This window comes from Erwinia sp. S38, assembly GCF_016624545.1.
In the GTDB taxonomy this organism is placed as follows: Bacteria; Pseudomonadota; Gammaproteobacteria; order Enterobacterales; family Enterobacteriaceae; genus Erwinia; species Erwinia coffeiphila.
In genome coordinates this window covers 402,731-460,401 of sequence record NZ_JACVTS010000001.1, presented here as the reverse complement: position 1 = coordinate 460,401, position 57,671 = coordinate 402,731, and the positions used below count along the sequence as shown (strand labels likewise).

Genomic DNA, 57,671 nt, shown 5'->3' with positions numbered 1-57,671 from the left:
CCGGCAGCGAAGAGCTGCTGGAGAAGTTTCGCATTCCTAAGCACACCTGGGATTTCGTGCGTGAATCCTGGAAAAGCGGCCAGCCATCGCTCTACTCCCGTTTAGACCTTGCGTGGGACGGGCACTCTCCTGCCAAGCTGCTGGAGAATAACGCCGATACGCCAACCTCACTTTATGAAGCCGCATTCTTCCAGTGGGTCTGGCTAGAAGAACAGCTTAACGCCGGGAACCTTCCGGCAGGCAGCGATCAGTTCAACAGCCTGCAGGAAAAGCTGATCGAACGTTTTGCCGATCTGCATCAGAAACACGGTTTTGGCCTGCTCCACTTCTCCTGCTGCCGCGATACTGAAGAAGATCGCGCCACGGTGCAGTATTTGCAGGACTGCGCGACCGAGGCCGGTTTACCGAGTGAATTCCTGTTTATAGACGAGATTGGTCTGGGGGAAAAAGGCCAGTTCACCGATGTAAATGACCAGGTGATAAGCAACATGTTTAAACTCTATCCCTGGGAGTTTATGCTGCGCGAGATGTTCTCCACTAAGCTTGCCGATGCCGGTGTGCGCTGGCTGGAGCCGGGATGGAAGAGCATCATTTCCAATAAAGCGATGCTGCCGCTGTTATGGAAAATGTTCCCTAATCACCCGAATCTGCTTGCCGCTTACTTTGCCGAAGATAACGTGCCGCATATGGATAAATACGTGGTTAAGCCACTTTTTTCCCGTGAAGGCGCGAATATTCGCATCGTGGAAAATGGTAAAGAGATCGCCCGCGTTGACGGGCCTTACGGCGAAGAGGGAATGATCGTCCAGCAGTTCCATCCGCTGCCGAAGTTTGGCGACAGCTATACGCTGATCGGTTCCTGGCTGATCGACGATCAGCCAGCGGGAATTGGCCTGAGGGAAGATCGCGAACTGATCACCCAGGATCTGTCACGCTTCTATCCGCACGCGTTTATCGAGTAATCTTTTCGGGCGAGGTTCCCCTCGCCCGATATTAAAGCGGCAAGTCATCCTGGCAGTTTAACCCACCTGCACGGACAGCATACTCAACGACCCCATCACAATGCCATCCACCGGCACGGTTACCGCTTCATCCTGTGCTCTGGCGCCCAGCACGTAAAGCAGCGGCAGATAGTGCTCTGGCGTTGGATTCGACAGCGCCGCGCCTTCATGCTGCATAAAGTTAACCAGCGGATGCTGAGCATCGTCACCCTGCCATGCCAGATTATCGCGCACGTACTGATTAAACGACTCGGCCCACGGATAGGCTGGTGCTTCTCCCTGCCAGCGAACCATACGCAGGTTATGCACTACGTTGCCGCTGGCAACGATCATCACGCCCTGCTCGCGCAGTAGCGCCAGTTTGCGTCCCAGCTCAAAGTGATACGCTGCTGGTTTTGTGCCATCAACGCTCAGCTGAACAACCGGAATATCGGCATCCGGGTACATCTTAATTAACACTCCCCAGGAGCCGTGGTCAAAGCCCCACTCCTGATCGAGCTGAACGTCAACCGGCGACAGCACTTCCGCAATCTGGCGGGCCAGCGCCGGGGAACCAGGAGCAGGATAGCGCGTGTCAAACAGGGCCTGTGGGAAACCACCAAAATCATGAATGGTACGTGGTTTCTCCATTGCGGTAACCGCCGTTCCGCGCGTATACCAGTGCGCGGAAACCGCAATAATCGCTTTTGGCTTCGTTAGCGTTTCACCCAGTTTGCGCCAGGTTTCGGTATAGATATTCTCTTCCAGCACATTCATCGGGCTACCGTGGCCAAGGAAGAGCGCGGGCATACGTTGGTGACTCATGGTTTACTCCAGAAGTGTTCGTTCATTGACGCTTACATTACGCCCATATGTATCGTGATAAACCTGGATAACCCTGATGAAGATATTCAGATAATTTGAACAGAGATTGCAGAATGGATGACGGTTGGATGATGTACATCAAGACTGCCGCTGTGGCCTGAAGACAGGAAGCAGGAAGCAGGAAGCAGGAAGCAGGAAGCAGGAAGCAGGAAGCAGGATAAATTAACAGGGCCGGGTAAACCGGCCCAGAGAAGATTAGCTGGCCTGACGCGTTTCGTGGCTACGGCGATAAGCCACCAGATCTTCAATAGTGACGACCGGCATATCATGCTGCTTAGCGAAGACAACGACTTCCGCCGCATGTGCCATTGAACCATCATCGTTAGTCAGCTCACACAGCACACCGGCCGGTTTAAAGCCCGCCAGCGTCACCAGATCGATGGTGGCTTCAGTGTGGCCGCCACGGGTCAGCACTCCACCAGCACGCCCGCGCAGCGGGAAGACGTGGCCAGGACGATTCAGATCGGCAGGCTTGGCATCATCAGCAATAGCGGTACGGATAGTGGTGATGCGGTCTGAAGCGGAAACGCCGGTGGTGACACCCTGCGCAGCTTCGATGGTGACGGTGAAACCGGTGCCGTAGGCGCTGGTGTTATCCTCAACCATCATTGGCAGGTCAAGCTGACCAAGACGTTCTTCGGTCAGACAAAGGCAGACGATACCGCTGCCGTGACGAATGGTTAATGCCATCTGCTCAACGGTCATGGTTTCGGCGGCGAAGATCATATCACCTTCATTTTCACGATCTTCATCATCTAAAACCATTACACCGCGGCCAGCGCGCAGCGCTTCGATAGCTCGGGTTACACGCTGTTCAGGCGTGCCAAATTCAGAAAGTAGCGACTGATTCATGGTAAATAAACCTTAATAAATGTATGGGTTACCAGAATCAGGGCGTGCTTAGGAGTGTCAAGCTGTGACAAAAAAATAACGCGAGGCGAGCGCAGGCCCGACAAGATACGTTACTCTCTCCCATCCGGACTCTAACCGTCGGCCCCGGAATTACACCGGATCTGCTGTCCTTCAGGAATGCCCCTGAAGCGCTCGCGGGCTTTCAGCCGAAGCTGATTTACCGCCGGTGGGGAATTTCGCCCCGCCCTGAGAATAAGCAGACTTACTATAACGCTGATAATGAACGCGGGCAACGAACAAAATTGGCAAATTTATATCCATTTATTCGCTATGCTCATTTCCGGTTTATCCTTTCCCCCGGAGGGATTACACTTAGAGAAAATTTGCTGCTACCAGGAAGCTGACATGATTGATGCTAAAAAAATTGAACAACTGGCCCGCCAGATCCATGAATCTATGCCAAAAGGTATCCGCGAGTTAGGCGATGATGTGGAAAAGAAAATTCGTCAGACCATCCAGGCCCAGCTGACCCGTCTTGATGTCGTGAACCGTGAAGAGTTTGACGTGCAGACTCAGGTTCTGTTGCGCACACGCGAAAAGCTCGCAGTGCTGGAACAACGCCTGGCGGCGCTTGAGAATCAGTCTGCTGCACCAGCGGTGGCGGCAGGAACGGCCACTGCACCGGTCACGACGGCACCCGCTGTGCAGGCAGCATCAGAGCCTGGCGATGCAAAAGATCCTGTCTGATTTACAAAGAAAAAGCTGCCCAACCGGGCAGCTTTTTTTAGCTCTGACGACGGGTATCGGCTCATTCTGACAATCGATACCTGTGTGTTCTTACAATCGATACCGGTTAGTTCTTACGATTGATAATCGTCTTAATAATATTGCTGGTTGAGATACCGTCTTCGAAGTTCAGCACGCGTACGTCACCGCCGTTAGCCCATACTTCTTTACTGCCTGCGATATCCTCTGGCTTATAGTCGCCGCCTTTGACCAGCAGGTCCGGCAACACTTCAGCAATCAGACGCTGCGGCGTGTCCTCTTCAAAGTCCACCACCCAGTCTACGGCTTCCAGCGCCCCCAGAACGATCATACGGTTTTCCAGCGGGTTAACCGGACGTGTTTCGCCCTTCAAACGGCGGGTAGACGCGTCGCTGTTCACCGCCACAATCAGCCGGTCACCCAGCCTGCGAGCATTCGCGAGATAGGAAACGTGCCCGGCATGAAGGATATCAAATACGCCGTTGGTCATCACCACGCGCTCGCCGCGCTGGCGTGCTTTAGCGACTTCAGCCTTCAGCTGAGCTTCATCCATCACGCCAAAACCCGACTCGGGGCGCGCATGAATCGCATTTTCCAGTTCGATCGGGGAAACCGTCGATGTACCCAGTTTACCCACAACCACGCCCGCGGCCGCATTGGCCAGGAAGCAGCTCTCTTCCAGGCTGTTGCCTGCTGCCAGTGCGGCAGCCAGTACGCCGATAACGGTATCGCCAGCACCGGTCACATCAAACACTTCCTGCGCCTGGGTTGGCATATGGAAGGGTTCTTTGCCCGGCTGGAGCAGCGTCATACCGTTTTCAGAACGGGTCACCAGCAGCGCCGACAGGCCGTGCTTCTGCATCAGCGCAGTACCACGATCAACGATGTCTGACTCGCTTTTACATTTACCGACTACGGCTTCAAACTCCGAAAGATTCGGCGTCAGCAGGGTCGCGCCATGATAACGGCCGAAGTCGGTCCCTTTCGGGTCCACCAGCACTGGCACACCGGCTTCACGTGCCAGCTTGATCATGGTTTCTACGCTCGACAACGCGCCTTTGGCGTAGTCAGAAAGCACCAGCGCACCGATTTTAGGCAAGGCCTGCTGAATGCGCTCGTGCATAGGTTCCGGGTTAACCCCTTCGAAACCCTCTTCAAAATCAAGGCGGATTAGCTGCTGATTACGCGAAAGAACGCGTAGCTTAGTGACAGTTGGATGGGTTGGTACAGAAACAAAATCACACTGCACGTTTACCCCTGTCAGCGTCTCGCTCAGTACGCGCGCAGCATCATCAATGCCGGTTAGTCCCACGAGGCGAGATTCAGCGCCAAGAGAAGCGATATTCATCGCCACGTTAGCCGCCCCGCCGGGGCGCTCTTCCACGTGTTCAACCTTGACAACCGGCACCGGAGCTTCGGGAGAAATACGGCTGGTTGGCCCGTGCCAGTAACGATCCAGCATCACATCACCAACAACCAGAACACCCGCACGTTTAAAATCAGGCAGTGTAACTTTCATTCAGACACTCCACTCCAGACAGCATAAAAACCAAAAATTCAGGCGCGCGATAATAGCACAAATGTTGCCGTGCCTGACTATCGCGGCCACGTTGTTCACTTCGTCACAAAGCCACGGATACGCTCTGCGTCCTCAGTCGCCAAACCAGGTTTGCCAGCTTTGATTAACCTGGGCTTTTTCACTCGCATAGGCGCTTTCTTCCACATGCCCCGGCAGCTCCTGCAGTGCCAGGTGGTGCAATGCATCGCGCAGCGTGACGTAAGCATGAGTCAGTGCTTTCGCCTCCGGCTCTGACATTTTGCCCCCGTTAGCCAGCAGTTCGAAAATACGAACATTATCGGACCAGCGGGTCAGCGTCAGATCCTGAGAGGCATAGCGTAGGACCAGATATTGCGTAATGAATTCAATATCCGTGATGCCACCGGCATCGGCTTTAATATCCCAGCGGCCTTTATGTTTCTGTCCAAGATGCGCACGCATTTTTTCACGCATCTCCCGAACCTCAACCTTCAGGGTTTCTGCCTCACGCGGCAGCGCCAGGATACCACGGCGAATTTCTCCAAAGCGCTGGCTGAGCTCCCCATCACCGTAAACGATGCGAGCACGTACCAGCGCCTGATGCTCCCAGGTCCAGGCTTCATTGCGCTGGTAATCGTCAAAGGCTTCAAAGGTACTCACCAGCATACCGGCAGCACCCGAGGGGCGCAGGCGGGCATCGACTTCATAAAGAATACCTGACGAAGTTCGGGTACTGAACAGATGCATCACCCGCTGTGCCAGCCGCAGATAGAACTGCCGCCCATCAATACTTCGCTCACCCAGCGTGACCGCTTCCTGAGGGCAGTTGTGCAGGAACACCAGGTCCAAATCGGAGCTGTAACCCAGCTCCCAGCCACCCAGCTTGCCGTAGCCGACAACGGCAAAGCCACGCTCGCTGTCGCTGGTCAGATGCGATGGCCGCCCGTAGCGCTGTACCATCATATTCCACGCCTGCTGTACTACCGCTTCTATCATCGCTTCGGCAAGCCAGGTCAGATGATCGCTGACCTTCATTACCGGCAGCGTGCCGGCGATATCCGCCGCTGCAATACGCAGATGCTGGGCCTGTTTAAACTGCCTGAGTGCTTCCAGCTGCTGCTCTTCGTCCTCTTCCGGGATACGCAGCAGATACTGACGCAGCTCGTCGCGATAGGCATCGGTTGCCGTTGGCTGGTAAAGCGTCGCCGGGTCAAGCAGCTCATCAAGCAGCAGCGGATAGCGCGCCAGCTGGCTGGCAACCATCGGAGAGGCGGCACACAGGCGAATCAGATGCTGGAGCGCGCCGTGGAATTCCGTGAGCAGCTCCAGATAGGTGGTGCGTGTGACCACGCCGAGCAGCAGCGGCGTCAGGCGGCCAAGCGTGACAACCGCATCATCGCGCGGTACTAACTCGCTGAGCAGACGAGGCATCAGCTGATCGAGCGCCTGGCGGCCACGTGGGCCGATCGTGCGCTTATCCACATCCAGACGAAAATCGGTAATCGCCCGCAGCAGTTGCTGGCATGCTTCACCGTCAAGATGCGGGACGAGCGGCAGCAGTTCAGCTTCCTCTAACTGGTCCTGCCACAGCACACCATATTCCCCGGCTTCACGGTTCTCGCCGCTCTCCGGGGCATCGTCGCCAATCAGCTCGTCGAAGATTGAGCGTACCGCCACCATATGGCCATCCAGCCGATCGTGCAGGCCCTGCCAGTCGGCAAATCCCATCGCCCAGGCCAGACGCGCACGATCCAGCTCACTGGCCGGCAATGTCTGCGTCTGTTCATCATTAATGCTTTGCAGCAGATTTTCTAACCGCCGCAGGAACAGATAGGCGTCGTGCAGCTGCGCGACCTGAGGCTGTGGAAGTAAATTCAGTTCTTTGATTGATTCAAGAGTAGGAAGCAATGAACGCAGCTGCAGCGATCGTTCGCGACCACCACGGATCAGCTGGAAGACCTGAACAATAAACTCTATTTCACGGATACCACCGGCACCGAGCTTGATGTTATCGGTCAGACCGCGCCGCCGCACCTCACGCGCAATCATCGCCTTCATATTGCGCAGGGACTGGATCACGCTGAAATCAATATAGCGACGGAAGACAAACGGCCGCAGCATCTGCCGTAGTTCCTGGCTCCAGCGATCGTCACCGCCGCCCATTAACCGGGCCTTGACCATCGCATAGCGTTCCCAGTCGCGCCCCTGCTCCTGGTAATAATCTTCCAGCGCCGCAAAGCTCAGCACCAGCGGGCCGCTGTCACCAAACGGCCGCAGCCGCATATCTACGCGGTAGACGAAGCCGTCCACGGTTGGCTGATCGAGCACTTTGATCAGCCGCTGCCCCAGACGAGTAAAGAACTGGGCGTTATCCAGCTCACGCCGTCCGCCCTGCGTCACGCCATTTTCCGGCCAGGTGAAGATCAAATCGATATCGGAAGAGAAATTCAGCTCGCCGCCGCCCAGTTTACCCATGCCGAGGATCAGCAGCGGCTGCGGCTCTCCGGCGGCATTAACCGGCGTGCCAAAATCCTTGCAGCAGGCGTGCCACAGCCAGTCACGGGCAGCTACGATCAGGGTTTCTGCCAGTTCGCTCAGCTGCGTTAATGTTTGTTCGGTGCTGCTGGTCGCCAGAGTCTGCATCCAGGCGATGCGCGTCAGCATATGGCGGCGAAACAGCCGCAGTTCGCGCATCAGCGTGTTTTCATCCAGCACCGAGGCCAGCCGCTCTGCCAGCCACGCGGTATAGTGCTGCCACTCGTCGGCAAGCGGCGGCTGAGTTTGCAGCTGCTGCCACCATTCAGGATGTTTCGTCAGGTTATCACTGATGAAGTCACTAAACGCCAGCACGGACTGCTGCTGCGGAGTGGTCCCGTCCGGCAGAGGATCGATAACGGAAATCTGTTCAGCCAGCAAAGATGGCAGCGGCTGCGATAGTAAAGGCACCATAAACACTCCCTGATTAATCACCCCCGAGACTCAGGCTCCAGGGGGCGTTGGCTGCCATCCTGCAACACACGATCAACGGGTTTGGAAAATAAGCGTTTCTAACGGCTCAGGCGTTACCATTTTTCCAGAATGCCGGCTGTTTCAGCGCCTGCCGGCGGTGGCCATCCAGCCATACATCCTGCCGATCGATGATCGCCTGACGCAGTAGCTGCCAGTGACCGAGCCACTCACTTACCGCTGCCTCGTCATAGCTACCGGCCAGCAGATGTACGGCAAGCTGCTGCCGATGGAGGCGTGTCAGCTTATCCTGGTATTCATTCAGCTGATTGACCTGACCAAAGGTCTCCTTCAGGTCTGCGGAAATGCGCCCCAGCATGATATCGCTGAAACGCTTAAAGGAGCCCTGTAGCTTGGCATCGGTTTTCGAGTCGATAAAATCACGCCAGCGCACCGTTGCAATCCAGGTGGTCAGCGCCAGCTGCGTTTCCAGCCACAGCGTACTAAAGCACACGGACAGGGCATCCAGATCGTCCTCCAGCAGTGCCGCTTCCAGCTCAGTCAGGCGCTGACGCAGCTCGCTACTGGCCTTGCGCGGCACCAGCGCACCGTACAGAGAAAATGCCTGACGCAGCGTTTCCAGCGCCTCCTGAATTTCCCCGAGCGCCTCAGCATTGCCGCGCAGCCACAGCTCTTCATGATACTGCCACTGGCTGAGCGCCAGCAGGAAAGCCGCCTGCATCCCCTGCTCTACCGTCGCCTTCGGCTTGACCTTGAGTAGCGGAACCGGACGCAACTTACGAGGTGGGTTGCCTTTCGCCAGCGCATAGCCGCGCGCCGCTTTACTCAGGCTTCCCAGACGCAGGCCACCCATTTTTGCCAGCTCGGCGGCAAATGCCAGAAGATCGTCGCGATTACCGTTTTTCAGCTCCAGCTCGATTTCATGCAGCGGCTCGCTCAGTTCTCCGGCGCTGACCTCTCCCAGATCGAAAGCCACTTCTATTTCGCTTTCACCATAGGTCACCACCCACTTCTCACGGACGAAATGAGTGCTGAACAGCGGGTTTAACTGCTGCTGCAGGGCATCAAGATCGGTACCTTCTGGCCAGACATCCGCAGGAAGTTGTTGAATATCCAGCACCGGTTCATTGAGTGCGACGTTGTACTCCGGTCGTTGGTGAAGACCACCAATCGTCTGCCCGGCAGTTTTCAGCGTCATTTCGAAACTGTCACCAAATCCGCGAATGCGCAGACCCATGTCCCAGCTGCGCAGCTGGCCGTTGGCCGTTTCAAAATAGATGTTGCTCAGCTTCTGCCCGGAGGTGTGTTCATGGGGCCAGAGAGCCAGCTGGCTGGCGAGTTTTGTCGCAGCATCGGCGGTGGTAATGAACTTTAGCTCGATTTCGATGGTCATAATGTCTTATCTAAATGATTACCGGCACGGTAAATGGTGGTAGTGTTTGATAATAACCGCAAATTTCCCGATAGCGCAGAAAGAGCTGATTCAGCCGCTGCAAAAATGCAGGGCAACTTGCGGATCATCGCACCTGAGATACCAAGAAGAGTAATGCACAAGCAGCAGGGATGTCTCTGCTTTATTACGCTTTCGCGCGTTGCCTCCCATGTCGCCTGAGATCAGGACAGTTCTCATTCAGCTTTCTGCGAGGCCGCTCCAGACTGTGCTATTACTTTCGCCCAGTACTTATGCAAAAAGAGTTCGAATGAAAAAAACTCACTTTATTGGCCTGACTTTTCTGGCTTTTAGCGCCGTCGCTAACGTGCATGCTGAAGAAAAACGTTACATTTCCGATGAACTCTCCACCTGGGTTCGCAGCGGTCCCGGCAATGATTATCGCCTGATCGGCACGCTGAACGCCGGGGAAGAAGTCACCCTGCTGCAATCTAATGAGAACAGCAAATACGGGCAGATCCGTGATGCGCAGGGCAGAACAACCTGGATACCGCTGAGTCAGCTCAGTGAACAGCCCAGCCTGCGTTCACGCGTGCCGGAGCTGGAGCAGCAGGTTAAAGACCTGACCGCCAAACTGGCGAATATTGACGGCAGCTGGAATGAACGTACAGCAGAAATGCAGAAAAAAGTGGCCGGCAGTGACGATGCGATCAACAGCCTGAAAGAAGAAAACCAGCAGTTAAAGAACCAACTGGTGGTCGCCAGTAAAAAGGTGGATGCCGCCAACGTTCAGCTGGATGATAAACAGCGCACCATCATTATGCAGTGGTTTATGTACGGTGGCGGCGTTGCCGGCTTCGGCCTGCTGCTCGGTCTGCTGTTGCCGCATATGCTGCCGCGCAGGAAGAAAAACGACCGCTGGATGAACTAAAGGTTTTCAGTTTGGTTGGAGGGCATCCGTGGATGCCCCCTTTGGCGTACCTGCAATTTGGCATCATCCCTGACGGATGTTGTAGTATTACGGCTTACTATAAAAAAATGCTTTCCCTCTGACCTGACGTTTTATTCTGGAGATGTGCAGTGAAAACATACCTTGTCGGTGGCGCGGTCCGTGACGGACTGCTGAATTTGCCGCTGAAAGATAAAGACTGGGTGGTGGTCGGCGCTACCCCCGAGCAGATGCTTGCGCTGGGCTATTCCCAGGTCGGGCGTGATTTCCCGGTTTTTCTGCATCCCGAAAATCATCAGGAATATGCGCTGGCGCGTACCGAACGTAAATCAGGCAATGGCTATACCGGGTTTATCTGCTATTCCGCACCCGACGTGACGCTGGAACAGGATCTGGCGCGCCGCGATCTGACCATCAATGCCATTGCGCGCGATGATAACGGCCAGTATTACGACCCTTACAACGGTCGCGCAGACATTGAGCAACGCATTCTTCGCCATGTTTCCGCCGCGTTTAATGAAGATCCTTTGCGCGTGCTGCGCGTCGCACGGTTTGCTGCGCGCTTCGCCCATCTTAACTTCCGCATCGCCGATGAAACGCTTGAGCTGATGCGTTCAATGGCGCACAGCGGCGAGTTGAATCATCTGACGGCGGAACGCGTGTGGAAAGAGACCGAAAGCGCGCTGCTGACCCGTAATCCGCAGGTGTTTTTCCAGGTGCTGCGCGACTGCGGTGCGCTCGCCGTTTTATTCCCCGAGCTGGACAATCTTTACGGCGTGCCGGCCCCGGCGAAATGGCACCCGGAAATCGACAGTGGCGTTCACTCGCTGATGACGCTGGCGATGGCCGCGCATCTCAGCCCCGAACTGGATGTCCGTTTTGCCACGCTGTTTCACGATGTCGGCAAAGCGCTGACCTCACCGGAGAAATGGCCCAGCCACCACGGCCACGGGCTGGCTGGCGTACCGCTGGTTGCCGCGCTATGCGAACGTCTGCGCGTGCCGAATCACGTGCGCGATCTGGCGCTGCTGGTTACCGAATTTCACGATCTCGTTCACACGATCCAAAATCATTCTGCCGCAACGCTGGTTAACCTGTTCGACAGGCTCGATGCCTGGCGTAAGCCGCACCGCGTTGAGCAGATTGCGCTAACCAGTGAAGCCGATGCGCGTGGGCGTAGCGGGTTCGAAAATAATCCCTATCCGCAGGGAACGTATCTGCGAGAAGCCTTCAGAATTGTGTCAGAAGTGCCTACGCGCGATGTGGTCGCGGCCGGGTTTAAAGGTGCAGCGGTGAGGGAAGAGCTGACGCGCAGGCGCATTGCGGCGCTGGAGGCCTGGCAGGCGCAGTAAGGGCGGATTGGCGATCCGCCCCTGGTATCACTTACAGCACGAACACCGCGTAAACGGCAGCGGCGATAATAAAGCGGTAGATCGCAAACGGGATAAACGAAATCCGTTTGATAATATGCAGGAAGCTCTTAATGGCGATCAGCGCCACGATAAAGGCGGTCACAAAGCCCACCGCAAACATCGGCAGGTCGGCGATGCTCAGGAAGCCCATGCTCTTATAGAGATCCAGCGCGGTGGCACCCATCATCATCGGCACCGCCAGCAGGAAAGAGAATTCCGATGCAGCATAGCGACTTACACCCATCAGCATCCCGCCGGAGATGGTCGCACCCGAACGGGAAAAGCCAGGCCACAGCGCCAGGCACTGGAAGCAGCCAATAATAAACGCCTGGCGGTAGGTAATATCATCCACCCCGACCGCTTTTGGCTGTTTCGGCTTCAGCAGTTCGGCGGCAATCAGCAGGACGCCACCGACCACCAGCGCATACATCACGTTAACCGGGTTAAACAGCGTCTTAATTTTGTCGTGCAGCAGCAGACCGATAACCACCGCCGGCACCATACCCAGCAGGATGTGGATCAGCGTTAAATGCCCGGTGCCGGTGCCTTCATGCTTAACTTCACCAAAGTTGATCCCTATCAGGCCAAATAAACGACGCCAGAACATCACCACTACGGCAAGAATTGAACCTAGCTGGATAACAACTTCGAAGGTTTCCGCCTTCTCTCCCTCAAACCCCAGCAAATGACCCACGATAATCATATGTCCGGTAGATGACACGGGGAGAAACTCCGTTAACCCCTCAACTATCCCTAGTATCGCTGCAACCCATAGCTGATGAATATCTGCCATCAAATTACCTTTCGCCCTATAAAATCAATAAAATGGCGGTCGCCAATGCGCCCGCCAATCAGCCCTGAATCTACTTAACAATCCAGGATCACCCTAAGTCTCAACTTATGACAAAGCTTACTGTGATTTGGTTTCATTGTGATGGCAATCACATTGAATTTATTTCGGAATATTACCTCGTTCAATGATCACACCAACCTGACGCGCCTGCGCAACGGCACCGGGTTTGCTGACCTTGATGCGTACCCAGGGCGAGGCGAACTGGTTCAGCAAGAGTGTGGCTATCTCTTCCGCTACACGCTCAACCAGCGCAAATTTTCCATTCTGTACGTGGGCAATAATCGCTTCTGATACATCGGCATAGCTCAGACAGTCATTCACATCGTCGCTGGCGGCAGCTTTGCGGTTATCCCACGCCATTTCGACATCGAACACCAGCTTCTGCTGAATGGTTTGTTCCCAGTCGTAAACGCCGATGGTGGTGATAACGGACAATTGATCAATAAATACGATATCCATGATACGGCTCTCTGTTTTTGTGGTTGCCGGATACCATCCCCGGCGGTTTATGCGTATTATCCACGGATGTTAACAACAAAACGACCCCAACAAGACGGAACGGTGTTATGAGTGTATTCGCGCTTGGCATGATCCTTTTCGCGTATCTGTGTGGCTCCATCTCCAGCGCGATTTTGGTCTGCCGACTGTTCGGATTGCCGGACCCACGCCAAAATGGATCGGGCAACCCGGGTGCCACCAATGTACTGCGATTAGGCGGGAAAGCTGCGGCGGCGACAGTACTGGTTTTTGATGTTCTCAAAGGTATGCTGCCGGTCTGGCTGGCCTACAGTCAGGGCATTACGCCGCTCTACCTTGGCCTGACCGCGATTGCGGCCTGTCTCGGCCATATCTACCCCGTTTTCTTCCATTTCAAAGGCGGCAAAGGCGTGGCGACGGCATTCGGAGCCATTGCACCCATCGGTTGGGATCTGACCGGCCTGATGACCGGCACCTGGCTGCTGACCGTACTGCTCAGTGGCTATTCGTCATTGGGGGCAATTATCAGCGCACTGATTGCGCCGTTTTATGTCTGGTGGTTCAAACCGCAGTTTACCTTCCCGGTCGCCATGCTCTCCTGCCTGATCCTGCTGCGGCATCATGACAATATCCAGCGCCTGTGGCGCGGCCAGGAAAATAAAATCTGGAAGAAGAAAAAGAAAAACGGCCAGGATAAACCCCAGCCGTAATATTGGATAGCCAGCCTGAAATACAGCGATTTCGGGCGGTCAGGCTTAAATCGCCGGCAGTTCCGCCAGCGGCCAGCGAGGGCGCACGGTCACGTTCAGCCCGGCGTAAGTACCGCCTTTAAGGCGTACCATACCCGCATAGGCGATCATCGCGCCGTTGTCGGTACAAAACTCAGGCCGGGCGTAAAACACTTCGCCGCCGCGTTTTTGCATCATTTCCGCCAGTTTGCTGCGCAACGTACGGTTAGCGCTCACGCCGCCGGCAATCACCAGACGCTTAAACCCGCTTTCATCCAGCGCACGGCGACATTTTATCGCCAGTGTATCCACCACCGCATCCTCAAACGCGCGCGCAATATCGGCACGGGTCTGATCGCTATCGTCATTATCCCGAATGGTGTTGGCCGCGAAGGTTTTCAGGCCGGAGAAGCTGAAGTCCAGCCCCGGGCGATCGGTCATCGGTCGCGGGAAAACAAAACGTTTTTCTACGCCCTGCTGCGCCATTTTCGACAGCATCGGCCCGCCGGGATAATCCAACCCCAGCAGCTTAGCGGTTTTATCAAAAGCTTCACCGGCGGCATCGTCAATCGATTCACCCATCAGCGTATATTCGCCGATGCCGGTGACGCTGATAAGCTGGGTGTGACCACCGGAAACCAGCAGTGCAACAAACGGGAATTCCGGCGGATTATCTTCCAGCATCGGCGCTAACAGGTGCCCTTCCATGTGATGCACGGCGATGGCCGGCACATCCCACGCGAAGGCCAGCGAACGGCCTATGGTTGCTCCCACCAGCAGCGCACCCACCAGTCCCGGACCCGCGGTATAGGCAACGGCGTCGATATCCTGCGCCTGTAGCCCGGCTTCACGCAGCGCGGCCTGGATCAGTGGAACGGTTTTACGCACGTGGTCGCGCGAAGCCAGTTCAGGCACCACGCCGCCGTAGTCAGCGTGCAGTTTGACCTGGCTGTAAAGTTGATTAGCGAGCAAACCCGCCGCATCGTCGTAAATGGCAATGCCGGTTTCATCGCAGGATGTTTCAATTCCGAGAACACGCATGGCTGTCTTTTTTACCTCAATTCTTGCGGCGCGCAGTGTAGCACGAGCGGGCTTTTAACGGCGGCAATTTTAACCTTCCTGCGGTTAACTGTTGTGCAAAAGGTGAATTTTTTCCCACCGCCGATGCCTGTTTGATGTATAATCGGCCCCCTGAAAAAAGCCGGCAGCCGCACAGGCGCATCTGTTGGTTACTTTATGCTATGGTGCTTTACAACGCAGCCTGTGTTGGAGTAAAATTCCGCACCATTTTGAAATGAGCTGGCACTGATGCCAGCGGCAAAACCGAATTTATCCGAGGTGAGAGTTACATGCCGGTAATTAAAGTACGTGAAAACGAGCCATTTGACGTAGCACTGCGTCGCTTCAAACGTTCTTGCGAGAAAGCAGGCGTTCTGGCTGAAGTTCGTCGTCGTGAGTTTTATGAAAAACCTACTACCGAACGTAAGCGCGCTAAAGCGTCTGCAGTAAAACGCCACGCGAAGAAACTGGCTCGCGAAAACGCACGCCGCACTCGTCTGTACTAATTTCCTGAGGGTTCGCCCTCACGTTTCACAGACAAGTTAGTAGTTATCAGGCCGTGCTTTCCGAAAGGAATGCGCGGCTTGTTCTCGTTTATAGCCATAAGTGAATAACGGATTATTCTCAAGGCAGCATTCGAAGGGGATTTATGGCTGGACGCATTCCGCGTGTTTTTATCAATGACTTACTGGCCCGCACGGACATCGTGGATCTTATCGATGCTCGCGTTAAGCTAAAAAAGCAGGGTAAAAACTATCACGCATGCTGTCCTTTTCATAATGAGAAAACCCCCTCCTTCACCGTAAACGGCGAAAAGCAGTTTTATCACTGTTTTGGCTGTGGCGCGCACGGTAACGCCATCGACTTCCTGATGAATTACGACCGTCTGGAATTTGTTGAAAGCATTGAAGAACTGGCGACGGCCTACGGTCTTGAAGTCCCGTACGAAAGCGGTTCCGGCCCCAGCCAGCTTGAGCGCCACCAGCGTCAAAGTCTTTATCAGCTGATGACCGGCCTGCGTGATTTCTATCAGCAGTCGCTGTCTCAAAACCAGGCCGCTGGCGCCCGTGATTATCTGGCACAGCGTGGGTTGAGCGATGATGTTATACAGCACTTTTCTATCGGCTTTGCTCCTGCGGGTTGGGACAACGCCTTAAAGCGTTTTGGCCGTAATCCGGATGATAAGCAAACGCTGATCGATGCCGGAATGTTGGTGACCAACGATCAGGGGCGCAGCTACGACCGTTTTCGCGAACGCGTGATGTTCCCCATCCACGATAAACGCGGGCGGGTGATTGGATTTGGTGGCCGCGTTCTCGGCGACGGGATGCCTAAGTATCTGAACTCGCCGGAAACCGATATTTTCCATAAGGGTCGCCAGCTGTACGGCCTGTATGAAGCGCAGAAGAATCATCCTGAACCGGCCAAACTGCTGGTTGTAGAAGGTTATATGGATGTGGTTGCCCTGGCGCAGTTTGGCGTGGATTACGCCGTTGCGTCACTGGGAACCTCAACCACGGCAGAGCATATACAGTTGTTGTTCCGCACCACCGATACGGTTATCTGCTGCTACGACGGTGACCGGGCGGGGCGTGAAGCCGCCTGGCGCGCGCTGGAAACGGCTCTGCCTTACATGAATGACGGGCGTCAGCTACGCTTTATGTTTCTGCCCGACGGTGAAGACCCGGATACGCTGATTCGTAAAGAGGGCAAAGAGGCGTTTGAGGCCCGGATGGAGCAGGCCATGCCGCTGTCAGGGTTTCTGTTTGATACGCTGATGCCGCAGGTTGATCTACGTTCTCCTGATGGCCGTGCCCAGCTCAGTACCCTTGCGCTGCCGCTGATAAGCCAGGTGCCAGGCGAAACGCTCCGCATCTATCTGCGCCAGGAGCTGGGCAATAAGTTGGGCATTCTTGACGACAGCCAGCTTGAGAAACTGATGCCCGGTAAGGCCGAAAATGCTATACAGCCCGCTCAGCCCCAGCTAAAACGCACGACCATGCGTATACTTATTGGGCTGCTGGTGCAGAATCCGCATCTGGGTGCCATGGTCCCTTCCCTTGAAGGACTGGAGCAGTCAGAGGTCGCAGGATTCCCGCTCTTTGTAGAATTAGTGAGTACTTGCGTTGCTCACCCTGGCCTGACCACCGGACAGCTACTAGAGTTATATCGTGGAACAAAATTTAGCCAGAGCCTTGAAACGCTGGCAACCTGGAACCATATGATTGTTGATGATGAAGTCGACACCATGTTTCAGGATGCGCTGGCCAGCATGTACGATGCCGCGCTTGAGCGTCGGCTTGAAGAGCTCATCGCCCGCGACCGTACTCACGGGCTGAATGCCGAAGAGCGCCGCGAATTATGGGCGCTGAGCCAGGCGCTGAAAAAGCAGTAAAAGCCATATCGGCTACACTACAAATTATTGACAGCGGGTGACATTTTTATTGCTCATCCACTTAAACGACAGAATTCAGAAGCGCGAGCTTCGAAACGAGATCTCAGCGGCTTAGGTGCCGATTATCCGTCAGGTAGACCCTGACAGCCGCCACGATGGGCAGCGGCAATAATCCAAACGCCCTCACTGTTATTGTTGGCATGTTAGCCGACCGACACCAATCTAATTTAACAGAAGTGTGGATACCGTCTTATGGAGCAAAACCCGCAGTCACAGCTGAAACTTCTTGTCACCCGTGGTAAGGAGCAAGGCTATCTGACCTATGCCGAGGTCAATGACCATCTGCCGGAAGATATCGTCGACTCCGATCAGATCGAAGACATCATCCAGATGATCAACGACATGGGCATCCAGGTGGTAGAAGAAGCACCTGATGCCGATGATCTGATGCTGAACGAAAACAGCACCGACACCGATGAAGACGCTGCAGAAGCCGCCGCTCAGGTCTTATCCAGCGTTGAATCTGAAATCGGTCGTACAACCGACCCGGTGCGTATGTACATGCGCGAAATGGGTACCGTTGAGCTGTTAACGCGCGAAGGCGAGATCGATATCGCAAAACGCATTGAAGATGGTATCAACCAGGTTCAGTGCTCCGTCGCGGAATATCCTGAAGCCATTACCTATCTGCTGGAACAGTACGATCGCGTAGAAGCAGGTGAAGCACGTCTGTCCGATCTGATTATCGGCTTTGTCGATCCCAATGCTGAAGAAGATCTGGCCCCAACGGCAACGCACGTCGGTTCTGAACTCTCTGAAGAAGAGCGTGATGACGACGAAGATGAAGACGAAGAGTCTGACGACGACAGTTCGGAAGATGACAACAGCATCGACCCTGAACTGGCCCGTGAGAAGTTTAACGATCTGCGCGTGCAGTATGAAGCCACTCGCACTGTGATTAAAGCGAAGAGCCGCAGCCACGCTGATGCTATCGCTGAAATTCAGAACCTTTCCGACGTGTTCAAGCAGTTCCGCCTGGTACCGAAGCAGTTCGACTACCTGGTGAACAACATGCGTACCATGATGGACCGCGTTCGTACTCAAGAACGTCTGATCATGAAGCTGTGTGTTGAACTGTGTAAGATGCCGAAGAAAAACTTCATCACTCTGTTCACTGGTAATGAAACCAGCGAAACCTGGTTCAAAGCCGCACTGGCGATGAACAAACCGTGGTCAGAGAAGCTGAACGACGTTTCTGAAGATGTCTATCGCAGTCTGCAGAAGCTGCAACAGATTGAAGAAGAAACCGGTCTGACTATCGAGCAGGTAAAAGACATCAACCGTCGTATGTCTATCGGTGAAGCGAAAGCCCGCCGTGCGAAAAAAGAGATGGTTGAGGCTAACCTGCGTCTGGTTATCTCTATCGCGAAGAAATACACCAACCGTGGTCTGCAATTCCTCGACCTGATTCAGGAAGGCAACATCGGCCTGATGAAAGCGGTAGATAAGTTTGAATACCGTCGTGGTTATAAGTTCTCGACTTATGCAACATGGTGGATTCGTCAGGCAATTACCCGTTCTATCGCTGACCAGGCGCGTACCATCCGTATCCCGGTGCATATGATTGAGACAATTAACAAGCTCAACCGTATCTCCCGTCAGATGCTGCAGGAAATGGGGCGCGAGCCGACGCCGGAAGAACTGGCTGAGCGTATGCTGATGCCGGAAGATAAAATCCGCAAGGTGCTGAAAATTGCCAAAGAGCCAATCTCCATGGAGACGCCAATTGGTGATGATGAAGATTCACATCTGGGTGATTTTATCGAAGACACCACGCTGGAGCTGCCGCTGGACTCTGCCACCTCTGAGAGCCTGCGTTCTGCCACCCACGACGTGCTGGCAGGCCTGACGGCCCGTGAAGCGAAAGTTCTGCGTATGCGTTTCGGTATCGATATGAATACCGACCACACGCTGGAAGAAGTGGGCAAGCAGTTTGACGTAACGCGTGAGCGTATCCGTCAGATCGAAGCGAAGGCGCTGCGCAAGCTGCGTCACCCAAGCCGCTCCGAAGTGCTGCGCAGCTTCCTCGATGATTAATCGAAGCATCGCGTAACAGAATGGCCCCTTTACGGGGCCATTTTTTTAGTGGGACTTTTGTCTTTTTAATCGTTCAAACGCCGCGCGCCGTCAGCGCCTGCTCCAGCGCCGCATAGGCCGCGCTCATTTCTTCCTGCGAAGCACGATTCAGCCCGCTGGGATTAGGCAGAACCCAGACCTCCGTATCACCGATTAACTCCGGCTGCCTGCCCCACTCCACTTTGCTACGGCGAAAAGCCTGCTGATAGGCCTGTTTTCCCAAAACGGCCAGCGCCGCCGGTCGATAGCGTTCGATTTTTTCCCTCAGCGCCAGCCCGCCGTCACGCAGTTCGTTGCCTGCAAGCTCGCTGGCCAGTACGGTCGGACGCTCCACCAGCATAGTAATGCCGCAGCCGGTTTCCAGCAGACGCTGTTCCTGTTCCGGTTTGAGCTGGCTCAGGGTAAATCCTGCCTGAAAGATAGTTTTCCAGAATCGGTTACCGGAATGGGCAAAGTGAAAGCCGGTATGAGCTGAAGATTTTCCGGGGTTGATACCACAGAACAACACCCGCAGGCCGGGCTGAATAATATCGGTAATACCGTGCGCTTCCATACAGCAAAGGCTCCTTTCAGACGGGCCTCCTGATTTAAGAGGCCCGGATTGAAATCAGATAGCGGCGATCACCGCTGCGGTGATTTCCGCCGTTGTTAACCCACCGTTCACTTTTGCTTCTGCGGTAACCGCTTCAACGGCATGCAGAATAGCATCAGCCGCCCTGGTTTCACCCAGATGCTCCAGCATCAGCGCCGCTGACCAGATCGCCGCAATCGGATTGGCGATCCCCTGACCGGCAATATCCGGAGCGGAACCGTGTACCGGTTCAAACATCGAGGGTACACCCGGATTCGGATTAAGGTTGGCTGAAGCAGCATAGCCCAGTCCCCCCTGAATCGCCGCACCCAGATCGGTCAGAATATCGCCAAACAGATTGGAAGCAACAATGACATCCAGGGTTTCCGGGTTCATCACCATGCGGGCTGCAATGGCGTCAATATGATAACGGGTTACGCTGACGTCAGGATATTCCTTCGCGATCTCCTCGGTGACTTCATCCCACATCACCATGGTGAACTTCTGTGCGTTGGATTTGGTCACCGATGCCAGACGCTTGCTGCGCTTGCGCGCCGCCTCAAATCCGAAACGCAGGATGCGTTCAACGCCACGCCGGGTGAAAATAGAGGTTTCAACCGCAACCTCATCCGCCGTTCCCTGGTGAATGCGACCACCAGCCCCGCTGTACTCGCCTTCGGTATTTTCACGAATGCAGAGGATATCGAAATCACCTCTACGCAGCGGGCCTTCTACACCGGGCAGCAGGCGGTGGGGGCGGACATTGGCAAACAGATCGAACTGCTTGCGGATGGGCAACAGCAGGCCGTGTAATGACACGCTATCAGGCACTTTTTCCGGCCAGCCTACGGCACCCAGCAATACGGCATCGAACTGGCGCAGCTTATCGATACCGTCTTTCGGCATCATCTCACCGTGCTCAAGATAGTACTCACAGGACCACGGGAAACGCTCACCGCTGAGGGAAAAATCAAACTTAGCCGCGCTGTGTTCCAGTACCTGCCAGGCTGCATCAGTCACATCCACGCCGATACCGTCTCCGGGGATCAACGCCACTTGATAACTTTTCATGACTCTCCTTAGGTTAATTCAGGGCAAAATAGCTCAGCACTTCACAGCCGCGGCCGACCGACGGCGTGGCAATCACCTGCCTGCTGGCCAGATCGATCACGCTCAGCGTACCGTCATCTTCGTTTGCGATGAGCAGCTGGCTGTTGTCCGGGCTGAAGCAGCCATCCATGGGTTTATGGCCGACGGCGATCTGCCCGAGTGGACTCAGGGTGGCATCATACAGGCTGATAACGGGCTCGCTATCGCCAATGACCACCAGCAGGGAACCATCTTCGCTGAAGCGGGTAATTTGTGCTGCTTTATTGTGGCCGTTCAGCGGCAGATGCTGCCGAATACGATGGCTCTGCGCATCAACCACATAGAGCAGCGGTCGCCGCGCATCGGTAGCGACCAAATAAGGATAGAGCGGCGAGGCGGCAATACCGCTGATAGGCCCCGGCATCAGAATATTATCCAGCACTTCACCTCTGCCGTTAGCCAGTCCGACGACGGTAATCGTCGCATCCTCTTCATTATCGGTAAATAATTTACGTCCGGACGGCAAAATGGTCAGTCGGTGGCTGTTGTATGAAGTCAGCGGAATATGGCCGATCATCCGTTCACTTTCCGGATCGAGTATCAAAATCGTCGCGCTATTTTCACAACACATATAGACGTAACCATCGCTACCCACCCGTCCGGTATGCGGTGACTCCAGCGGACTGATATCGATAAATCCCGTCAGCTCACGAGATGCCAGATCGATAACCGCGATTTTATGACCGGGATGGGGGTTATCGCCGTGGATACCATCACCGTAGATCGGCACCCAGGCCTTGCGCTGTTTGGGCAGGATCAGCAACTCATGAGGACGGGGCGGAAAAGCGTTAAGCTCGCGCTCTACGGCAAAGGTCTGCGGATTGAGAAACAGGACATTGCTGCCCTGCTTATCAACGGCAATCAGGCCAAACTGGCGATCGGTTAGCGGCATACAGATACCCCTTAGTTTTATCACACTATAAGGGTAGTTCATCCGGCTACACGATGAGGGTTCAGAGCACCTGCTGGATGGCCCAGACGGCCAGCGCATGATCTTCATGAGAAGGCAAACCGCTGACGGTGACCGTGCCAATCACGCCGCCGTTACCCAACAAGATCGGGAAGCTGCCGCCGCTGTCGGTGTAACGCTCAGGGTCCATGTAGTTCATCTCGGACATCGGCGTGCCCTGTGACTTATTCAGCTCCTGGGTGTAGAGCGAGGAGTGGGCATTGCGCAGGACGGTATGGCGCTTACGTGCAATCCACTCAAGGTTTTCCGCACTCGAACCGCTCAGCGAGGTGCTGAACAACACCTGTCCAAACGCAAACACTTCAATGGCGACCGGCATCTTCTCACTGACGGCACGCTCACGGATCAGCGAGCCAATTTTCCATGCGGTATCAAAATCAAACTGGCTAACGCGAACGGTGGCTTCCTGCTGTAACAGCGTTTCAAGGCTGGGAATGGCTGACATAAAACATCTCCGGCAAGTTTGACGAAATCAGGCTTGCAGGATAAATGAAGTTATTTTTCCAATAAATCACAAAAGGAAATAAATATTTTATTTGAGAAGCAGATCAACTATTTCCTGTAACAAAGGGCAATCATGCCCTGCTTGACAGTGAAGCGCTCACCCGGCAGAAAATGCCTCACGCAGCCAGTGGATAAAGCCACTTACCGCGCGCGGCACCTGGGCCGACCACGGGCGCACAACATAAAGCATATCGGCAAAAGCCCCGACGGTTTGCCACTCTGGCAGCAGTTGAATCAGCTTCCCCTCCTTTAATGCCGCTTGAGCACTGAAATCCGGCAGCAGTGCGATCCCCAATCCTTCCAGTGCCGCATCGCGGATCGATTCGCTGTTATTGGTGGCAAACGGGCCGCTGACGTTAACTGCCAGCCTTTCACCACCGGAAAGAGGCTGAAAGCTCCAGCGGGGAGGTTCCACGCCGCGTGGATAATACAGGCACTGATGCTCGCTCAGTGACGACGGCGTCTCCGGTGTACCGTAGCGTGCCAGATAATCCGGTGATGCCACGACCAGCGCACGGGTCGTACACAGCGGCAGTGCGACGTGGGTTTCCGGCAGGGTGTTACTGTGGCGAATAGCCAGATCAAACCCTTCGCTGGCAAGAGAAACCAGCCGGTCAGAGACCTCCAGCTGTACCCTGACCTGCGGATGCTGGCGGAGAAATGCGGTGATATGCGGCACCAGCTGCTGGCGGGCAAATGCCACCGGTGCAGTGACCCGAACCAGGCCACGCAGCGGTCCGGCAGAATCACGCACGCTGAAAAAACTCTGTTCGATCTGGGCAAACGGCGCTCGCAGATCGTCAACCAGCTTTTCACCCGCGCTGGTCAATCGTACGCTGCGCGTGGTTCGCGTCACCAGCGGCACACCCGCCAGCTGCTCAAGCTCTTTAATCTTCTGCGACATCCCCGCCTTACTGACTTCCAGACGATCGGCCGCGGCGGTAAAACTCCCCTGCTCGGCCAGCACCGTCAGCCAGTGCAGATGCGTCCACAGCGCATCGGTCTTCAGTTCTTTCATCGACATTGTTCACTATAGTAAATAATCAATTCAAGTATAGCGCTTTTTCCCAACGGAGTTTATGGGTAAATTTATCACCAGAGACGAGCAGGAGAGGCTGACAGCTTTCCATAAAAGCACAGCGAACCAGCCCAATAAAACCAGCAATAGAGAGTGTCGAGGTTATTATGCCATTACTGCAATTTGATGTTATTCAGGGCCGTTCCGAGTCAGAGCTGAAAACGCTGCTTGATGCCGCGCACCGTGCAGTGCTGGCAGCATTTAAAGTACCGGAGCGCGATCGCTACCAGATTGTTCACGAAAACAAAGGTTACCAGATGGTATTTGAAGATACCGGTCTGGGTTTACAGCGAACCGATAATCTGGTGATGGTGCGGGTATTTACCAGCCCACGCAGTAGCGAGCAGAAGCAATTCTTTATGGCGGAGCTATGCCGCGAGTTTAAAGAGAGCTGCGGTATCCTGCCTTCAGATGTGATGATTACCTTTATCACTAATGAGAAAGGAGACTGGAGTTTCGGTAACGGCGTGGCACAGTACCTGACCGGCGAACTGTAAGACGTATTCAGATGCAGACGCTCCCCGACAGCCGTCGGGGAGCACAGTTAAATCAGAAGTCGTAGCGCAGGCGCACCAGGTTCATATCACCCAGATTGTCGGTGCTTGAGGTAAAGACGTGTTCGTAGTCAACACGGAAGCCGTAATCCAGCTTGAAGGTAACACCCAGACCGTTGTCGATACGCTTGTAGTTGCGGCCAGTTACGTACTCCAGACGGTCACCCATCACATACGGCATCACTGATTTCAGCCCGTACTGCTGTACCGGAATGGTATAACCTGCCAGATATTCAATACCCCACGCATCACCGGCAAAGTAGTTGTGAACGTTAGCCTGCTTGGTGGTCAGGAAATTATCATACCAGCCACCGCCGGCGGTGAAGGTCCAGTTTTCCGGCGTCCAGCTCAGTGCTGTACCGAAGATATTTTGATCGTAGGATTTATCATCACCGTTGCCAGGATTGCGCATTTCAGCACGTGTATAGTTCCATGCCGTACCCCAGGTCAGATCTTTCGTGATGTGGTAGTCCACACCCAGCGAGCCGCCGCCCTGACGTTTGTAACGCAGGCCGTTACCCGGCAGGTACTCATTGTCGGAGAACAGATAGGAAGCGTAAAAGTCTGTATTTCCTAAAGTATTTTTGTATTTCAGCATCTTACGGCTACGGTAAGAGCCGTCATAATCGCCGTTAATCCCGTTGCCCGATGCCTGGCCCAGCATGTCGTAATCCCAGATATCGGTTTTAGCGCCGACAACATCGTAGTAGACGCTGTTCTGCTGACCAAAGGTCAACTGGCCCCAGGTTGCGCTTTTAAGACCGGTATACAGCATACGACGCGAAGTATTATTTGCACCATCGGCATGATGGTTATCCCAGTCGAAAAGCGCCGGGATATTCACACCAAGCTCGTAATAGCTGATCCAGCTAATATCATCGAACAGATAATAATCTGCCGCGAAACGGAAACGCGTACCGCCATCAAAACCGTTTCTTTTATATGAACCTTTATCACCATCGCCGGTCATATTGTTGAACTGTGGTCGAATGCTGCCGCCCACGGTAAAGTTCAGGCGGCTAAGCGGATCGCCTGCCTGAGGATCTTGTTTCAAAAGGGTAATTTCAGCATTGGCTGCGAAAGAAGCACTGCCCACAATCAGTCCCAGCGCCACTGCCTGAGCAAGCGTACGTGTTTTAATTAACATCTTGTATTCCTGTGTAATATTGGAAAATAAATATTGAACAAAATATTACACTGGAAAAACCAATATAAAACACACCAACCTTATTATTTTGTGCTTTTTTCTCTTAGTAAATAACCAATATTTGTTTTCAATATATTTCAAAACAATCGCAATTAATCATTTTGTGCTTACTTCCTATATACTAGTTAAACAATAGCATTATTTGTTCGCTTAAAAATCATGCTGCATAACGCAGAAATTCACTTGCCGTCGCGCAAAACACCGGAAAGTTATCGCCCTGGCCGTCAGGGTAAAGAAGGAGATGGGGTTCGCCATTACGACCGTCCCCCCTTCCTTCACGTGGGTCTTTTCCCATCATAACAGGCTGATGTGACGCCTACCCGCAAACGAAAGAGAAGTGCCAAACAGCCATTGAGAATGTGAGCCGCATCTGAGTTTTGTAATTATTGCAGAATGAAAAGAAAGATTAGCAATATTTACCCAATCGCTCACCGTATGCATTCTCTCATCAACACTGTGAGAGTACATGGCAGATAACGAAGAAATAAATTAATGATATAAAAGAGTTTTATATCCCTGCCATTGCAAGCTGAGTTAAACCGGCTTTGCTTAACATTAGTTACGTTTACTCCCGGGAAAGTTAAACAAAACCTAAACGGACAGGCTTGAATGGCCTCGACACTCACATTTCGCTGTCACCCCCAATTATTGCCAGAGATAATTCGCTGCGTTAAATTAATTCGTTAACTCGAATCATTTCATCTCGCCGCTACCTGACAGGGATTGCGTCACACACAGGGTAAAATCGATCCAATGGTTTCAGAATGGTTATCTTTAATATTGTTTGTCGCTTCTGCTGCTATCTACACCTGGAAGGGGGGGCAACATAAGCTGTGGTTTTCTGCCGTGCTGGCGCTGCTCGGCATCTATATCATTCTAAATGCCTCTCTTTTTGCCAGTAATTACTTCACCGGCGAAGGAATTAATGATGCGGTTATCTATACAATAACCAGCAGTCTGAGTGGCGCAGGATTACAAAAATATATTATGCCAGCCGTCGGCCTGATCGTCGGTTTATTATTGCTATTCCTGTTTTTATCCTGGGTTTTACGTCTGCGTAAAAACCATAATTACAGCAAATTGTATAGCCTGCTGGCGCTGGTGCTCGCGGCGGCATCCATTAAAACAACGCCGGCGTACCAGCAGGTTAGCGATCTGATCAAATCACAGGTCGCAAAAGGGGATTCCGACTTTTACAGTCACTATAAGGTGCCGGGGAAGAACCTGCGCGGCGATCGCCCAAATCTGGTTTACATCTACGCGGAGAGCCTGGAACGCACCTACTTTGATGATAAAGCGTTTCCCGGCCTGGCTCCGGAGCTGAATCAGATCAAAGCGGACTCACTCGATTTCAGCAACACTGAACAGCTGCCCGGGACCGAATATACGATTGCCGGTATTGTCGCCTCACAGTGCGGCATCCCGCTGTTTGCTCCTTTTGATGGCAACGCGTCCAGCTCGCTTTCCACCTTCTATCCGCAAAACGTCTGCCTGGGTGACATCCTTAAGGCATCCGGCTATCAGAACTATTTCTATCAGGGAGCCAGCCTGAGCTTTGCCGGCAAAGATCTGTTCTTCACTTCCCACGGCTTCGACCATATTTATGGTTTCAATGAATTGAAAAGCATGGTGAAAGATCAGAACTATCGTAACGACTGGGGATGGTACGACGATACCGTGCTTGATATCGTCTTCGATAAATATCTGGAACTGGCGAAGAAAAATCAGCCTTTCTCGCTGTTCGCACTCACCGTAGATACCCATCATCCAGATGGATTCATCTCCCGCAGCTGTCAGAGAAAGTCTTATCCATTTGATGGAAAAGAGAATAAGTCTTTTGCTGCCGTCGCCTGCGGCCAGGAACATATTGCCCGGCTGATTGAAAGAATACGTGCAACACCGTACTTCAAAAATACCATTATCGTTGTCGGTTCCGATCACCTGGCGATGAACAACACCGCCTTTAAGTACCTGAACCAGCACGATCGTCGCGACCTGTTCTTTATGCTGCGCGGCGACAACGTCAGCAGCAAAGTTATCACGGCCAAACGCAGTACGCTGGATAACGGTGCGACCGTACTGGATGCCATGGGTGGCGATAACTTTATCGGTCTGGGGCGCAGTTCGCTTTCATCCACGTCACTTTCTGCCACTTATCTGAATATCAAAGAAAAGATTAACGAGTGGAAGCCCGACGTTATAAAGCTGTGGAACTTCCCGAAAACGATTTCGGATTACAAAATAGACAGCAACAATAATACATTCAGTTTCTCCGGCTCCCACTTTAAGCTGCCGCTGCTTTTATCGGTAATGCCAAACAAGATTGAACCCAAGCTTGATGCCTATCTGGCAACGCCTCTGAAACAGCAGCTGGCGAGATTTGCCCCTGATGAAAAATTTGTCTGGGCCGATCGCTGTTACAAAATCGGCAGCGTATGGGACGAATCCCTGACGCTGAATAATGGGCTATGCGTTGCCAACGGCACGCTGAATGCGAAACCACATATTGAACAGCTCAAACCGGGCAGTACATTGGGGAAAATCACCTTTACCCCAACCAACAGCAGCAGTGACGAACAGTATCAGCGCAGCGTAACCCGCCTGCGAATCGCCGATGCCGATTTAAAATATCGCTCGGACCGCATTCTGTTTAACCTGCCCGGGCTACCGCAGCAGGTACTGAAAATCACCGGTATGTCCTACGTTGAGCCATGGGGCCGCTGGTCTGATGCGAATCTGCTACCGCAAGTGACTATACAGTACCTGGAACCGCTGCCTGAAGCGTTCCAGCTGAAGCTGACGGCGCGCGCCTTTGGCAACAACGCATTACGTCCGGTCATCGTTAAGGTGGGTGACTGGCAGCAGGAGATCTCTCTGGGCGAAAGCGATACTACCCTGACGTTACAGGTTAACAATCCTTCAGGTGCGCGCAGTATCATCCTGGTACCTCCAGAACCGGTCGAGTCAACGCTGGGTACCGTTGATGGTTTTGCTGCCCGTCGGCTGGGCATCGGACTTATCGACCTGGAAGTATCGCCACAGCAGTAAACAACCCGCCCCCTTCATCGGGGGCGCTTGTCATTTTATCGAATGATAAATATAGAATTTCGGCTAACCAAACGCCCGGCTTGTACTATTGGCGGCATTTTTATGCCTTCACGAGGGTTATTTCGAAACCGTTGTTAATTTACTGCGCTTTATTTTCTACCAGAATGAAACACCTGCTCGCTATTGATTCCATTCGATACCTGTCGTGACACTTTTATTCACATGAAGGGCTTGCAGTAAAAAACAGAAAAATTACTATGGCGTAGTAACCATTCACTCACAGGAAAGCCTTCCCGTTGAAATCTTTGCGCTACGCCCTGATATTTTTACCTGTGCTTGCTCTGCCAATGCAAAGCCAGGCGCAGAAAACGCCCGATCCGCTGCTGGCCTCCGAACTGGTTAATCGCTACGCCGATAATATTTTCTATAACACCAAAGCCAGCGGGATGGCGATTGTCGCCATTGATGCCAACCAGCGTATCTTCGCCAGCCGCGGCGTAGTGCGCCCCGGAAGCAAACAGCCACCGGCAAAAGATTCACTGGTTCGTATCGCCTCGCTAAGCAAGCTGATGAGTAGCGAACTGATGGTCAAACTGGCGGAAGAAGGTCGGCTCAAGCTGGACGATCCTCTTAGTAAATACGCCCCTGCCGGTGCCCGTGTACCGGCCTGGAACGGGCAGCCCATCCGCCTGATTAACCTTGCGACACATACCAGCGGCCTGCCTCGTGAGCAACCCGGTGGTAAAGCGATGCGGCCGGTGTTTACCTGGCCTACTAACAGCCAGCGCTGGGCGTGGCTGCGTACCGCGCAGCTAAAGTCAGCTCCCGGTCAGGTTGCTTCTTACTCTAATTTAGCCTTTGATTTATTGGGTGACGCCCTGGCAAAAGCCGGAGGTAAACCCTATCCGACCCTGCTGCAGGAAAAAGTGACCCGCCCTCTGGGGATGAAAGACACCACCTTCACCCCCTCACCGGACCAGTGCGCACGCCTGATTATCCCGGCGAAGAACCCCAGCCCGTGCAATAACTCACTGGCTGCCATTGGCAGCGGTGGGGTTTACTCCACACCGGATGATATGGGTCGCTGGATGCAGCAGTTCCTGTCATCCGATGTACAGGCGCGTAGCGCACATGTTGACCGGCTACAAACGATGATTTACCAACGTAGCCAGCTCACCAAAGTTGAGGGAATGGATGTCCCCGGGCGTGCAGATGCACTCGGTATGGGATGGGTTTACATGGCTCCGCGCGAAGGCAGGCCGGGGATCATTGAAAAAACCGGTGGAGGTGGCGGCTTTATTACCTATATGGCGATGGTACCACAGTACAGCGTAGGTGTATTTATTGTTGTCGCCCGCTCGAATGAAACCCGCTTCACGCCAATGAGTGATGGCGTCAATAACCTGCTTACCGAGATGATTGGTAACTCGTCAGGCAGCGCCCAGCTGGCCGCCAGCATTATGGCAAACTGATTGTGTTATGTTCGGTATGCATTTCATTCTGCGTCCCCCGCTTCTTCAGTTAATGCTGAACCATCCGCCGTAACATCACCCTGTGTGCGGCGGATAAGCTTCTCGCGCGGGAGCAAACGCCCGCGCTTATCATAATAACGACTTGGCCAGATTTCTGATGGGTGCATATCCAGGGCAGCGGCAATAATAAACTCACCTTTTGGCCAGGGTTTCTTCAGTGCATTCGCCAGCGTCCCCGAGCTCAGCCCTACCTCACGCGAAAGTGCCGCCAGTGAATTCTTACGTTTTTTAATCGCAGCAATAATATCTGCACTGTGCATATCCTTTCGTTTCGTCATAGCATCCTCTGCGTGTCGGTGAGTTCCTGTTTCATGCTCAATCTAACACTAAGCATTACTTAGTACAATTTGCATTAGCAACTAAGAGAATCCCGTTAATTGTTTCAATACCGGGATTATTATGCTGGCACATCGTTTAAAAGAGGCTCGCCTGAGAAAAGGGCTATCGCAGCAAAAACTGGGCGTTTTAGCGCAAATTGACGAGGCCACAGCCAGTGCCCGTATGAACCAGTACGAACGGGGTATTCACGTCCCTGATTTTGAACTGGTATGCCGTCTGGCCGTTATCCTGGACGTGCCATCCTGCTATTTTTATACGGTGGAAGATGAACTGGCCAGGCTGGTGCTGGCCTGGTACTCGCAGCATAAATCACACTAAAAGCTAAAACGCATTCCCCGTTACGCCCCTGTCGATTAGACTAAGTTCTACTTAGTACATTTTATTCGAGCGGCTAAGAGAATCCTGTTATCTGTTCAGAAGTCAGGATCGACATGCTGCCACAACGTTTAAAACAAGCGCGAACAAGGATGAAGATATCGCAGCAGAAGCTGGGGATTTTAGCCGGAATTGACGAAGCCACCGCCAGTACCCGAATGAACCAATACGAGCGCGGTATTCATACACCCGATTTTGAACTGGTTTGTCGCCTGGCTGCCATTCTGCGCGTGCCCGCATGCTATTTCTACACGCAGGAAGATGAACTGGCCGACATCATAGAGCACTGGTATGAGCGCCATAACGGCTCAAACTAAAGCACCCGCCTACCACGAAAACCACACCAGATAGCCTCTCACGCGTTTCTTACATCATCCGGTTATAAGTTGTTCTTTTTTATCATATGAGCGAACGGTTGACTCGATCGCGGAATTACGGTTATTTGACAGCCTTCTACCTCTTTGAATTCAGGGAAAATATCGTGTTCAAGCCTGCCATAACTCGCTCAGTTACCACTACGGCACTCCTGCTGGGATTACTACTCACCGGCTGCGATCAGAAAGCCGCTGACAGCCATCATATTAAAGTTGGCGTCATTAACGGTGCGGAGCAGGATGTCGCTGAAGTCGCGAAAACGGTCGCAAAAGAGAAATACGGATTAGATGTTGAACTGGTTGGTTTCAGCGGTTCTCTGCTGCCTAATGAACCCACGGCAGGCGGCGATCTGGATGCCAACGTGTTCCAACACCGACCGTTCCTTGAGCAGGATAATAAAGCCCATGGTTATAAACTGGTTGCGGTTGGCAATACGTTCGTTTTCCCAATGGCTGGTTACTCAAAAAAAATCAAAACAATCAGTGAACTGAAAGATGGCGACACCATCGCCATCCCAAATGATGCCACCAATCTTGGCCGGGCACTGTTGCTGTTACAAAAAGAAAAGCTGATTACGCTCAAGCCAGATACCGGGCTGTTGCCAACCGCCGTGGATATCACCGCTAACCCACTGCATCTGCAAATCATGGAGCTGGAAGGCGCACAGCTGCCCCGCGTGCTGGATGATGCCAAAGTGACGGTGGCAATTATCAGCACCACCTATATTCAACAAACCGGACTGAATCCAGTGCGTGACAGCGTATTTATTGAAGATAAGCAGTCACCTTATGTGAATATCATCGTGACTCGCGAAGAGAACAAAGACGCTGAGAACGTTCGCGATTTTATTAAATCCTATCAGTCGCCGGAAGTGGCGGCCGCTGCGGATAAAATCTTCAATGGCGGTGCCGTGGCAGGCTGGTAATCGCACTCAATCACCGTGCCATAACGATTAACATTGTCAGTTGTTTAGATTACTAAAATCAAATATTTGTGAAAAACCACACAGTATTTGGATAATCTTCAACGACGCCGCACACCGTTGATCGCGATCAAGAAGGATCATACCTGCTCATCGGTATGATCCGACCTGTAAAATAAATTTCCTGACTGGCTACTTTCCTGTTTCGATCTGACCATTTTCAACCACGGAGAACCTCACTGAGACATGGGTAAGCAATCTCATAATGACTTTGCTTAATGACGGGCAACATGGATGAGCTGCCAATGCGATACAACATTAACGCCAGTCTTATTTATGACGCAGCAGACGGAACCATTTCGCTGCCGGGCAGTAATGCTCCGGATACTCAGCTCTCGATTACTGCCAGTGCGCTACTGCTGTTCTTCCTGCAGCATCAGGAGGTTGTTAACCGGGAAGAAGTCCTAAAAAAAGTCTGGGACGATAACGGCTTAACATCATCAAACAGCAATCTGAATCAGTATCTGAGCATGCTGCGCAAAACATTCCGCCACTACGATATAGAAAATATTATTCTGACCATTTCGCGGGGTAATTTGCAGTTTAATCCGGATATTGCAGTCGAGATGCTCGATAGTCTTTCCCCTCAGCCCGTACCAGAACCACATTCTGAGCAGACGACGCCACCGAAGTTGGCGAAAGAACATCATGCCTCTCCAGCGGTCAGAAAAATCAACTGGAATATGGCCAGCGCCGTATTGCTGGTTTTATCACTCTTAATGCTTCCCTTTTCCTTAATTAACCGTCTCAATCCGGTTTTTATCTCCCCCGTTTCTGTTTCAGGCCAGGGCTGTGAATTATCAGGTACAACGGATATGGTCGGATCGGTGGCCAATCACGACTATGAAAAAAATTTTTTAAATGTCTTACATGAACTTAACCTTACCTGCAATCCTGGGCAGCGGTACATTTTTTTCTACAGTGACAAATTACAGACCAAAGGATTAGGTCGCGTTTTCCTCGCTCACTGCGCCATTCATGGCAATATCCCTTTCGGTTACTGTGATAACTACTTTTATTATTCATGGGAGCCAAAATGAAGATGTCTCCCAGATCTTTTTTTGCCGTTTCATTGATGATATTTAGCGCAACAGCGGCATTTACCGGCTGGCGTTTACTACCGCACCAGGATTCAACGCAGATTGACTGTTCGTCGCGAGTCATCATGCGATTTGAAAATATGGATAAGGAAAACGTGAACGGTTCGGTTCACTTCAACTTCGGCCCTGGCGGTAAAGGCTCTATGGTGGTGGAAGGCTATACCGATTCGGATGAAGGCTCCCTCTATCTTCAGCGCTATGTCAAATTTGCCTATAGCGTCAGACACGTCTCAGCGGCGGAAAACCACTATATGATTAATCAGTGGCAGGCGAGCGCCTCTTCGATAGACAGGTCGCCCGATATCATCTTCGACTATTTCATGCGCGAAATGTCAGACAGTCGCGATGGCCTGTTTCTGAATGCACGCCAGCTAAGCAGCAAAACCGTGTTATTCAGCTCAATCAACTCACCTTTATATATCTGCACCCTAAAATCCGGCAGCACTTTCAATTAAATTCAATAACGCCACCGTCCTATCCGCAAGGCTGAAAAACAGCACATTATGTATTTAGCGCTACGCTAAAAAACCCAGTGAAATATGAAGCATGCCACAGTTTTATGAGGGGTTGTCTTTACTCATATTCAAACCATTAGCATCGGGCTAACAAAGTGACACGCCTGCGAATAACCTGGAAATCAGGCATGCTTAATCAACCACAGCCACAGTAAAAATCAGCACAGACAAGTAAATGCAGGACTTACGAATGCTAAATTTCAGATGAAAAAACTAAAAAACTCAACAATCTGAATTTAAATTTTGATTTCCATATTCAAGGATATAGTGAGCTTAAGAGCATTCGTTACGCATTTTAATCACGATGTAGTCGGTGTTCTTATTGCTGTTGTTCAGCACAAGTTCAACCGCGTATCGGCGATAGTGAACTCATCGCCTCAAAGCAACAATTTGATGCGCCTGGTTTTCTTTATTGACCCTGATTAAGGATAACTGATGATGACAATGGATAAGGATTTACTCTCCCGGCAGAACGCGCGGGACCTGGTACGTAATGCTAAGAAAGCACAGGCGGTTCTGGCCACATTTTCACAGCAGCAAATTGATGCCATCGTAAAAAACATTGCCAAAGAAGCAGCTGCCCAGGCCGAACCTCTGGCAAAACTGGCCTGTGAAGAGACCGGCTTTGGCAACTGGCAGGATAAGGTACTTAAAAATACCTTCGCATCAACCTTCCTTTATGAATCAATTAAAGACATGAAAACTGTGGGAATTATCCACGAAGATAACGAAAAAAAAGTGATGGATGTGGGCGTGCCTTTAGGTGTGATATGCGCTCTGGTCCCTTCCACTAACCCCACCTCTACCATCTTCTATAAAAGCATCATCGCGTTGAAATCCGGCAACGCCATCGTTTTCTCCCCGCATCCTGGCGCACGTGAATGCAGCTGGAAAGCTATCGACGTTGTAAGAAAGGCCGCTGAAGCCGCAGGAGCACCGGCGGGTATCGTCAGCGGCATTACCGAACTGACCCTGCAAGCAACGCAGGAACTGATGCACAGTAAAGACGTCTCCCTTATTTTGGCTACGGGCGGTGAAGGCATGGTACGAGCTGCCTATGCATCCGGCACGCCAACGATTAGCGGCGGTCCGGGTAACGGCCCCGCATTTATCGAACGCACAGCAGACGTCCACCAGGCGGTGAAAGACATCATCACCAGTAAAACCTTCGATAACGGGGTTATCTGTGCTTCCGAACAGTCGATTATCGTTGAACGCTGCATCTGGGAAGAGGCTCAACGCGAGCTGAAAACGCAGGGTGCATACTTCATGAATGAAGAGGAGAGCGCGAAAATTTCCGCCCTGCTGATGCGCGCCAACAATACCATCAACCCGGAAACGGTGGGAAAAACCGCATTGACCGTCAGCCAGATGGCCGGCTTTAGCGTTCCAACCAATAATCGCGTACTTGTCTCTGTACAATCCATTGTTTCAAAACAAAATCCTTTCTCGCGCGAAAAACTGTGCCCGGTGCTGGGACTGTACGTCGAAGATGACTGGAAATCGGCCTGCGATCGAGTCGTGGAGTTGTTAAACAACGAAGGGCTCGGCCACACACTGGTGCTCCATACCCGGAATCAGGAAGTTATCCGCCAGTTCAGTCTGGAAAAACCCGTCCACCGCATTTTGATCAATACCCCGGCAGCGCTGGGGGCCATTGGCGCCACTACTAACCTCACGCCGGCTCTGACGCTGGGATGTGGTGCCATTGGCGGCGGCTCTACCTCCGATAACGTCGGGCCGATGAACCTGATCAACATTCGCAAAGTCGGATTTGGCGTTCGATCGATTGAAGACCTGCGCCAGTAGCCGTTTCTCTGGCCATGAGTATGGCTCGGTAACAACGGTGCTCCATCAATAACCACACGCTGGGCCATGGCCACCTCTTCCACAGGTGGCCGTCACCGCGAGCACAGCTCGTACCCGTATTAAGAACGACTGGAATAGATTCAGGAGAGTAATATGGAACATGATACTTTAGCGACTCCCGTACATAACACTGTGCCGAAGAAAAGCTTCAGCGCCACAGATATTCCTGCCACTCAGCCCCAGCACAGCGTGACTGAGGGGCTATCACCGCGGCTGCAATATCTTCGTCAGCACTACCTTGAAGCACGACCAAGCGTTTCAATTTATCGTGCTTTAGCATTTACCGAGGTGGTAAAAAACAACCCCGGCCTGCCTGTTATCCTGCTGCGAGCAAAAGCCTTCCGCCACGCCTGTGAAACGGCACCAATCCTGATTCAGGACCAGGAACTGATCGTGGGCCATCCTTGCGGCAAGCCCCGGGCTGGAGCGTTCTCACCGGATATTGCCTGGCGCTGGGTGCGGGACGAACTGGACACGATGGGCACTCGTCCACAGGATCCTTTCGTCATCAGCGAAGAAGATAAAAAAACTATCCGTGAAGAAATCGTTCCTTTCTGGGAAGGCCGTTCGCTGGATGAGATCTGTGAAGCACAGTATCGCGAAGCCGGCGTATGGGCTTTCAGTGGTGAAACCTTCGTCAGCGATCTCTCGTATCACCAGATTAACGGCGGCGGCGATACCTGCCCTGGCTACGACGTACTGCTGTTTACCAAAGGGATGAACGGAATTAAAGCCGATGCCGAAGCCCATCTGGCGGCACTGAGTATGGAAAACCCGGGAGATATAGACCGGATTTACTTCTACAAAGCGGCAATTGAAACCTGCACCGGCGTGGTTAACTACGCTAAGCGTATAGCAGCACACGCCCGCGAACTGGCGGCGGCGGAGAAAGAGCCGCAGCGTAAAGCCGAACTGCTGAACATTGCACAGGTTAACGAAAACGTACCGGCTAATCCGCCAAAAACGCTGCAGGAAGCGCTGCAAAGTATCTGGACCGTCGAATCGCTGTTTGAAGTTGAAGAAAACCAGACCGGTCTGTCTCTGGGCCGCGTCGATCAATATTGTTACCCGATGTATGAAGCCGATATCCGTGAAGGCCGCCTCACCGAGGAGAGCGCACTGGAAATGATGGAGGCCTTCATCATCAAATGTGCCGAGCTGATGTGGATGTCCAGCGAATCAGGCGCGAAGTACTTTGCTGGCTATCAGCCCTTTATCAACCTCACGGTCGGTGGCCAGAAACGCACGGGTGGCGATGCCTGTAATGATCTGACCTACCTGATTATGGATGCGGTCCGCTTCGTGAAAGTGTACCAGCCATCGCTGGCATGCCGTATTCACAACCAGTCACCGCAGAAATACATGGAGAAAATTGTCGACGTAGTGAAAGCGGGAATGGGCTTCCCGGCCTGTCACTTCGATGACTCGCATATTCGCATGATGCTGCGCAAAGGTTTTGATTTCGACGATGCGCGTGATTACTGCCTGATGGGCTGCGTGGAACCGCAGAAATCGGGTCGTATCTATCAGTGGACCTCCACCGGCTATACCCAGTGGCCAATGGCCATTGAATTTGTGCTGAACCGTGGGCGTATGGTGCTGTTTGACAGTCATCAAGGCCTGGATACCGGCGATCTGCGTGAATTGCGTACCTTCGAACAGTTTGACGCTGCGGTCAAACAGCAGGTTGAGCATATTGTTCGCCTGTCGGCTATCGGAACCGTTATCAGCCAGCGCGTACACCGTGACGTCGCACCAAAACCGCTGATGTCTCTACTGGTCGAGGGCTGTATGGAAAGCGGTAAAGATGTTGCCGCAGGCGGCGCAATGATTAACCACGGCCCTGGCCTGATCTTCTCCGGGCTGGCGACCTACGTTGACTCAATGGCCGCCATTCGCAAGCTGGTTTACGAAGATAAGAAATACACGCTGGAACAGCTGCGTGATGCGCTGCTGGCCAACTTCGAAGGCTACGAGGCAATGCGCCGCGACTGTCTGAACGCGCCGAAATACGGCAATGACGATAACTACGTTGACCAGTATGCCGCCGACATTACCGAATGGACCGAGAAAGAGTGCCGTAAATACGACATGCTCTACTCCACCCTCAGCCACGGCACGTTGTCGATTTCTAACAACACGCCAATTGGTGAGCTAACCAACGCCACACCTAACGGCCGCCTTGCCTGGATGCCGTTGTCAGATGGTATCAGCCCAACCCAGGGCGCTGACAAACAGGGGCCAACGGCAATCATCAAGTCGGTCAGCAAAATGAACGTGGAAACCATGAACATCGGCATGGTGCACAACTTCAAGTTCCTGAAAGGGCTGCTCGACACGCCTGAAGGCCGTACAGGTCTGATCACGCTGCTGCGCACCGCCTCAATTATGGGCAATGGCCAGATGCAGTTCAGCTATGTCGACAACGAAGTATTGAAAAAAGCCCAGCAGGAGCCCGAAAAATATCGCGACTTGATTGTGCGCGTGGCGGGATACAGTGCCTACTTCGTTGAGCTGTGCAAAGAGGTTCAGGATGAAATTATCAGCCGTACGGTAATTGACGGATTCTGAGGGTAATCCACAGGGAAGAACGATGAACAAGGACGTTCACACAGATTCATGAGGTAGAAATGATGACCACTAAGGAACTAACGGGGCGGATTTTCAATATCCAAAAATACTCAATTTATGATGGAGATGGCATTCGCACGCTGATTTTCTTTAAAGGTTGCAATATCAGCTGTCCCTGGTGCTCAAACCCGGAAGGCCTGAACGGCAACTTTCAGGTGATGTACTCCCACGATAAATGCATTGACTGCGGCGCCTGCGTCAGCGTTTGTCCTTCGGGGACCCACTACCGGGCTAATATCAACGGCAGCTTGAAACATTTCATCAACCGGGAAGCGGGCTGTAGCGGCTGCCGAAAATGCGAAGAAATCTGCACTCAGGATGCCATCAGCATCGTCGGCAAAGATTACACCGTCAGCGAACTGATGGAGGTCATTATGCAGGACTACTTTTTCTATACCTCTTCTGGCGGTGGCGTCACTATCGGCGGTGGTGAGATGAGCCTGCAAACGGACTTTGCGGTTGCGCTGTTTAGCGAATGCAAAAAAGTCATGATCAATACGGCAGTAGAAACGCAGGGAACAACGCCGCTGGAAAATTATAAAAAACTGGCAGCCGTTACTGACACGTTTTTATTCGACCTGAAAGAAATGGACAGCGCGAACCATAAGACACTGTTCGGTATGGGCAACGAACGCGTTAAACGAAACCTGGAATGGCTGGTTGATTCAGGAGCCAATGTCGTTGTCCGCATTCCACTGGTGCGGGGTTACAATGACTCGGAAGAATCCGTGCTCACCGCAATTGATTATATCAAAAAACTTTCACGGCGCGGAAATATTCGCCGCATTGATATTCTTCCCTATCACCAGCTAGGCAAAAGTAAATATCAAAAACTTGATATGAACTACCCGGTATTAAACGATCCTTCATATACACCAGAAGAATTAAATTACATGGAGTCACGATTTAAAACCTTTGATTTTGACATCCGTTTAGTTCGCCATTAATTCATTTTTTTAAAATATCACTCAGGAGTTCACCCATGTCTTCGAAAAAGAAATGCTGGCTATGGCTGCTGCTGGTTATCGTCTCCGAAACGTCAGCAACCTCAACATTAAAAATGTTTGATAACAGTGAAGGTCTGACTAAAACCCTGCTGCTGGGGCTTATCGTTGTGCTCTACTGTATCTGCTACTACTCCCTGTCGCGGGCGGTGAAAGATATCCCGGTTGGCCTGGCCTACGCCACCTGGTCAGGTACCGGCATCTTAACCGTTTCAACGCTGGGTATGCTGTTTTACGGCCAGCATCCCGATACCGCAGCGATTATCGGCATGCTGGTTATCGCCAGCGGCATTATTATTATGAATTTATTTTCCCACATGGGCAGTGAAGATGCAGAAGAAACAACACCTCTACCCTCTGAACTCACTGAAAAAAGTTCACCAACACACTAAGGGGAATTATCATGGCTAACGTGGGATTTTTATGGCTGGCATTATCGATCTGTTCCGAAATAACCGGCACTTCAATGATAAAAAAAACCTCCGGATTCAGTAAACTGGCACCTTCTATTTTAGTTATTATTGCCTATGCCGTTTGTTATTTTGCACTGACCAGGGCAATGAGCACAATCCCGGTAGGAGTGGCTTATTCACTCTGGTGTGGCTTTGGTATTGTGGGCGTAACGCTTTGCTCAATGATTTTATACAAACAAAAACCCGACTTACCCGCGATATTTGCCATGCTGCTGATTATTTCTGGTGGTGTCATTATGAATGCCTTCTCAACCATATAAGCCAGAAATAAATTGACTATTCAGTCACCCGGGACGTTAAACACGTTTAATAAACTAACTGCGTAACAGGATTTGTCGTACCTGTTGCGCAGTGAGTAACGTATTTTTCTTAAAATTAGTGCAGTGGCTGCTTCACATACAGGCTGATGGCCGCAGGACGAATGGCCTCAACGCTGATTTCATACTCTTCAACGGTAAGCGTTTCCAGCCGCTCAAAGTTCTCTTCACGCCCGTGTAAAGCGATGACCAGCAGAGAAGGTTCCTGCGATGGCGGCAAAGAAGACCAGTCTCCCAGATCAACGCCTTTCATATAGCCAAAGCACCATTCCTCTACCACCGTGTAATCTTCACCGTTAACGGTGTTAATACCAAACAGCGGCTCGAACTGGTCAGGATAACCGCTCAGGCGATCGACAATATCATTCATATGCTGGGAAAGCAGATCGTGGAAACGACGGAATTCCTCTTCAGATTCCCAGTCAGGCATTTCCGCCTCGCCACCCCAGATAGCCGGCAGCCATTCGGCAGGTGGGACCGCTACCGGAGCAGACACGATGGCCGTCAACATGCCGTCCAGTTCGGAGGCATCGACCAGCGAAGTGTCGGTAGAATATTTCATGAGAATATCATCCAGCCATTCCAGCTGTTCTTCCGTCAGGGGACCCTGTTGCATAGCGTTACCTCTCTCCACATAACATTTTCACCAGCCGCGCCGGTGAGTATGGGGGTATTCTCGTTGCCAGTGCAGAAAAAAGCTATCCTGCTGCCGATTTAAAGCATCAGATAACCTGTAAATTGATTATCGTCACCGGTGCGCTAAAAGCCAGTCCGGCAAGTTAATGTAAAACCCGACGAGACCAACAACTCAAACTTTGCGTGCGAAACAACACCGCCTCTTGTGAGAGTCGTCACGCAGATACCGGGCTGTAAGCCCCTTTTAAATGATAATGATTATCGGCAAGTTCCAACTCTGATAGAATTTGTACGCTTTTACCCACTGCCTTTCATTAAGATTCCGGAGAGAACCATGACTGATGCTGATGTGCATCCGGCTATCCAGCCAGCAACGCAAACGATTGCGGCATACCGTAAAATCACCTGGCGACTTATTCCTTTTTTGTGCCTGTGCTATCTGGCAGCCTATCTGGACCGCATCAATATCGGCCTGGCCAAGCTGCAAATGGCCAACGATCTCCAACTTAGTGAAACCGCGTTTGGTCTGGGAGCGGGATTATTTTTCGTCGGTTACATTCTGTTTGAAGTGCCGAGCAACCTGATCCTGCAGCGCGTTGGGGCCAGCGTATGGATTGCCCGCATCATGATCAGCTGGGGGCTTCTCTCAGCGGCCACATTGATGGTACAGACACCATCCCAGTTCTACGCACTGCGTTTTTTCCTGGGGGTCGCGGAGGCCGGATTCCTGCCGGGCGTGCTGTTTTATCTGACCCGCTGGTATCCATCGTGGCGACGCGGCCGCATCATTGCGCTATTTATGATTGGCCTGCCGCTATCCAGCCTGATTGGCGGACCGCTGTCGGGCTGGATTATGACCCACTTTGACCAGCTTCATGGCCTGAGAGGCTGGCAGTGGATGTTCCTGCTCGAGGGGCTACCCAGCGTGTTACTGGGTGTGATGACATTGTGGGTGCTGCCCAACAGCGTGGCGCAGGCTAACTGGTTGAGTCAGGAGGAGAAGGCATGCGTTCAGCGGGATCTGGAAATCGATGAGCGGGAGGGGCGCGAGAGTAAACATCGGCTGCGCGACGGGCTGTTAAATATCCGCGTACTGATGCTTGGCGGCATCGATTTTTCGATTCTGCTAAGCGCCTACGCCATGGGTTTCTGGTTGCCTACGCTGATTAAACAGGCCGGAGTGACCAGTATCAGTACTATCGGCTATCTGACGGCCGTTCCGAGCCTGGCCGCCCTGGTGGGGATGCTGCTGATTGGCTACAGTTCGGATCGTATGCGTGAGCGCCGCTGGCACATTATTGTGCCATTTATCATTGGTGCGGGCGCGATGGCGGCCAGCACGTTTGCCGGGCACAGCGTGCTGGCAACGGTTCTGCTGTTTTCACTAGCGCAGGCGATGATTATTGGCGCCGTGCCGGTGTTTTTTAGCCTGCCAGCGACCTTTTTAACGGGTACGGCGGCGGCAGCAGGATTTGCGCTGGCCTGTTCGGTGGCCAATATTGCCGGGCTGGTGAGTAATTCAATTATGGGTCTGGCGTTGGATTTGACCGGCAGCAGCAGCGGTGCGATGTGGTTCTTTGCGGTTTGTTTGTTGCTGAGTTCGCTGCTGGTGGTGGCTTTGCCGGCGAGGCTGGTGAATCGTTAGGGTTAGCGTAGCGGCGTTGTCGATGGCTGCGGTGTACAGCTGTCTGGTTGTGCCGCCGGGCGGGCGGTCCTCGCGCCGCTTTGCGGTGCACTCACTTCGTTCGTCAGCCTGACGGATCGGTTTAGACGGTCGTTTGCAAAGTCAGAAGTTTGCGCTGGCTGGTTGTGCCCCCGGTCGGGCGGGTCCTCGCGCTGCTTTGCGGTACCTTCACTTCGCTCGTCAGCCAGACGGACCGGCACAGACGCGCGTCCTGCGCGGCTGTGCCTTTCGGCCGCGTCCATGCGGCCGAATCCTGGCTTCCTCTCTCCGTTCAGCGCTGCGGATTACCCGCCCGGGGGCACAACCAGCCTGCTTTCTGACTTTCATGTTGTCTAAAGAACGAATCCCAGCTTCCTCTCTGCGTTCAACGCTGCGAAATGCTCGCCCGGCGAATAACCAGCCCGTTTCATACAGCAGTGCTGTCTGCCAGTTAAAAATCACTCCAGAACAACTCAATACGACCGCATAAATATCGTTTTGAAATGTGATACGACCTGTACCGGTGCTGCTTCAGAAAAGACACCTCTGTTTCTGTATTAGTCCATATTTCTGAAATGGGTTCCCGACGTTAAAGAACCCACAAATATGCGACGCCTAAAACCATAGTTACAGCAGCTCAGCAATTCAGCCATCGGGCAGTCAGGTAGTCAGGTAGTCAGGTAGTCAGGTAGTCAGACAGTTAAGCAGTTAAGCAGTTAAGCAGTTAAGCAGTTAAGCAGTAAAAAGCGAGCACTGAACAATAAAAGGAGGCCAGCCTCTGCGGCTACCGGACAATCCGCAGCGCTGAGGTGGAGGCTACGAGCCAGGAGACGCCAACAGGACGTTGGCGTCAGGCATGGCGCGGGCAGGACGCCCGCTCCAGGCCGGTCCGAAAGGCACGAAGCCGTAACCGAAGGCATCGCGCGCAGCGCGACGTGAGGACCGTCCGGTAGCCGCAGAGGCTGGCCTCCGGGCCACCGTTCACCAGCGAAAAGCAGTACCAACCGGGCTGAAGACATCAAACAGCATAACGCGAGGACCGTCCGGCAGCCGCAGAGGCTGGCCTCCGGTCCACCGTTCTCCGTCCACCAGCGAAAACACCACAAAAAAACCGCCGTCGAAAAAGACAGCGGTTCAATCAGTGTGAATCAGAAGAAACTCACGCTTAACCCGTCAGAAACGGAACTCCCCACCGAACACCCACGTACGACCACGCGCAGTCGTATTCACCGACACACCCTCGGCCGACGTGCTCAAATCCTGGTTCATGCGGTTCAGCGCTTCGGCATAATCCCTGTTCTGCACGTTCTGCACCGTCAGGCGCAGCTGCAAATTATCCGTCACCTGATAGCTGCTGTAGAGATCGATAATCGTCGGGATCTTCGGCATGCTGTGCTTCCTCGCGATGGAAACATCATCGTGATCCCAGAAGTAAGGATCGAGGCGCTTCGACCTGCCGGTATATTTAATCAGGCTACCGATAGTCAGCTTCTCATCCAGCAGGCGCACTCCAAGATCGGCGGTAATATAGCGGCGCGGCAGATCGGCCAGATCGTCGTAAGCAAACAGATTTGACGTACTGGCAATCGAAGTCGGCTGGTTGGTGTACTGCTCGCTGTAGGACAGATTCAGATAGGCGAGGCCCGCATCATAGTTCGCTTCCACCTCATAGCCCCGCGACTGCACCGGAGAAAGCGAGTTAACGTAAACGCTGGCGTTAAAACCGGCATCTGAATTATCAGCATCCTTGCACAGCGAACCGTCGTAGCACAGGAAGAATGTTTCGCTGCTGATGTAGTCTTTGGTGCGGGTCTGATAAACCAACGCTTTCAGCATCAGCTTATCTTTCTCCACCACCAGCCCTTCCAGATTCACGTTGGCCCCGGCCTGCCAGGTTTCTGCTTTTTCCGGCTTGAGGAACGGATTCATCGACGCGCCGCCCTCGTTAGCAAAGAACACCTCCTGCACGTTTGGCGCACGGGATGAGTGGCTGTAGCTGACGAACGGCTGCAGCCACGGCGTCACCTGCGCAGACAGCATCACCGACGGATTGAAGGCTTTATCGTCAAGATCCAGTTCCGCCTCACCCTGCGGGAAGCATTTTTCCTTATCGGAGCAGGCCGGCTTGTGACCATTCACCTTGCTGCGGGTGTAATTCAGGTTCAGATCGAGCTGATAAATATCTTTATTGATCGTCAGACCGGTATAGAGCGACTCGATCTTCTGCTTACCGGCCGGGGCAAACGCATTACGATCGGTGGCGCTACCCTGCGTATACTGGCGAGTGTAATCGGTTTTCATCACCTTGCTGCCCAGCAGGAAAGTGAAGTCGTAATCATCCAGCGAGAAGCGACTGGTGTTACTTAGATCCACCGCGTTGGACTTATTGGTGCTGGAGGAGCTGGGGAAATTCCAGAACGCTTCCGGCACGTAATTCTGATTGGAGCGGCTGCTGCTGAGTAACAGGTTGACGCCCACCAGCTCGGAGAGCGGGTTAAACTTATAGCGCAGCGAGTAGTCATCGCTGGTGATATCACGGCGGGTGAAAGTATTGCTGTAATTACGACCGTTAAATTCAAACTTGTTGTAGCGGTCCGGGCTGAAATCCAGCTTATATAGCTGCGACTGCGGGTTCTGCTTCATGTAGTCGGTGTCGCTGCCGATAAAGTCTTTGCTGCTCTCGCCCGCGCCGTTTTTATAGGTAGCATAGGTGGTGGTTCCGCTCATCCCCACCAGCGCACCGAGCTGGCCGCCGTTACCGAACTCTTCCGTTTTACCGGCTACCGACACCATGCCGCTGCGGCCCATGCCGTTATCCCCAACGGAGAAGCGGCTCAGCACGCCGACCTGACGGCCTTCCTGCACCACATCGTCCACGCCGATAGTGCGAATGCCAGCGCTGCCCATCAGGGCGTTAACCCCCTGTGAACCGGCGCTGTTGCCGCGCGTGATATCGATTCCGGCGATAAAGTTAGGATCGATCAGCACGGAAGCAGCGCTGTTGCTGCCGCCGTGATAGTTGGTCGGTGCCATGCCGTAAAAGGTCTGCGTCACGCCATCAACCATGGTGTTAACGCGCCCCAGCCCGCTCATCCCACGAATGTTAACGCTCACCCCGCTCTGCAAGGGATCGAGCTGGGTAAAAGTGCCGGGGATCCCGCGCAGGGTATTGTCCAGGCTTTGCAGCTTTTTGTCGGCCGAACGCGAACTGACCGCACCCGGGGTGGAGAAGGTTTCGGCCGATGACCCCACATCATCAGCCTGTTTTTTATGAGTGCTGTCCGACACGCTGAGCGTGGAGAAGACGGTACTGCCCTTTTCCCCCTCGGCGCTGGCAACGGCAGGTATAACAAGGCAACTGGCTAACGCGAGGTTAGCAAAAGAGTAATATTTCAACGCGGTGCTCCTGGTGTCTGGCTATTTTTGTTATCAAGGTGAATCAAGAAACTGAATGCCTGCGCGGAGTCTTCAAGGCGGGAGTAGCGCCCCGAGCGGCCGCCGTGGCCGGCCTGCATATTGGTGGTCAGCAGGATTTGCGATGAGGGATTGCGGTTGACCGTGCGCAGGCGTGCGACGTATTTGGCGGCTTCCCAGTAGGGAACGCGTGAGTCATACAGCCCGCTGGTCACCAGCATCGTCGGATAGGCGCGGGGGGTAAGATTGTCGTAAGGGCTCCAGGCCTTAATCTGTCGGTAAGCAACCGGATCGTTAGGATTGCCCCACTCCTCGTACTCCTGCTGGGTCAGCGGCAAGGTCTTGTCCAGCATGCTGTTCAGCACGTCGACAAACGGCACCTGCAGCACCACCGCCTTAAACAATTCCGGTGCCTGATTCACCGCCGCAGCGAGCAGCAGGCCACCGGCGCTGCCGCCCATACCGTAGAGCCGAGCGGGGCTGCCATAGCCCTGTTCAACCAGCCCACGGGAGGCGTCGATAAAGTCGTTGAAGCTGTTCGGCTTGTGCTCTTTTTTGCCGTTGAGATACCAGTTAACCCCTTTCTCGCCACCGCCGCGTACGTGAACCAGCGCGAAGACAAAACCGCGATCCAGCAGGCTGACGCGCGGGGCGCTAAAGGCCGCATCCAGGCTGATGCCGTAAGCGCCGTAACCGTAGGTCAGCAGCGGATTTTCCCCTTTACGGAACAGATCCTTGCGATACACCAGCGACACCGGAATCGATTCGCCATCGCGCGCGGGCAGGTTGATAAACTCGCTGCGGTACAGGCTTAAATCCACGCCCGGCACCTGCTTCTGATGAACCAGCCGCGACTGGCCGTCGTTCAGATCCCACTGGTAGTAACCCAGCGGTTTATCCAGCGAAGAGTAGAGGTAGTTGAAGGTATTCGCTGCCGCATCGCCGTTGCTGCCGGGGCGCGCCATATAGCTGTTATCCGGGAAGGTCAGATCCTGCCATTTGCCGTCAGCGAGGGTCAGTCTGGCAAAATGGGTCTGCCCGTCGCTGCGCCGGGCAATTACCAGCCAGCGGTCAAAGAGGAAGAAGTTTTCCAGCTCGCGATCCGGCTGCGGCGCGACAACGGTATGCCATTTCTCTTCCGGGTAACCGAAGGCGTACAGGCCGAAGTTCTTATCCCAGATGTTACTGCGCGCGTAAAACTGGCCGTTGTTGTGGTCGACGTAGTACTCCTGACCTTTCACTCTGGCGCGGATGATTTTCGGCTCGGCCTGCGGAACGCTAAGCGACAGCACCCGGGCTTCCGACGTGTCGTTGCCGCTCAGGGTGATAATCAGATATTCGCCGGAAGACGAACGCGAAATTCCGGTGTAAAGGCTGTCATCGTCCTCCTGGTAAACCTGGCGATCGGCAGCGCTGGAACCGAGCACGTGCTGCATCACCCGATACGGCGTTAAGGTCTGCGGGTGGTTCAGCACGTAGAAAATCCTGCTGCCGTCGCGGCTGAACACCATATCGCCCGAGGTCTGCACCAAGGTATCCGGCAGCCAGCGCTGCTGCTGCATATCCAGAATGGCGATCTGGTTCTGCCCCTCACCGCGCGTGTCCTCGGCGATAGCGAGATAGCGGTTATCTTCGCTGACGGCATAGCGAGAGATAGCGTAGTAGGCATGTCCTTTGCTGCGCGGGTTCGCGTCCATCACCGGCTGCCACTCGCCGTCGCCCTGCTTACGCATCAGCAGCGGATAATCGGCCCCCTCGGGGAAGCGGCTCTGATAGGTAAAACCGTGATTCTGCCAGGGCTGGGAGTAATTATCCTGTGCCTGCCGCGCGCTCATCTCTTTGTAGAGCTGGCGGCTCAGTGGCTGCCACGCTTTACCAACCGCAGCGGCGTACTGGTTTTCCGCGTTGAGGTGATCCAGCACCGCTTTATTTTTTCGCGTGTCGTCGCGCAGCCAGTGGTAGTTATCTTCCCGGCTGTCGCCGTGCGTCACGGCGGTAAACGGCTGGCTTTGTGCCACCGGCGGAACCGGCTGATTTTCGGCAATAGCTACGTGCGCGATCGACAGGATGCCGATCGCCAGACCCCAAAGGCGATTCATTTTTTAAAGGACTCTCAGTCAGTTTTTATTTTTTAAGGAAAAACTTATCGGCATCGTCACCGTATACCGTCCGGCCACCAGCAGTTCGGCGGGCGGCGGCGGCAGAGGGCTGGCCCGCTCCAGCATCGCCAGCGCCTCGCGATCAAGGGCAATGGTGCCGGAAGATCGATCCAGTCGGCTGCCGCTTATTTCGCCACCGGCACTGACGGTAAAGGTCACCGTTGCCACCCCTTCCCGCTCGCGGCGGCGCGCCTCGGTCGGGAACTGCTTCACCCGGTTAAGCTGCCCCATCGCCAGCCCTTCCCAGCTCAGCCGCACCCGATCCATCTGCTCGGCATTACTTTCCACCGGCGCGGCGGTTTTGGCCGCCTGCTTCTGGGAAGGCAGCGGCGCAGCACGACTGTTCAGCGTGGCGTTACCTTCTACCGCCTGCTGGTTCAGCCGATTCTCTTTATGCACATTCTGCTTTTTCACCGGCTTCGGTACCGGCGTTTTCGGTTTTTTCAGCGCCAGTTCACTGTCATCGGCGGTTACCGCGCGATGCGTTTCGGTTTTCTCCGGGGTCACCTGCGCGCGTGAGGCCTCAACCCGTCGCTGCTGGTTAACGCCAATCGGCATATCCAGCGGTACCTTTTCGGTTTGGACTTCCGGCGCAAACTCCAGCATCACCGCCGGGGGAGAGTTAACGGTGACGTGCTGCTTTTCAAAGGTGACGATCGCCAGCAGGGCAATAATGCCGTGTGCCGCCATGCTGAGCAGCGTTCCCCGCCCCCACGGCTGCGGAACCTGCTGTGCTTCGTTGTGTAGCAGTGTGCTCATTACTGACCCGACGCCGGAATATACCAGACATAGTCAGCCTGATCGGGGGTGACCTCGGTACCGCTGGCCGCCAGAATCAGCACCCGCGGGCGCGGCGCGTTGAGATCCTGCAAATGCAGCGGCACGCCGAGGCTTTTCGCCGCGTGATAACCACCGGCAATCAGCAGCGCCGGGCGCGGCGCGTTCATCAGCTGCCGGGCCATAAAGCGGTCGCGATTCTGCTGCACAGACAGCATGGACTTCAGCTGCTCCGGCGCCATTTTTCCGCCGTGCATGGCAGTAATCACCGAGGAAAGCGTGTCGCGGACTTCCGGCCGGGACGCATGCTGACCGGCAGGGAACTGCGGTTCGGCATACAGTGCTTCAATCTGCGGACGACTAAGATTGGCGGCGAGCAGCGGAGCCTTGCCGTGCAGCGCGGACATCACCACGCCGCGATACAGCGGCCACGGCCAGCCGGTGCGCCACTGCAGCAGCTCCTGGATACGCTGCTCGCGAATATACGGATCGGATTTCAATCCCTTCTGCAGTTCGCTGACGGCGGCCTGCTGATCGTTATTGATCATCTCCATCAGCACGCTGCCCTGCGGCCGCTTCTGCGCCAGCTGTTCAATCAGCCACTGCTCGGCCTGGTGATGCCGTGAGTCGCTGTGCTCTTCACCAACGATCACCATGCCAGCCGGGCTGAGTTCATCCAGCAGCGCCTGCGGCGTCAGGGTTCGCGAGGAATCCAGCGCCTTAATCGTTGAGGCTGATGCAAAATCAGAAATGGATGCCGCCTGCGGTGCGAGCGTTTTTGGCTGCTGGCAGGCGGTGAGTAATGAGGCGAGAGAGAGCAGCAGCGCGGTAGCGGCTAATTTTGTTTTCATCATCATTGATATAACTTCATGCCAGTCTTCTTCTCGAAGACTCCCCAGAAAAGCCACGGCGCGGCGAAAATGAGACATTATTCTTTTTGATAATGAATATCAATATTACTATCATTCTTATTATTAATTTTTAACGATTGACCACAAAAAATTAGCATCAGTGCTAGCAATAAATATCAGGGTTGATAATCCGGAATGGACAGCGCGGTTGAAGCAAATATCAGATATCTGGCGCACTATTAAGTCAGACCGGAAGAGCAGCGAGAAAGGCTCAGTCTTTGAGACATTGCCTGGAATGAGTAGCCTGAACGTGAATAACTCAGACAGCAGGCTCAGATCCCGAAATTGATGGCTGCAATGTAGCCGTGGTTTGAATACAGATACAGCCTTCCTGATGCCGTCGGGGTTCAGACGATGGTGTTTTTCCGGTTGCTCACCCGCCAGCAGCGCTGAGGCTGCTGCAAAAGCTGCTGATGGTGATACTGCAAATCAGCCAGCGACAGATGCTCCACCGCCTCTGCCGTCAGTGCGGGTGCCGGGTCCTGCTGCTGCAACCACTCTTCGCGGCTGGCCGTCAGCGGATCGTCGTGATGGGGATTGAGTGAGTCCAGCAGAACCCGACGATACTCAGCCAGCCGGTCCGCAGAGATGGCTGAAAGCGACGCTGCCATCCGCTGTAAGAATGCGTCTATCGCCTGCCACAGATCGTCATGCGTCAGTGTCGGCGATTGCAGGCAGAACAGAATCCCCGACCGCCCCGCCACCTGCCACCAGCGGCAGCTGACCACGTAACCGATATTCTGCTCCACTCTCAGCTGCTGGAAAAATGCGGGCTGGAAGATCAGCGCCAGGCATCGCCAGGCGGCCACGGCCTGCGGGGTTGACCCGTTTAGCGGGCAGAACAGCACGACGGCGGCATCATTGCTGTCGGTAACCACGGAGTACTCCCGCTGCGGCACGGGCAGCGGGCGCGGTGCCTCAACCGGCGAATTCACCCTCCCCGGAAAATGCGACAGCTGCCGCGCGATTTGCTGATGCAGTTCACGGCTGCCGCCGTAAAGGCTCGCCTGCCAGGGCATTGCGGGCAGCGGCGACACAGAGGAGGCATGGCTGGCGTTCTGCCACAGCGGCGGCAGCGCATTGATTAGCGCACGCACCGCAATATCGGCCTGCTGCGCGCGCTGCTGTCGCTGATATTCCCGCTCACCTTGCTCGATGGCCACGGCGGGCAAGGCAGCCAGCCGCACCGTCAGCGAGGAAAGTGTGGCCATCATCAGCTCGGGAGGGCCGCTCAGCTGGATTAGCCACAGCCCCTGATAACACTCCAGCTTTAGCTCACCGCCGCCGTGGATGCAGCTGCCGGCCAGCGCACGCAGCGCGGCCTGCATAATCTGTCCCCAAGGCAGCGGCATAACCGCAGCCGGGCTGAGCAGCAGCACTGCCTGCCCGCCACCGGGATTGTAATGCGGCAGCGGTAGCGCAGCGGAAACGCTTTCAGCGGTGAATGTCGGCTGCGGGCGCGGGAAGAAATCCAGCGCGGGTATCACAGCGGGCAGCGCAGCCTTATCCAGGTGCCGCGCCGCCAGAGGCAGGCTGAATCCCTGCACCAGCCGGTATCTGGTTATCCGTTTATCGCCTGGACCTCGTGGCTCAGTTTGCAACCCGCCAGCGGGCCGGGGCTGCTCAATGGCACCCTCGCGACTGAGAGGCGTTTGCCCGGTTTCCTGCCTGCCGCTTCGCAGCCGGGTCAGATTCTCCGCTACCAGCTGCGCCAGCAGCGGCTGCCAGCGCAGCGGCCAGGCTTCCGGCGGCGCAAAGCCAAACGCCCGCTCGCGCAGCCTGTCCATCACCGGCAGCCGGTTGAACTCCCTTACCGCCAGCGCCGCATAGTGCTGAAGCTGCTCATCGCTCAGCCCCGCCAGCCGCCGCAGCCAGTGGTGCAGCAGACCTTCCGCCACTGCCGCGTGGTGCGGAGCCACCAGCGTCAGCTCGATGCTCAGCACCTGCTGCTCCACGCTAACGTAGGGCCGCAGCACGCGCAGTTCGTCGCACAGCCCTTCGGCCCGCAGCGCGGCCATCAGGCTGCCTTCGCCCTCATCACGCAGCAGCTGGCGCAGCAGAGTCAGCTCTTCGCGGAAATGCCCGTTCAGCAGGAAGGAGAGACGCAGCCGCTCACCGTCCGGGCGCTGCAAGACATAATCCCGCTGCGCTGATAGTTCCAGCAGCGGAATGCGAACGTTTGAAATTTGCGCGGGTAAAGCGGTCGCCGATGGCACCGTCTGGCTCAGAGACAAAGCGGTCTGAACGGCTTCTGAAGATATCTCTGGCAGCGGAGCAGGTCGTGATGCTGTATGCGGCAGTGGAGCCGGAGGTGGCGATGATGTCGCAGTCTGTAACGATGATATCTCCGCCGGGGTTTGATCCGCAAAACGCAGATCGGCGCGTTCAGCCAGCTGCCACAGTTCATCAGCGGACTGCGGCCCCTGTAGCCACAGCGTGGTATTCGCAGCGTAGTAAGCCTGCTGATGGAACCGCATCAGCGCCCTGCGCAGCGCGGCCGTATCGGTGCCAAAATGCGCGCCGTCGCCGACCTGAAAACGCTGCCAGGGGTGCGTGGCAAATGCCGCGCTCAGCGCCGCGTCGGCCAGCGTGTCCTGATGGCCGCACAGCAGGCGATACTCCGCATCAATCGCCACCGTTTCCTTGCGGATGGCGCTTTCCGCCAGCAGCGGAGCCACCAGCATATCGGTAAGCCGCGCCAGCCCGTCCGCCAGCAGCGCAGGGGAACACTCAAAAAAGAAGGCCGTACCGTTGCCGAGGGTGGTCGCGTTCAGCCGCCCGCCCTGCGCCTGCGCCCACATCATCAGGCGCTCGTCATCCTGAAAACCGGCGCTTCCGGCAAACAGCACGTGCTCCAGCAGATGCGCCAGCCCCGGCCAGGCATCCGGCTCGTGCAGGCTGCCGACGCCCACCTGCACCAGCGCCGAGGCGCAGCGGGCCTGCGGGTCCGTAATAATGCGGACCTGAAGACCATTGCTGAGCTGGCGCTGTTGTACCGGCATCGGTCAAACTTTGAAAATCAGCTGGGAATTAACCCGCTCGGAGTTGGCGCGGTTGCGAAATTGCAGCTGGTCAACGCGCATGGTGGTGCAGTTGGCCTGCTCGCGGGCGGCGAGGATTTTGTGGTGATGTTCGGACTTGCTGCACACCGGGTCCGCATTGTCCGCGTTGCCGGTCAGCATAAAGGCCTGGCAGCGGCAGCCGCCGAAGTCCTTCTCTTTCTCCGAGCAGGATCGGCAGGGTTCCGGCATCCAGTCAAAGCCGCGATAGCGGTTAAAACCGAAGGAGTTAAACCAGATATCCTGCAGGCTCTGCTCCAGCACCGACGGGAACTGTACCGGCAGCTGGCGCGCGCTGTGGCACGGCAGCGCGGTGCCTTCCGGCGTTACGCTGAGGAAAATCGCCCCCCAGCCGCCCATGCAGCCTTTCGGGCGCTCTTCGTAATAATCCGGGGTCACGAACAGCAGGTTGGTCAGGTTATCGCTGGCGGACATCTTCTCACGGTAGCGAGCAACCACCGCTTCGGCGCGTTCGATCTGATCGCGGGTCGGCAGCAGCCCTTCGCGGTTCAGCTGCGCCCAGCCGTAGAACTGACAGGTCGCCAGCTCCACGTCATCCGCTTCCAGCTCGATGCACAGTTCGATAATGCGGTCGATCTGGTCGATATTGTGGCGGTGCAGCACAAAGTTCAGCACCATCGGGTAGCCGTGGGCTTTCACCGCGCGCGCCATCTCCAGTTTCTGCTGGAAGGCCTTCTTCGATCCGGCCAGCGCGGCGTTCAGCGTCTCGTCGCTGGCCTGGAAGCTGATCTGAATATGATCGAGGCCCGCTTCGGCAAACGAATCGATCTTTTTCTGCGTCAGGCCGATCCCCGAGGTGATCAGGTTGGTGTAGAACCCCAAATCACGCGCCGCGCGGATCAGCTCCGGCAGATCTTTGCGCACCAGCGGCTCGCCGCCGGAGAAACCGATCTGCACGGCACCCATCGCGCGGGCCTGCTTAAAGACTTCGATCCACTGCTCGGTGGTCAGCTCTTTTTCCTGCTGGGCAAAGTCCAGCGGGTTCGAGCAGTACGGGCACTGCAGCGGGCAGCGGTAGGTCAGTTCAGCCAGCAGCCACAGCGGCGGGTTGACCTTATTATCAGGCTGGGTCACGTAATATTATCCACTTCTGTTCCCTCGCCTGGGCGAAGAAATCCTGTACATCGTCATCCACGCCGCCCGCTTCCGGGAAGCGATCGTTCAGCGTCTGAATGATGTCGGCCAGCGTGCGCTTACCGTCCACCAGTTCGAGGATCGCCGTAGCGCTGTCGTTCAGCTTGGCCATGCCTTCCGGGTAGAGGATCACATGGCAGTTCTGCACTTCTTCCCACTGCAGGCGGTAGCCGCGGCGGAACATCGGAATAGTTTGTGGGTTGCTCACAGCAGTTTTCCTTTATGCCAGACGGGCTGGTCGGTGACAGTATGATACGGCGGGCGATCCAGGGCGTAGGCCATGGTCATGGCGTCCAGCATAGTCCACAGAATGTCCAGTTTGAACTGCAGGATCTCCAGCATGCGCTGCTGTTTCTCCACGGTGTTGCAGTATTCCAGCGCCAGCTCAAGACCGTGCTCAACGTCACGACGCGCCTGGCTCAGACGTCCACGGAAGTAGCCGTAGCCCTCTTCTTCAATCCAGGTATAGTGCTGCGGCCAGCTGTCGAGGCGCGACTGGTGGATCTGCGGCGCAAACAGTTCGGTCAGCGAGCTACAGGCGGCTTCCTGCCACACCGCACGGCGGGCAAAGTTCACATAGGCATCCACGGCAAAGCGTACGCCCGGCAGCACCATCTGCTCGGAGAGCAGCACATCACGATCCAGCCCGACCGCTTCCCCCAGCCGCAGCCAGGCTTCGATGCCGCCGTCGCTGTCGCCGTAACCGTCGTGATCCAGAATGCGCTGTACCCATTTGCGACGGGTCTGCGCGTCCGGGCAGTTGGCCATAATCGCCGCGTCTTTCAGCGGGATATTGGTCTGGTAGTAGAAGCGGTTCGCCACCCAGCCCTGGATCTGCTCGCGCGTCGCCTCGCCGTTGTGCATGGCGATATGGTAGGGGTGATGAATGTGGTAATAGGCACCGCGCGCGCGCAGGGCCTGTTCGAACTGCTCGGGGGTCATCAGTGCTGGCTGGCTCATAGGTCGATACTCATTCCGTCGAAGCTGACCTCAATGCCACGCTGCGTCAGCGCCTGGCGCTCCGCCGAGGACTCATCGAGGATCGGATTGGTGTTGTTAATATGGATCAGGATTTTGCGGCGGGCCGGGAGATTACTGAGCAACGCCATCAGCCCCTGCTCTTCACCCAGCGCCAGATGGCCCATATCGCGCCCGGTATTGCGCCCCACGCCGGTATTGGCCAGTTCGTTGTCCTGCCACAGCGTGCCGTCGATCAGCAGGCAGTCGGCCTGCTTCATCAGCTCCAGCAGTTCAGCATCCGGCTCGCCCAGCCCCGGCGCGTACAGCAGCTTGCTGCCGGTGGTGGTGTTCTCAATCATCAGCGCGATGTTATGGCCGGGCAGCGGCCGCCCGCGATACGGCGAGTACGGCGGTGCATTGCTGAGGATCGGGATCGCGGTAAAGCGCAGCGCCGGGCAGACCGCGACCGAAAACGGCTCTGCGGGCTGGATGGCGTGATGCACCAGGCCACCGTTCCAGTGGGACAGCATGGTAAAGATCGGGAAGCCGCTGGTCAGATCGTCGTGAACTTCCGGCGTGCACCACACCTGATGCGGGCAGCCTTCACGCAGGTTCAGTAAACCGGTGCAGTGATCGATCTGGCTGTCGGTCAGGATGATTGAGCCGATCGCCGTGCCGCGCAGCACGCCGTGCTTATTCAGTTCGGGATTAGCGGCAATCTGATGGCAGATATCCGGCGAGGCGTTGCACAGCACCCAGTCGGTGCCGTTATCGCTGACCGCGATTGAAGATTGGGTACGCCGCGTGGCAGGGATGCTGCCGTCGCGCACGCCCTGGCAGTTGCGGCAGTTGCAGTTCCACTGCGGGAATCCACCGCCCGCCGCAGAGCCAAGAACTTTGATTTTCATGGATAAACCGGGAAAAAGGAAAAAAATGCCCGCGGAACACAGCAGGCATCAGCTGTGCCTGAAAAAATCAGGCCACAGATTTATTAACGGTTAGAAATGTACAGAGTCACTTCTAAGCCCAGACGCATATCGATGAAAGTAGGTTTAGACCACATATTCATATCCTCTAAATATCGCTAAAAAACACCCCACCGGACGCGCCAGGTGAAAGGCATGTTGTCAAATTACAAGAACTTGGCGGCGCAAATGTTGCGCCTATGCTAAATCGATATCAACCCTTAATTCTTTGTGGGTTACCAAATTTTGTACTATTTGGTTCAAAAACCACGATTTATTTTTGCCAGGTTTTCCGTAAAACCCGCAGCCAGTTCGCGTGGCCGAGCTTGTGAATCAGTTCGTCACCATAGCCCGCGTCCTTCAGCGCACTCACCAGTCTCGGCAGGCCGGTGACGTCGCCAATCTCATCCGGTACGTTAATCCCGTCAAAGTCCGATCCGAACGCCACGCGGTCTTCCCCCAACTTTTCCAACAGGTAATCAAGGTGTTGCACCATCACGCTGAGCGGCGTATTGCCGTCACGTTTACCGTCGCTGCGCAGGAACGAGGTGCCGAAGTTCAGCCCGACCAGCCCGTCGCTTTCTTTAATCGCCGCCAGTTGGCTATCCGTCAGGTTGCGCGGCTGCGGGCACAGCGCATGGACGTTAGAATGGCTGGCCACCAGCGGTGCGTCACTAAGCTCGGCGGTCTGCCAGAAGGTTTTCTCATTCATATGCGACAGGTCGATCATCAGCCTGTGCTGGTTACAGGCACGGATCAGCCGCTTACCGGCCTCGGTCATCCCTTCCCCGGTATCCGGTGAACCGGGAAACGTACCGTTAATGCCGAAACCGAAACGGTTGGGGATATTCCAGAACGGCCCGATGCTGCGCAGCCCGGCGGCGGCCCAGCCTTCCAGCTGGCTCAGATCCTCATCCAGCCCTTCGGCACCTTCAATGTGCAGCACCATCGCCAGCACGCCCTGCGCCATGCACTGCTCAATATCGCTGACGCTGCGGCAGATGCGCGCCTGTCCTGCCGACTGCTGCGCAATCTGCTGGAAGATGGCGATCTGCTGCTCGGTGATCGCCAGCGGATCGTGCCGCAGCGCCTCCTGCTCGGCATCGCGCTTGAAGAATTTAGCCACGTGCTCCGCAGGCGGCACAAACACGGCAAACAGCCCCCCGGCAAAGCCACCCTGCCGCATGCGGTTCAGGTCGAGATGGCCGCCAAGGCACTGCTGAAGAAAGGCCTCGGCCGGGCGTTCAGGATGATGCAGCCACAGGTGCAGCAGCACATCGTTGTGGCCGTCAAAAACCGGTTGCGGGATATCGCTCATTTGCAGTGCCTTTATTACGCGGGAAAATCAAAGCATAACGCAGTTTTCGCCGTTGTCAGAACCGGCGATCACATGGTTTCGCCCATAAAGATTTGATAGCTGAGGTCCACAGAGTCGGCGGTAAAGCTGTCATCACTGATTTTTTTCAGCAACAGTTCGGCGGCGGTGTAGCCGATCGCATAGCGCGGGGTGATCACGCTCGCCATCGTCGGGTACATTTCCCGGCTGATATCCAGCCCGTGAAAACCGGCAATCGCAATGCGGCCCGGCACCGCAATCCCCTGCCGCTGGCAGTAGAGCAGCGCACCGAGCGCCAGGTCATCATTGGTGCAGAATACCGCATCCAGATCGGGGTACTGCTCCAGCGCAGTGGTGAGCATCGCCGCGCCCAGCTTCTGCGAGGAGATGGCTTTCGGGTTAATCCTCCGCCCTTCTCCGCCCCGCTCGCTCATCGCCTGGCAATAGCCGCGATAGCGAAACTCATCGCGACGGTCATCCTGTGAGCCAAAATAGATAATGCTTTTCCGCCCCTGATCGAGCAGCGTGCGCGTCATATCGTAGCCCGCGCTGTAGTTGTTAAAGCCGACCTGCATATCCAGACACGCGCCCTGGGTATCCATCACCTCCACAATCGGGATCTTCGCCGAACGCAGATACTTCACCGCCCGCAGGGTGT

General features: G+C 54.5%; 49 protein-coding genes, 1 pseudogene and 1 riboswitch (2 of these 51 running past the window's edge). Of the genes and pseudogenes, 22 read left to right on the top strand and 28 right to left on the bottom strand.

Going from position 1 to position 57,671, the window contains the following annotated elements; genetic code table 11:
- Nucleotides 1–962: the 3' portion of a glutathionylspermidine synthase family protein gene (locus tag IBT46_RS02035; RefSeq protein WP_200543527.1), read on the top strand. The gene continues 199 nt to the left of window position 1, outside the view; only the last 962 of its 1,161 coding nucleotides appear in the window; its start codon lies beyond the left edge, outside the window; the stop codon is at nt 960–962.
- Nucleotides 963–1,019: 57 nt separating this feature from the next.
- On the opposite strand, the gene ygiD is transcribed toward IBT46_RS02035, so the two are convergent.
- Both ygiD and ribB read right to left on the bottom strand, forming a co-directional pair.
- Nucleotides 1,020–1,805: a 4,5-DOPA dioxygenase extradiol gene (gene ygiD / locus IBT46_RS02030; RefSeq protein ID WP_200543525.1), complete on the bottom strand. Its 786-nt coding sequence runs from the start codon at nt 1,803–1,805 to the stop codon at nt 1,020–1,022.
- 255 nt (nt 1,806–2,060) lie between these two features.
- Entirely contained in the window at nt 2,061–2,717 is a 657-nt protein-coding gene (gene ribB, locus IBT46_RS02025) for a 3,4-dihydroxy-2-butanone-4-phosphate synthase (RefSeq protein WP_105592529.1), read from the bottom strand.
- 108 nt (nt 2,718–2,825) lie between these two features.
- Nucleotides 2,826–2,975: riboswitch (FMN riboswitch) on the bottom strand.
- A 147-nt stretch (nt 2,976–3,122) separates the two neighbouring features.
- Here ribB and IBT46_RS02020 point away from each other — a divergent pair.
- Complete coding sequence (locus IBT46_RS02020; protein WP_200543523.1) at nt 3,123–3,464, top strand: accessory factor UbiK family protein; 342 nt, start codon at nt 3,123–3,125, stop codon at nt 3,462–3,464.
- Nucleotides 3,465–3,570: 106 nt separating this feature from the next.
- Here the strand turns inward: IBT46_RS02020 and hldE are convergent, their stop codons facing one another.
- From hldE to IBT46_RS02005, 3 genes are all read right to left on the bottom strand, one after another.
- Nucleotides 3,571–5,001 (bottom strand): bifunctional D-glycero-beta-D-manno-heptose-7-phosphate kinase/D-glycero-beta-D-manno-heptose 1-phosphate adenylyltransferase HldE, encoded by a 1,431-nt coding sequence (hldE, locus tag IBT46_RS02015; RefSeq protein ID WP_200543521.1) that lies wholly within the window; start codon nt 4,999–5,001, stop codon nt 3,571–3,573.
- Between the two features lie 132 nt (nt 5,002–5,133).
- Nucleotides 5,134–7,968, bottom strand: coding sequence for a bifunctional [glutamate--ammonia ligase]-adenylyl-L-tyrosine phosphorylase/[glutamate--ammonia-ligase] adenylyltransferase (glnE, locus tag IBT46_RS02010; protein ID WP_200543519.1), 2,835 nt, complete (start codon nt 7,966–7,968; stop codon nt 5,134–5,136).
- A 106-nt stretch (nt 7,969–8,074) separates the two neighbouring features.
- A complete protein-coding gene (locus IBT46_RS02005) occupies nt 8,075–9,379 on the bottom strand; it encodes an inorganic triphosphatase (RefSeq protein WP_200543517.1) in 1,305 nt (434 codons plus the stop codon).
- 307 nt (nt 9,380–9,686) lie between these two features.
- Here IBT46_RS02005 and IBT46_RS02000 point away from each other — a divergent pair, with 307 nt between their 5' ends.
- Both IBT46_RS02000 and IBT46_RS01995 read left to right on the top strand, forming a co-directional pair.
- Entirely contained in the window at nt 9,687–10,307 is a 621-nt protein-coding gene (locus IBT46_RS02000) for a TIGR04211 family SH3 domain-containing protein (RefSeq protein ID WP_105592534.1), read from the top strand.
- Between the two features lie 149 nt (nt 10,308–10,456).
- Entirely contained in the window at nt 10,457–11,677 is a 1,221-nt protein-coding gene (locus IBT46_RS01995) for a multifunctional CCA addition/repair protein (protein WP_200543515.1), read from the top strand.
- A gap of 31 nt (nt 11,678–11,708) precedes the next feature.
- On the opposite strand, the gene bacA is transcribed toward IBT46_RS01995, so the two are convergent.
- Complete coding sequence (bacA, locus tag IBT46_RS01990) at nt 11,709–12,530, bottom strand: undecaprenyl-diphosphate phosphatase (RefSeq protein ID WP_123331434.1); 822 nt, start codon at nt 12,528–12,530, stop codon at nt 11,709–11,711.
- A gap of 159 nt (nt 12,531–12,689) precedes the next feature.
- Nucleotides 12,690–13,049, bottom strand: coding sequence for a bifunctional dihydroneopterin aldolase/7,8-dihydroneopterin epimerase (gene folB, locus IBT46_RS01985; RefSeq protein ID WP_105592537.1), 360 nt, complete (start codon nt 13,047–13,049; stop codon nt 12,690–12,692).
- A 107-nt stretch (nt 13,050–13,156) separates the two neighbouring features.
- Between folB and plsY the strand changes: the two genes are divergently transcribed.
- Nucleotides 13,157–13,777 carry a glycerol-3-phosphate 1-O-acyltransferase PlsY gene (gene plsY, locus IBT46_RS01980; RefSeq protein WP_105592538.1) on the top strand — a complete coding sequence of 207 codons (621 nt, stop codon included), beginning with the start codon at nt 13,157–13,159 and terminating at the stop codon, nt 13,775–13,777.
- Between the two features lie 45 nt (nt 13,778–13,822).
- On the opposite strand, the gene tsaD is transcribed toward plsY, so the two are convergent.
- A complete protein-coding gene (tsaD, locus tag IBT46_RS01975) occupies nt 13,823–14,836 on the bottom strand; it encodes a tRNA (adenosine(37)-N6)-threonylcarbamoyltransferase complex transferase subunit TsaD (RefSeq protein ID WP_200543506.1) in 1,014 nt (337 codons plus the stop codon).
- Between the two features lie 308 nt (nt 14,837–15,144).
- Between tsaD and rpsU the strand changes: the two genes are divergently transcribed.
- From rpsU to rpoD, 3 genes are all read left to right on the top strand, one after another.
- Nucleotides 15,145–15,360: a 30S ribosomal protein S21 gene (gene rpsU / locus IBT46_RS01970; protein WP_001144069.1), complete on the top strand. Its 216-nt coding sequence runs from the start codon at nt 15,145–15,147 to the stop codon at nt 15,358–15,360.
- Nucleotides 15,361–15,503: 143 nt separating this feature from the next.
- Nucleotides 15,504–17,249 (top strand): DNA primase, encoded by a 1,746-nt coding sequence (gene dnaG, locus IBT46_RS01965; protein ID WP_105592540.1) that lies wholly within the window; start codon nt 15,504–15,506, stop codon nt 17,247–17,249.
- A gap of 252 nt (nt 17,250–17,501) precedes the next feature.
- Nucleotides 17,502–19,346 carry an RNA polymerase sigma factor RpoD gene (rpoD, locus tag IBT46_RS01960; protein ID WP_105592541.1) on the top strand — a complete coding sequence of 615 codons (1,845 nt, stop codon included), beginning with the start codon at nt 17,502–17,504 and terminating at the stop codon, nt 19,344–19,346.
- 73 nt (nt 19,347–19,419) lie between these two features.
- Here rpoD and mug read toward each other — a convergent pair whose 3' ends face one another.
- The 5 genes from mug to IBT46_RS01935 all read right to left on the bottom strand — a co-directional run bounded on the left by mug (nt 19,420) and on the right by IBT46_RS01935 (nt 23,597).
- The gene (gene mug, locus IBT46_RS01955; protein WP_200543504.1) at nt 19,420–19,938 is read right to left on the bottom strand and encodes a G/U mismatch-specific DNA glycosylase; all 519 of its coding nucleotides are present in this window, start codon (nt 19,936–19,938) and stop codon (nt 19,420–19,422) included.
- A 54-nt stretch (nt 19,939–19,992) separates the two neighbouring features.
- Nucleotides 19,993–21,027: a tartrate dehydrogenase gene (locus IBT46_RS01950; RefSeq protein ID WP_200543502.1), complete on the bottom strand. Its 1,035-nt coding sequence runs from the start codon at nt 21,025–21,027 to the stop codon at nt 19,993–19,995.
- A 13-nt stretch (nt 21,028–21,040) separates the two neighbouring features.
- Entirely contained in the window at nt 21,041–21,997 is a 957-nt protein-coding gene (locus IBT46_RS01945; RefSeq protein ID WP_200543501.1) for a WD40 repeat domain-containing protein, read from the bottom strand.
- A 61-nt stretch (nt 21,998–22,058) separates the two neighbouring features.
- Nucleotides 22,059–22,520, bottom strand: a complete 462-nt coding sequence (locus IBT46_RS01940; RefSeq protein ID WP_200543499.1) for a heme-degrading domain-containing protein — start codon at nt 22,518–22,520, stop codon at nt 22,059–22,061.
- 156 nt (nt 22,521–22,676) lie between these two features.
- The gene (locus tag IBT46_RS01935) at nt 22,677–23,597 is read right to left on the bottom strand and encodes a LysR family transcriptional regulator (RefSeq protein WP_200543497.1); all 921 of its coding nucleotides are present in this window, start codon (nt 23,595–23,597) and stop codon (nt 22,677–22,679) included.
- Between the two features lie 167 nt (nt 23,598–23,764).
- Between IBT46_RS01935 and IBT46_RS01930 the strand changes: the two genes are divergently transcribed.
- Nucleotides 23,765–24,154: a tautomerase family protein gene (locus IBT46_RS01930; RefSeq protein ID WP_105592547.1), complete on the top strand. Its 390-nt coding sequence runs from the start codon at nt 23,765–23,767 to the stop codon at nt 24,152–24,154.
- Nucleotides 24,155–24,206: 52 nt separating this feature from the next.
- On the opposite strand, the gene IBT46_RS01925 is transcribed toward IBT46_RS01930, so the two are convergent.
- Nucleotides 24,207–25,358 (bottom strand): porin, encoded by a 1,152-nt coding sequence (locus IBT46_RS01925; protein WP_200543495.1) that lies wholly within the window; start codon nt 25,356–25,358, stop codon nt 24,207–24,209.
- An 813-nt stretch (nt 25,359–26,171) separates the two neighbouring features.
- Here IBT46_RS01925 and opgB point away from each other — a divergent pair.
- Nucleotides 26,172–28,466, top strand: a complete 2,295-nt coding sequence (gene opgB / locus IBT46_RS01920) for a phosphatidylglycerol--membrane-oligosaccharide glycerophosphotransferase (RefSeq protein WP_200543607.1) — start codon at nt 26,172–26,174, stop codon at nt 28,464–28,466.
- A 347-nt stretch (nt 28,467–28,813) separates the two neighbouring features.
- Nucleotides 28,814–29,938 (top strand): D-alanyl-D-alanine-carboxypeptidase/endopeptidase AmpH, encoded by a 1,125-nt coding sequence (gene ampH / locus IBT46_RS01915; RefSeq protein ID WP_234479916.1) that lies wholly within the window; start codon nt 28,814–28,816, stop codon nt 29,936–29,938.
- A gap of 23 nt (nt 29,939–29,961) precedes the next feature.
- On the opposite strand, the gene IBT46_RS01910 is transcribed toward ampH, so the two are convergent.
- Complete coding sequence (locus tag IBT46_RS01910) at nt 29,962–30,276, bottom strand: helix-turn-helix transcriptional regulator (protein ID WP_200543493.1); 315 nt, start codon at nt 30,274–30,276, stop codon at nt 29,962–29,964.
- A gap of 121 nt (nt 30,277–30,397) precedes the next feature.
- Here IBT46_RS01910 and IBT46_RS01905 point away from each other — a divergent pair, with 121 nt between their 5' ends.
- The 10 genes and pseudogenes from IBT46_RS01905 (at nt 30,398) to IBT46_RS01860 (ending at nt 39,921) form a co-directional block, all read left to right on the top strand.
- Nucleotides 30,398–30,655: a helix-turn-helix domain-containing protein gene (locus tag IBT46_RS01905; protein ID WP_105592551.1), complete on the top strand. Its 258-nt coding sequence runs from the start codon at nt 30,398–30,400 to the stop codon at nt 30,653–30,655.
- Between the two features lie 113 nt (nt 30,656–30,768).
- Nucleotides 30,769–31,029, top strand: coding sequence for a helix-turn-helix domain-containing protein (locus IBT46_RS01900; protein ID WP_200543491.1), 261 nt, complete (start codon nt 30,769–30,771; stop codon nt 31,027–31,029).
- Nucleotides 31,030–31,193: 164 nt separating this feature from the next.
- Nucleotides 31,194–32,012, top strand: a complete 819-nt coding sequence (nlpA, locus tag IBT46_RS01895; RefSeq protein WP_370569371.1) for a lipoprotein NlpA — start codon at nt 31,194–31,196, stop codon at nt 32,010–32,012.
- Nucleotides 32,013–32,314: 302 nt separating this feature from the next.
- Nucleotides 32,315–33,109, top strand: a complete 795-nt coding sequence (locus tag IBT46_RS01890) for a winged helix-turn-helix domain-containing protein (protein WP_200543605.1) — start codon at nt 32,315–32,317, stop codon at nt 33,107–33,109.
- On the top strand, nt 33,106–33,624 hold the full coding sequence (locus IBT46_RS01885; RefSeq protein WP_200543489.1) for a FidL-like protein: 519 nt from the start codon (nt 33,106–33,108) through the stop codon (nt 33,622–33,624). The genes IBT46_RS01890 and IBT46_RS01885 overlap by 4 nt, the downstream gene beginning before the upstream one ends.
- A 495-nt stretch (nt 33,625–34,119) precedes the next feature.
- Nucleotides 34,120–35,487 (top strand): annotated as a pseudogene (locus IBT46_RS01880) (acetaldehyde dehydrogenase (acetylating)); the annotation flags it as partial.
- A gap of 159 nt (nt 35,488–35,646) precedes the next feature.
- Nucleotides 35,647–38,124, top strand: a complete 2,478-nt coding sequence (gene cutC, locus IBT46_RS01875; protein WP_370569370.1) for a choline trimethylamine-lyase — start codon at nt 35,647–35,649, stop codon at nt 38,122–38,124.
- 59 nt (nt 38,125–38,183) lie between these two features.
- Nucleotides 38,184–39,131, top strand: coding sequence for a choline TMA-lyase-activating enzyme (gene cutD, locus IBT46_RS01870; RefSeq protein WP_200543488.1), 948 nt, complete (start codon nt 38,184–38,186; stop codon nt 39,129–39,131).
- Nucleotides 39,132–39,166: 35 nt separating this feature from the next.
- Nucleotides 39,167–39,580 (top strand): multidrug efflux SMR transporter, encoded by a 414-nt coding sequence (locus IBT46_RS01865; protein WP_200543487.1) that lies wholly within the window; start codon nt 39,167–39,169, stop codon nt 39,578–39,580.
- Nucleotides 39,581–39,591: 11 nt separating this feature from the next.
- A complete protein-coding gene (locus IBT46_RS01860) occupies nt 39,592–39,921 on the top strand; it encodes a multidrug efflux SMR transporter (RefSeq protein ID WP_200543486.1) in 330 nt (109 codons plus the stop codon).
- 115 nt (nt 39,922–40,036) lie between these two features.
- Here the strand turns inward: IBT46_RS01860 and IBT46_RS01855 are convergent, their stop codons facing one another.
- Nucleotides 40,037–40,594 (bottom strand): UPF0149 family protein, encoded by a 558-nt coding sequence (locus IBT46_RS01855; RefSeq protein ID WP_105592558.1) that lies wholly within the window; start codon nt 40,592–40,594, stop codon nt 40,037–40,039.
- 354 nt (nt 40,595–40,948) lie between these two features.
- Between IBT46_RS01855 and IBT46_RS01850 the strand changes: the two genes are divergently transcribed.
- Nucleotides 40,949–42,259 (top strand): MFS transporter, encoded by a 1,311-nt coding sequence (locus IBT46_RS01850; RefSeq protein WP_200543485.1) that lies wholly within the window; start codon nt 40,949–40,951, stop codon nt 42,257–42,259.
- A gap of 1,191 nt (nt 42,260–43,450) precedes the next feature.
- Here IBT46_RS01850 and IBT46_RS01845 read toward each other — a convergent pair.
- The 12 genes from IBT46_RS01845 to IBT46_RS01790 form a co-directional block, all read right to left on the bottom strand.
- A complete protein-coding gene (locus tag IBT46_RS01845; RefSeq protein ID WP_200543483.1) occupies nt 43,451–45,673 on the bottom strand; it encodes a TonB-dependent receptor domain-containing protein in 2,223 nt (740 codons plus the stop codon).
- Complete coding sequence (locus IBT46_RS01840; RefSeq protein ID WP_200543481.1) at nt 45,670–47,790, bottom strand: S9 family peptidase; 2,121 nt, start codon at nt 47,788–47,790, stop codon at nt 45,670–45,672. Before IBT46_RS01840 ends, IBT46_RS01845 begins: the two co-directional genes overlap by 4 nt.
- An 18-nt stretch (nt 47,791–47,808) precedes the next feature.
- A complete protein-coding gene (locus IBT46_RS01835; protein WP_200543479.1) occupies nt 47,809–48,609 on the bottom strand; it encodes an energy transducer TonB in 801 nt (266 codons plus the stop codon).
- Nucleotides 48,609–49,484, bottom strand: coding sequence for a ChaN family lipoprotein (locus IBT46_RS01830; RefSeq protein ID WP_234479895.1), 876 nt, complete (start codon nt 49,482–49,484; stop codon nt 48,609–48,611). Before IBT46_RS01830 ends, IBT46_RS01835 begins: the two co-directional genes overlap by 1 nt.
- 401 nt (nt 49,485–49,885) lie before the next feature.
- Nucleotides 49,886–52,540, bottom strand: a complete 2,655-nt coding sequence (locus tag IBT46_RS01825) for an insulinase family protein (protein ID WP_200543478.1) — start codon at nt 52,538–52,540, stop codon at nt 49,886–49,888.
- Nucleotides 52,541–52,543: 3 nt separating this feature from the next.
- Nucleotides 52,544–53,692 (bottom strand): pyrroloquinoline quinone biosynthesis protein PqqE, encoded by a 1,149-nt coding sequence (pqqE, locus tag IBT46_RS01820; RefSeq protein ID WP_200543476.1) that lies wholly within the window; start codon nt 53,690–53,692, stop codon nt 52,544–52,546.
- The gene (gene pqqD / locus IBT46_RS01815; RefSeq protein ID WP_105592565.1) at nt 53,679–53,960 is read right to left on the bottom strand and encodes a pyrroloquinoline quinone biosynthesis peptide chaperone PqqD; all 282 of its coding nucleotides are present in this window, start codon (nt 53,958–53,960) and stop codon (nt 53,679–53,681) included. The genes pqqE and pqqD overlap by 14 nt, the downstream gene beginning before the upstream one ends.
- Nucleotides 53,957–54,712 carry a pyrroloquinoline-quinone synthase PqqC gene (gene pqqC, locus IBT46_RS01810; protein WP_105592566.1) on the bottom strand — a complete coding sequence of 252 codons (756 nt, stop codon included), beginning with the start codon at nt 54,710–54,712 and terminating at the stop codon, nt 53,957–53,959. The genes pqqD and pqqC overlap by 4 nt, the downstream gene beginning before the upstream one ends.
- A complete protein-coding gene (gene pqqB, locus IBT46_RS01805) occupies nt 54,709–55,620 on the bottom strand; it encodes a pyrroloquinoline quinone biosynthesis protein PqqB (RefSeq protein WP_200543473.1) in 912 nt (303 codons plus the stop codon). Before pqqB ends, pqqC begins: the two co-directional genes overlap by 4 nt.
- A gap of 83 nt (nt 55,621–55,703) precedes the next feature.
- Nucleotides 55,704–55,775, bottom strand: a complete 72-nt coding sequence (pqqA, locus tag IBT46_RS01800; RefSeq protein WP_105592606.1) for a pyrroloquinoline quinone precursor peptide PqqA — start codon at nt 55,773–55,775, stop codon at nt 55,704–55,706.
- A gap of 176 nt (nt 55,776–55,951) precedes the next feature.
- A complete protein-coding gene (locus IBT46_RS01795) occupies nt 55,952–56,995 on the bottom strand; it encodes a dipeptidase (protein ID WP_200543471.1) in 1,044 nt (347 codons plus the stop codon).
- A 68-nt stretch (nt 56,996–57,063) separates the two neighbouring features.
- Nucleotides 57,064–57,671: the 3' portion of a LacI family DNA-binding transcriptional regulator gene (locus IBT46_RS01790; RefSeq protein WP_105592569.1), read on the bottom strand. Its footprint extends 388 nt past the window's final position; the window shows 608 of its 996 coding nt (coding positions 389–996); its start codon lies off the right edge, out of view — the gene reads right to left on this strand; its stop codon occupies nt 57,064–57,066.

Excerpts from the sequence above, each read along its gene's own strand:
- ygiD (WP_200543525.1), bottom strand. The coding sequence starts at position 1,805 with ATGAGTCACCAACGTATGCCCGCGCTCTTCCTTGGCCACGGTAGCCCG.
- rpoD (WP_105592541.1), top strand. The coding sequence starts at position 17,502 with ATGGAGCAAAACCCGCAGTCACAGCTGAAACTTCTTGTCACCCGTGGT.
- IBT46_RS01900 (WP_200543491.1), top strand. The coding sequence starts at position 30,769 with ATGCTGCCACAACGTTTAAAACAAGCGCGAACAAGGATGAAGATATCG.
- IBT46_RS01825 (WP_200543478.1), bottom strand. The coding sequence starts at position 52,540 with ATGCCGGTACAACAGCGCCAGCTCAGCAATGGTCTTCAGGTCCGCATT.
- IBT46_RS01940 (WP_200543499.1), bottom strand. The coding sequence starts at position 22,520 with ATGTCAGCCATTCCCAGCCTTGAAACGCTGTTACAGCAGGAAGCCACC.
- IBT46_RS01830 (WP_234479895.1), bottom strand. The coding sequence starts at position 49,484 with ATGATGATGAAAACAAAATTAGCCGCTACCGCGCTGCTGCTCTCTCTC.
- tsaD (WP_200543506.1), bottom strand. The coding sequence starts at position 14,836 with ATGCGTGTTCTCGGAATTGAAACATCCTGCGATGAAACCGGCATTGCC.
- ampH (WP_234479916.1), top strand. The coding sequence starts at position 28,814 with ATGCAAAGCCAGGCGCAGAAAACGCCCGATCCGCTGCTGGCCTCCGAA.
- IBT46_RS02020 (WP_200543523.1), top strand. The coding sequence starts at position 3,123 with ATGATTGATGCTAAAAAAATTGAACAACTGGCCCGCCAGATCCATGAA.
- IBT46_RS01850 (WP_200543485.1), top strand. The coding sequence starts at position 40,949 with ATGACTGATGCTGATGTGCATCCGGCTATCCAGCCAGCAACGCAAACG.
- IBT46_RS01835 (WP_200543479.1), bottom strand. The coding sequence starts at position 48,609 with ATGAGCACACTGCTACACAACGAAGCACAGCAGGTTCCGCAGCCGTGG.
- IBT46_RS01950 (WP_200543502.1), bottom strand. The coding sequence starts at position 21,027 with ATGAAAAGTTATCAAGTGGCGTTGATCCCCGGAGACGGTATCGGCGTG.
- IBT46_RS01840 (WP_200543481.1), bottom strand. The coding sequence starts at position 47,790 with ATGAATCGCCTTTGGGGTCTGGCGATCGGCATCCTGTCGATCGCGCAC.
- glnE (WP_200543519.1), bottom strand. The coding sequence starts at position 7,968 with ATGGTGCCTTTACTATCGCAGCCGCTGCCATCTTTGCTGGCTGAACAG.
- pqqB (WP_200543473.1), bottom strand. The coding sequence starts at position 55,620 with ATGAAAATCAAAGTTCTTGGCTCTGCGGCGGGCGGTGGATTCCCGCAG.
- IBT46_RS01905 (WP_105592551.1), top strand. The coding sequence starts at position 30,398 with ATGCTGGCACATCGTTTAAAAGAGGCTCGCCTGAGAAAAGGGCTATCG.
- IBT46_RS02000 (WP_105592534.1), top strand. The coding sequence starts at position 9,687 with ATGAAAAAAACTCACTTTATTGGCCTGACTTTTCTGGCTTTTAGCGCC.
- IBT46_RS01935 (WP_200543497.1), bottom strand. The coding sequence starts at position 23,597 with ATGAAAGAACTGAAGACCGATGCGCTGTGGACGCATCTGCACTGGCTG.
- plsY (WP_105592538.1), top strand. The coding sequence starts at position 13,157 with ATGAGTGTATTCGCGCTTGGCATGATCCTTTTCGCGTATCTGTGTGGC.
- mug (WP_200543504.1), bottom strand. The coding sequence starts at position 19,938 with ATGGAAGCGCACGGTATTACCGATATTATTCAGCCCGGCCTGCGGGTG.
- IBT46_RS01890 (WP_200543605.1), top strand. The coding sequence starts at position 32,315 with ATGCGATACAACATTAACGCCAGTCTTATTTATGACGCAGCAGACGGA.
- IBT46_RS01855 (WP_105592558.1), bottom strand. The coding sequence starts at position 40,594 with ATGCAACAGGGTCCCCTGACGGAAGAACAGCTGGAATGGCTGGATGAT.
- hldE (WP_200543521.1), bottom strand. The coding sequence starts at position 5,001 with ATGAAAGTTACACTGCCTGATTTTAAACGTGCGGGTGTTCTGGTTGTT.
- IBT46_RS01795 (WP_200543471.1), bottom strand. The coding sequence starts at position 56,995 with ATGAGCGATATCCCGCAACCGGTTTTTGACGGCCACAACGATGTGCTG.
- IBT46_RS02005 (WP_200543517.1), bottom strand. The coding sequence starts at position 9,379 with ATGACCATCGAAATCGAGCTAAAGTTCATTACCACCGCCGATGCTGCG.
- opgB (WP_200543607.1), top strand. The coding sequence starts at position 26,172 with ATGGTTTCAGAATGGTTATCTTTAATATTGTTTGTCGCTTCTGCTGCT.
- IBT46_RS01925 (WP_200543495.1), bottom strand. The coding sequence starts at position 25,358 with ATGTTAATTAAAACACGTACGCTTGCTCAGGCAGTGGCGCTGGGACTG.
- rpsU (WP_001144069.1), top strand. The coding sequence starts at position 15,145 with ATGCCGGTAATTAAAGTACGTGAAAACGAGCCATTTGACGTAGCACTG.
- pqqC (WP_105592566.1), bottom strand. The coding sequence starts at position 54,712 with ATGAGCCAGCCAGCACTGATGACCCCCGAGCAGTTCGAACAGGCCCTG.
- cutC (WP_370569370.1), top strand. The coding sequence starts at position 35,647 with ATGGAACATGATACTTTAGCGACTCCCGTACATAACACTGTGCCGAAG.
- IBT46_RS01930 (WP_105592547.1), top strand. The coding sequence starts at position 23,765 with ATGCCATTACTGCAATTTGATGTTATTCAGGGCCGTTCCGAGTCAGAG.
- IBT46_RS01945 (WP_200543501.1), bottom strand. The coding sequence starts at position 21,997 with ATGCCGCTAACCGATCGCCAGTTTGGCCTGATTGCCGTTGATAAGCAG.
- bacA (WP_123331434.1), bottom strand. The coding sequence starts at position 12,530 with ATGGCAGATATTCATCAGCTATGGGTTGCAGCGATACTAGGGATAGTT.
- cutD (WP_200543488.1), top strand. The coding sequence starts at position 38,184 with ATGATGACCACTAAGGAACTAACGGGGCGGATTTTCAATATCCAAAAA.
- IBT46_RS01910 (WP_200543493.1), bottom strand. The coding sequence starts at position 30,276 with ATGACGAAACGAAAGGATATGCACAGTGCAGATATTATTGCTGCGATT.
- folB (WP_105592537.1), bottom strand. The coding sequence starts at position 13,049 with ATGGATATCGTATTTATTGATCAATTGTCCGTTATCACCACCATCGGC.
- dnaG (WP_105592540.1), top strand. The coding sequence starts at position 15,504 with ATGGCTGGACGCATTCCGCGTGTTTTTATCAATGACTTACTGGCCCGC.
- IBT46_RS01865 (WP_200543487.1), top strand. The coding sequence starts at position 39,167 with ATGTCTTCGAAAAAGAAATGCTGGCTATGGCTGCTGCTGGTTATCGTC.
- ribB (WP_105592529.1), bottom strand. The coding sequence starts at position 2,717 with ATGAATCAGTCGCTACTTTCTGAATTTGGCACGCCTGAACAGCGTGTA.
- IBT46_RS01885 (WP_200543489.1), top strand. The coding sequence starts at position 33,106 with ATGAAGATGTCTCCCAGATCTTTTTTTGCCGTTTCATTGATGATATTT.
- IBT46_RS01860 (WP_200543486.1), top strand. The coding sequence starts at position 39,592 with ATGGCTAACGTGGGATTTTTATGGCTGGCATTATCGATCTGTTCCGAA.